Here is a 56,585-nt window from a genome sequence, read left to right on the forward strand (position 1 = left end):
CGGGAGACCAGCCTGCCCAACACCGTTCGGGGCAGCGCCACCGAGCAGCAGTCCTGGCACCAGGACTCACTCCCGCTCAGTGTCTAGGAACGGTGAACACCCCAGGAAGATTTGTCTCCCCGGCACGCGAGCGGGCCCCCGATCGTGATCAGGGGCCCGCGTGGTCTCTACCTCTGCCTGCTGTTCACGCCCGATGCAGTGCGGAGCGGCCCGCGAAGCGCGCCGAGTCACCCAACTCCTCTTCGATCCGGATCAGTTGGTTGTACTTCGCCGTGCGGTCGGAGCGGGAGAGCGAGCCGGTCTTGATCTGACCGCAGCCGGTCGCCACCGCCAGATCCGCGATGGTGGTGTCCTCCGTCTCGCCCGAGCGGTGTGACATGACAGCCGTCCAGCCCGCCTGGTGGGCCGTGGCCACCGCGGCCAGCGCCTCGGTCAGGGTCCCGATCTGATTGACCTTGACCAGGACCGAGTTGCCGACGCCGGTGCGGATGCCCTCGCGCAGCAGCGTCTCGTTGGTGCAGAACACGTCGTCGCCGGTGAGCTGACAGCGGTCGCCGACGCGGGCGGTCAGCTCGCGCCAGCCGTCCAGGTCGTTCTCCGCCATCGGGTCCTCGATGGAGACGACCGGGTAGGCGTCGATGAGCTTGGCCAGGTAGTCGGCGTGCTCGGAGGGGGTGCGGCGCACCCCCTCGCCTGCGTAGTCGTACACCCCGTCGCGGAAGAACTCCGACGACGCCGGGTCCATGACCAGGCCGATGTCCGTGCCGGGGCGGTAGCCGGTGCGCTCGATGGCGGTCATCACGAAGTCGAGCGCCTCCTCAGCGGTACGCAGCGCGGGCGCGAAGCCACCCTCGTCGCCGACGCCCGTGGAGTGCCCGGCGGCCAGCAGATCGCGGCGCAGGGTGTGGAAGACCTCGCTGCCCATGCGGACGGCTTCGGCGAAGGTGTCCGCGCCCACGGGCGCGATCATGAACTCCTGGAAATCCAGCGGATTGTCGGCGTGGGCGCCGCCGTTGACGATGTTCATCATCGGCAGCGGCAGGAGGTGGGCGTCGGCGCCGCCGAGGTAGCGGTAGAGGGGCTGGCGGTGGGCCGCTGCGGCGGCCTTGGCGGCGGCGAGGGAGACGCCGAGGATCGCGTTGGCGCCGAGCCGAGACTTCGTGGCGGTGCCGTCGAGGGCAACCAGCGCGGCGTCGAGACCCGCCTGGTCCGCCGCGTCCCGGCCGCGCACGGACGCTGCGATCGCCCCGTTGACGTGGGCCACCGCGCGGTCGACGCCCTTGCCGTGCCAGCGCGCGGAGTCTCCGTCGCGCAGTTCCACGGCCTCCCGGGCACCGGTGGAGGCGCCGGAGGGGACAGCCGCGCGCCCCAGGGACCCGTCCGCCAGGACGACGTCGGCCTCGACCGTGGGGTTGCCCCGGCTGTCGATGATCCGGCGGGCGGTGACGGTCTCGATGGCGGCGTTGACGGTTCCGACTGCCTTTGCGGACATGGGAGTTCCTTCCCGTTGTCGTGTGCCGTGGCTCCGGCTGCGACAACGCTGGCGCTGAGCCCGACAACGCCAAACCCTACAGCAATGCTGCTCAGTTTTGCTGTGCAGCATTGCTGTGCAGGTCAGGTGCACAGCTTTGCTGACCAACGGGGTAAAGTGCCCTATGCCCACCTCGGAAGCCGCCGCCATCGCCGCTGAACTGCGCACCGCGATGGGCAAGCTCACCCGACGTGTCAAACACGAGGACCGCATCCCGCTGGGCCAGGTCGCCGTGCTCGGTGTACTCGACCGCAACGGCGCCATGACCACCAGCGGCCTCGCCGCCGATCAGCGCGTACGCCCCCAGTCGATGGCCCGGGCGGTGGGGCTGCTCATGGAACAGAACCTGATCACGCGCCGGGCGCACCCCACGGACGGCCGCAAGTCGCTGGTCGAGCTGTCGGATGCGGGCCGGGCCGCGCTCGAAGCGGAGCGCGGCCGCAGGGCCGGTTGGCTCGCGCAGGCCATCGAGGCCGAACTCACGGATGAGGAGCGAGCGTTGCTGGCACGGAGCGCCGCCCTGCTGGAGCGGCTCGCCACACGCTAGTGCCCCGACAGGCAACGTTCGCCCTGTCGCGACGCCCGGCACGCGCCCCCAAGCTCTCGGCTTCGCTCGAGCGACCTGGACATCCTCGCGACAGCACTCTATGCCCGGATCGACGACGAGTTGAAGGCTTCGCCATGGTTGGCCCCCTGGCGGCCTGCCGTCGGGATCGTGCCCACGCTCAGTGACGCCGAACTGGTCACGCTCGCGGTCATGTCAGCGCTGCTCGGCTACGCCTCCGAGCGGCGCTGGCTTCGCCGCGTCGGGCAGGACTTCGGCCGCCTGTTTCCCCGCGTACCTCAGCAGTCCGGCTACAACAAGCGGCTGCGCGCCGCGTCCTCGCTGATAGCCAGCATGATCCGGATCCTGGCCCGGGACACCTCGTTGTGGAGCGACGACGTGTGGCTGGTCGACTCCACCCCGGTCGGCTGCGGCTGCTCACGGGAGACGGCCAAGCGCTCGGACCTGGCAGGCTGGGCTCAGTACGGCTACTGCGCGTCACACTTGCGATACTTCTGGGGACTGCGGCTGCACCTGGTGTGCACGCTCGGCGGACTGCCGGTCCTGTTCGCACTCACCGGTGCGAAGGCCGACGAACGCGAGACGCTGCGCGACATGCTCGACACCGCGCCCGACGTCGAAGCGGCTCACCCCGGCCAGACGATCACCGGCGACAAGAACTACTACGGCCGCGAGTTCGAGCGCGACCTTGCGCAGCGTCACCTGCAGTTGCTGCGGCCGGCCCGCAAGGGGGAGGCAGAGCGGGCCGGGGCGCACCTGTTCAAGCCACTGCGGCAGGTCATCGAGTCGATCAACCAGACCTTCAAGGGACAGCTCGACCTAGAACGACATGGCGGCAAGAGCCCAGCAGGAGTGGCGGCCAGAGTCTTGTGCCGAATCCTCGCGCTCACGGCTGCGATCTGGCACAACGACAAGACGGCACAGCCGGTCAAGCGGTCACTGACGGCCTACGGTCACTGACCGCAACAGCACCCCTTGGATTCATTCATCTAGGAGACCGATGAAGATCTTGAAATCGTGCCCGGGTTGCACCGGTTCGACCTGATTGACATTTACCGGCAATCCGGGGTGAATCGGGCGGCCCGAGCAAGATCTTCAGGAATCTTCTAGGGGGCTTCTACTTGGGCGCCACCCGGCAGGCGGGCACTGCGGTCCCATCGGTCACGCCGCCCACGGTCAGGCCGGACACGCACTCGTCGTGGCCGCCGCCCAGTCCGACGTAACACGCCATCTGGATGGAGACCGGGGCCTCCCCGCCTTGCAGCTCCCGCTCGACCTGGTTGATGCAGGCCGTGACGTCCGCGTGGGCGGCGGGGGCCGTGAAGGCCACGCCACCGAGCGCGAGGGTCAGGCCGGTGAGGACACTTGCGATATGGATGGACGTGCGCATGGGACGTACCTGCTCGCCGGGATCGTCGCGCGGCCCGGGAGCTGAGTGTTGCCGGATCCGCGTGGAAACGGCGCCGAGCGCACGCGGGCCCGCGCGCAACCACTGGCCCCGGCTCGGTCGGGTTTCCCTCCGCCCTTCGACGCTGGATCAGCCCCCGTCCCCCGCCCCCCGCACCCGCTACGCCTTCCGCGCGGACGTCCAGCCCTGGCGGCGGAGGCTTTCGAAGCCGTCCAGGAGGAGGTCCAGGGCGAATTCGAACTCGAACTGGTCGTCGCAGCCGCCACCGACCGTGGAGCCCCCGTCGTGTGCGGCCGTCGCGGCCAGTTCCGCGATGTGCGGGTAGCGCGCCGCCAGCCCGGGGTCCGGCGGGCCGGAGGGGCCCGAGGTGTCGAACAGTTCCTGGCTGAAGCCGAGCAGGCGGCTGCCCATCGCGTGCATGACGTGGTGCGTAAGGTCGGCGGAGAGGCCGCCGTCCCGGAAGCTCCCGGCCATCGAGTCCAGGTACGCCAGCACGGCCGGGGTGGGGCCGGTCCGCGACTCGATGACCCGGGCCGCCCAGGGGTGGCGCAGCAGGACCCGCCGGGCCGAGAGGATCCGCCCGCGGACCACGCGCTGCCAGTCGGGGCCCGCGGCCGGCGGGTCGATCTCGCCGACGACGGCGTCGGCCATGCCGTCGAGCAGCTCCTCCTTGTTGGCCACGTGCTTGTAGAGGGCCATCGGTACGACGTCCAGCTCCTGCGCGAGCCTGCGCATGCTGAGCGCGTCGATGCCGGTGGCGTCGGCGAGCGCGACGGCGGCGCGCAGGACGCGGTCCCTGTTCAGGGGGATCCGTTGCGTATGCGTGGCTTCCTGCCGGGTCATTCCGGTTCGGCCCCTTCCCTCCTCGACAGCGCCCTCTCCTTGACGAGTGTACGCCGTACACCTATGATCGCCGCTAGGTGTACGGCGTACACCTTCACCGAGCGAGGGGTACCGAGAAGATGAGTCCGGACCGGAGAACCGCGGTGGCCGCCGGGTCGCTGTTCCTGCTGACCGAGGCCGCCGCGATAGCCGGGGCGGTTCTGTACCGCCCCCTGCTGGGCGCGGCGGACGGCCGGCTCGCGCAGGGCGCCGACACGCGGGCGCTGCTCGGGGTGCTCTGCGAGGTGGTGCTGGTGGTGGCGGTGGCCGGTACCGGGGCGGCGCTGTTCCCCGTCCTGCGGCGCCACGGCGAGGGGCTCGCGCTCGGGTACGCCTTCGGGCGGCTGCTGGAGGCGGCCGTCATCGCCCTCGGGATCGTCGCCGTCCTGGCGCTCGTCACCCTGCGGCGGGACGCGGGGGCGGCGGCCGGCGCCGACGTCGCGCTGGCGGCCGTGCACGACTGGACGTTCCTGCTCGGGCCCAACATCGCCCTCGGCCTCAACACCGTCCTGCTTGCGTACCTGGCGTACCGCGCACGGCTCGTGCCGCGCTTCATCGCCGTGCTCGGGCTGGTCGGCGGGCCGCTGATCTGCGCCTCGGCCGTCGCTGTGATGTTCGGGGCCTACGAGCAGCTCTCCGTGGCGGGGTCGGCCGCCGCGCTCCCGGTGTTCGCCTGGGAGCTGGGGCTGGCCGGGTGGCTGATCGTCAGGGGGTTCGGGCCCGGCTCAGGCGCCGCGTCCCGGGCAGACGGAGAAGTGGCTGACCCGGCAGGTGTCCGTCGGTGAGGCCGACCCGAGCTTGACGGCGGAGCAGTCCGGGGCGACGCGCCAGCGCTGCCCGGCCGGGACCGTGTGGGTGGGGTGTGGGCGGCGACGGCGTTGCGGAGCTTCATGCGAGGATGCGTCCCTTCCGAAGATGATCAAGAGGTCACTGTGGGGCCGACCCCAGGAGGGCCGCGAGCGGCGAATCGATCCGCCGCGGGCCGTCGGCACGGCGCAGTCCTCTCATCACCACTCGTTCGGGTCAGATCCGCCGGAAGCGCTGCCAGGCGCGGGATCAAGGCCATGATTCCGGTCCCCGCGGACCGTGTCCGCAACCGGCTGGGGCGCGGCTCGCGCGGCGGACGGCCGCCGAAGTCCGACAGAGACGACTACAAGCAGCGGCACGCTGTCGAGTGCGGGATCAACCGACTCAAACGACACCGGGCCGTCGCCACCAGGTACGAGAAACTCGCCGTCCGCTACGAAGCGACCGTGCTGGTCGCAGCCATCAACGAATCGCTGTGACCAGCACTTTCACAACACGCCCTAGGAACATCCCCGCGGGTGCGGGGCCGAGACTTGCCGACCTGGGGGTCTATCCGGGGCTGGCCATCATTTCATTCGGTTCGATTCGGCCGGGCTCTTGCTTGGGGCAGCCTCCCACTCCCGGACGTTATCCGGCTGGTATTCCGCCCCTTCGATAAGGTCCGTACGGCAGATTGGACATAGTCCCTTCTCCCTCAAGGCCACCCATACCGAGATCCACGCTCAACGCATCCGCATCGGTGAACTGCTCGGCCAGATCCGCGATTTGGAAGCCGAATGGACCGAGGAGGCCATTCACCGGATCACCGCCGAGAACACCGCACTCAAGCAACGCGTCCGGCAACTCACCACCGACAACCGCAACCTCGACGAGCGGCTGAAGGCCGCCCGCTCGAACCTGCGCCTCCAAGACCGGCGAGTCGCCGATCTCGAAGTCCGCCTCGCCGAACCGGGATCACCGACCTGATCCTGTCCGGCCGAGGCCCGTGGATGTCAGTGCTGCGGGCCATACTCGTGCCGCGGCGCCACCCGGGCGCCACAGCACGAGGGGAGCAACATGGCTGAGGTGCTGGTTTTCCACCATGGACACGGGCTGACCGTCGGCGTTCGCGAGTTTGCCGAGCAGCTGCGACGGGCCGGACACACCGTCCATGCCCCAGACCTGTACAAGGGGCAGGTATTCGACAGCTTTGAGGAGGGCGTCGGCTATGCCGAGAACGCCGGGTTCGACACGATCACCGCGCGCGGAACTGCCGCCGCCGAGGGGCTGCCTGCGGAGCTCGTCTACGTCGGCTTCTCGCTCGGCGTCCTGCCAGCACAGAAGCTGGCCCAGACCCGCCCCGGCGCAAAGGGCGCACTGTTGCTCGAGGCATGCATCCCGATCTCGGAGTTCGGCGGCGCCTGGCCCCAGGACGTCCCGGTCCAGATCCACGGCATGGATACAGATCCCTTCTTCGCCGGGGAGGGCGATGTGGACGCCGCCCGCGTGCTCGTCGAGACGGCGACGGATGCCGAGCTGTTCCTCTACCCCGGTGACAGGCACCTGTTCACCGACAGCAGCCTGCCGTCCTACGACGAACAGGCCGCAAAGCAGGTCAACCATCGGGTGCTCAGCTTCCTCGACCGCATCAAGTAGGGGATCAACAACCTGCTCCTGTCCGGCTGACGATCTCGCGGCCCGTCCACCGTCCCGGTGGACGGGCCGTCCCACGAGACCCCCCGGACGAGTCACAGCAACGATCCCGACTCGCCGTCACGGGCATGTAGTCTATGAATCGTCGCAGTTCAGAGCCGGTATCCGAGCTCCTGCGGTCGGTAATCTCGACTACAAGCGCGGCGTCGACTCAGGCGTCATCAATCAGGGCACGGTGCCGAGCTCCAGGCGAACGGGCTCCTCGAGCGTGCGGACGACGTCATGTTCCTCACGCTGCCAGAGCTGCGCACGGCTGTGAAGCGCGGTGAAGACCTGCGCGAAGCGGTCACTGGACGGCGGTCGGAGTACGCGCGGGAGGTACGGCGCCGGACCGTTCCGGTCGCACTGCTCTCCGACGGTACCGACGTGGAGACGCTGCTGCCGGCTCGGGCGTCGGACGGCCACACGCTCACCGGCATGGGCGCGGCATCCGGGCGGGTCAGCGGCCGCGCCCGCGTGGTCCGCGACCCAGCAAGCGCGTCGATCGAGCCGGGTGAGCTCGCCAAGCATTCGGGCGAGGCCGTCTTGAGTCACGCTCTGGCCTGGTGACAGGACGGCCGCCCAATGACCATATGTGACAAGTAACGTGCCTCCCCGGTGACAACCAGGCCGCTTCGATCTGGTTCCGTCCGCAGCCTATTCGGTCCCGTAGGTGACAACTACCGGGCCTCGGCACAGCTGTGGCTGAGCGCTTCATCTGGCGAGTTAGCGCTTGAGTTGGCGAGGCTGAGCGCTTCAGTTGGCGGGTAGGTGTGACTGGTCGAGATTGATGACACCGGTGGAGCTCGCAGAGCAGGCCCGATACCGCGCTGAATCGCGGAAATTGACGCCGTTTGGTTGCCGTAGTCGGCACACGCTCAGGCCGATCAGCCCTGCTCCCACCGACTTCGACCCGTTCTCCCTGGCCAGCAACCTCAGGCAGGACGCGTGATGCGATTGTGCTGCTGAAGTCGGTTGTCAGTGGCCCTGCCTAAGGTGCGGGCAGGTAGATCACTGACGGACAGCAAGGGGATGAGCGCGTGAGCGACGGGATTCAATGGCTGGTCGGCCTGAAAAACTGGATGTCCAGCGTGGTGTTCGCACGGGGGATATCCGCCCAGGAGCTCGCGCTGCGCATGGGGGCCGACCCGGACGGGGCAACCGAGCCGATCACCGACGCCCAGGCGTGGGGCCTGGACATGGAGGGGTACCGGCCGGGCGGCGACGGGGATGGTGTCGTGCGGGTCGGCGAGTGCGCAGGCTGGTCCTTCGCCCTGGAGTACGGAGACTCGACCGGCGGGGACCTGCTGGCGGAGATCTCCCGCGACGGAGTTGAGGCCGTCCGCTATGTGCCGATGCAAGAGCACCCGCCGGCCACCGTGGACTACGCCCGCGACGGCGTGGCCCTGTGCAGCTTCGGACTGGCCGAGGAGAACCAGCGCTACGGCAAGGAGCCCGATCTGCTGGTTGCCGACCTCATTGCCGGACAGGTACTCGGCCCCGACGGGGAGACGCTCCTCGCTCCCAGGGACCCCGATGGTGATGATTACGAGGACTTCAGGGTCACCTACCGGCGCACGTTGGGCGTCGTCGAGCGGCGCTTCGGGTTGTCCCTTCCGCCCGCCTGCCTGGAGGAAGGAGGCCTGCCGGCGTACGCGGTCCGCGGGACCCCGAACATGAGGATCTGACCGCCCCGGCGCTTTCGCATTGGCCGTCACAGCGGGCCGACCAGTTCCAACCGATCAGGTGTCATCTGTCGCGACCAGCCTCAGCCAGCCCGCCAGCTGAAGCACTCAGCCTCGCCAGCTCAAGCGCTGACCCGCCAGATGAAGCACTCCTTACCTTGTTGTTGGGTTGATTTCGGTCCTTCGTACGATCGGGAGACCCAGGGGCCTGGGTGTGGCTGGAAGCGCTCATGCCGTACGTGTGGTTTTGACTGATTGGCCGCCCAGTGCCCCGCGGCGACACGGCCACTCATGGGGATGAGCGAACAGAGATCGCTTCGTAAGGACACGTCGGCGTGGTCGTCTGCTGGGACCAGTCAACCGATCGACGAGGGAGGCTCGGGTGCCCGAGCTCTGGGCGGGGACGGACGCGGGCAAGGCCGCGCACACTGCACGGTGATCGACACGGACGGGACGAAGGTGCTGTCGCGCCGGGTGCCCAACAATGAACCCGAACTGCTGGAACTGATAGGCGACGTCCTCGCACTGGCCGAGGAGAGTCCGGTGACCTGGGCGGTCGACCTGAACGCACAGGCGGTGCCGCGCTGGTGATCGCTCTACTGGCCGGCCATGGTCAGCGGCTGCTCTGCATCCCGGGCCGCACCGTTCACCACGCCTCCCGCGCCTACCGCGGGGACGGTAAGACCGACGCGAAGGACGTCTACGTCATCGCCGACCAGGCGCGGATGCGCCGCGATCTGCAGCCCTTGCAGGAGTGGGACGAGATCGCGGTGGATCTGAAGATCCTCACCGCTCGTCGCTACGACCTCGCCGCAGACCGCACCCGTGCCATCAACTGCCTGCGTGCACAACTGCTGGAGTACTTCCCCGCTCTGGAGCGGGCCTTCGACTACGCCGCCTCCAAGGCGGCACTCATTCTGCTGACCGGCTACCGGACCCCCGCCGGCCTGCGCCGGATTGGTTCGAGTCGGCTGGCGACCTGGTTGAAGAACCGCAGAGTGCGGGGCGCCGAGGCCATAGCCGATGCGGCGATTGCCGCGGCGCAGGCCCAGCACACGGCCGTGACCGGGGAGAACACAGCGGCGGCCACCTGCGGCCCCATGGTGATCAGTGCATACTGCGCGTCCTCGGCCACCTCAGCCGAATCCGCATCCAGTTCACCGACCCGCCGAGCGATCACATCCTCCATGCGCGTCGAGTCTGGCCTGCGGATACCTGACACGCCAGCGAAATATCCCTGCCCCGCCAGTCCCGCCTCGTGCACCACCCGCCAAGCCGCGCGCAAACCTGCCCGACCTTCTCTGCACGCCCTCCAACCCCCCTTGACTGCTTGACAACCATCATTGGGACTCAGTCACACCGGCCATTGAGCCGAAGCACGACAGTTGTCACATAGGCAGGCTTGTCGTCACCAAAGCCGAACGCTAGTCGACAAGGCAGGCCCGCGAGCCAGCGTCCATTCAGTGCCACCAGACCTGCGCCCTGTGGACGCGGCTGGCGCACTCTGGCAACGGGCCCAGAGACCACTGCACCGTGTCCCCAGCGGCGAAGGAGCGCATGAACTGCCGCGACCCGGTGGCCCCCTACACAGCAAGCCTGCGTGCGCCGGAGAAAGCACTCCCCTGCCGTCCGGGGTCCGCCAAGCTCGGGTACGAGGAGGTCGACGAGGACACTCATCGGGTGAGCCTGCCCGACCCGAGCCACCTGCGGCTCCCTACACCGGTGGTTCGGTCAGGGCGTCACCAACCATGCGGCAAAGCGTGTCGGCGGTCACCACGGCGGCGTCGAAGGTCTCGGTCCATCCGCCGGCTGGCATCCGCTCAGCGCTCAGGTATGGGCCGTGCCCCTGAGCGCGCAACTGCTTGAGGATGATCTGCTCGATGCGGTAGGCGGCCTCGCCGGTATCGAACAGCCAGGTGCGCACCACAATCCACCCCGAGCCCTGCAGACGTGCGATGCGGTCCTCGCGCGTCTCCCGCCCAGTGATGCCGACCTTCACGGCGCCGAAGACCGCGTGTGTCATGACATACAGCCATGCTGGTGCGGCCGGGTAGAACCCGTACTTCGCGCAGCGCGGGCAGCACCGCCCGCGGGTTCGTACGTTATTCAGATTGGGCGAGACGATGGTTCCGCAGTCGTTGCACAGCGACATCCACGGTGTACTGACGTTCTTGTACGGCTCCAGCGGAGTGAAGCCGGCCGCCTTCATGTCGGCCACGGCCTGCTTTGGATCGCCAGGCCCACGATGGATACAGAACCGGCATTGCGCGCCGCGGCGCGTCGTGTTGTCGTAGCGAGGAGCTACCAGATGGCCGACAGCGCTGCACTTCGACAGCCACGGCTTCCCTGTGCCGGGGAACCGTACGAGGGTGACGAAGCCGTGGCCGAGCATCGCGGCCGCGGCCGTCGCCGGGTCGACGGGCGCGTTGGGCGCACAGTACTTGCAGGCGCCCTGCCCGCTCATCACGTTGTTCCGGTTCGGGTAGATGATCTTTCCGCAGCCCTCGTTCAGACACCGGCACTTCCACGGTTTACGTGCGCGGCCAGGGTAGGGCTCAAGGGGCTCGGCATTGCCGAGCCGTCTCATGTCGGCTACCGCCACATCGTTGGTCACCACGGCCACGGCCTTCTCCTCCTGTACGGATGCGGGAAGCGGCAGTCTCTCGCCCGCCACTGACAACACGTCATCCGTTGTGACTGAGCGGCCTACTTGGCCCGTTCGGCCAACTACACCGCTCAGCCCACGCGGCAGCGGTTCTGGCCCTGCAAAACCGATGCTGGGCTGTTGCTGTGCTCGTGTCCCGAGCGGGGGACGAGGACACAGCGCTGGGCCGGCACCGTCACTCGCGGCGCCTGATCGGTTCTCCGAGCAACTCGGTCAGCTCCGCCTCGACGGCCGCGAGCAGCGTCGGTCCCCAGATGGTCAGTGTCTGTTCCCGGGGGTGGCCGAAGGTGCCCAGGCGCAGGTCGTCGGTGAGGTGGAGGTAGTAGTCGCCGTCGGGATAGGTGCCCTTGCCGGGCCGGGGCGGCCGTCCGGGGACGTTGGTGCGGCGAGGGTCGTAGCGGTAGCCGTCGTGCTGCCAGTCGAGCCAGTAGACGAATTCTCCTGGCTGGGTGGCGGTGAGCAGTCCGCGCTGGGCGATCGCGTCGAGCCGTTCGGGGAGGTCCGGGACGAGCCCGTGGTGGGAGTGCAGGTGGAGGAGTCGCTGCATCGGCTGGTTGGAAACGTTGGTCGAGGTGAACAGTTTCGGGGTCGCGCACGAGGCCGCCGCGGCGTCCAGCAACCGATGCCCGATGCCCGATGCCTCTGCCTCGCGCCGATGGAGACACCATCAGCATCGCGACAAAGCCCTGTTCGAAGAATGTGTACTCCGCCGCGCAGTAGCCGAGCAGGCCAGACGTCAATTCCAACCAGCGCGCCCGACTCCGACTCACTCGCGCGGCGCCGACGGTCCGCGGCTCACAGCGTTCGCCACCAACACCAGGAACACGCTGATCGCCGCACTCGAAACTACGGCATCGCCGGCGCGCCCGCACCGAGGACCGCATCCGCGCCGCCCGCGCCACCGGCCCGTCGTCGATCGTGATCTTCATGGTGGGAGGGCTCTGAACAGCGGTAGCGGCTGCGGTGGGCCCGGCCTCGATCGTTGACGCCACTCCAGGGCTCAAATCGACTCCTCTGCGCCATCGCGGTCGCCTACGGCCCACTCGCGGTCATCCTTGTCCTGTCGAGGTGAGCGGAAGCGGCGGCCAGTAATGGTCAGGCCATCGTGCACAGCCACCTGTTCGACATCGGTCCAAGCGACGATTGAGGTCACGATCCCCGTTCCGTTATGGCATTCGGCGAGTTGATGCTTGCTGCGCTGCAGCTCCGAGGGTTCACGGCTGGGTCGGGTAAGACCCAGTTGCTGGGGGACACTCCTGCGCAGCGCACTAATCTTTCAGCGAGGCGAAGGCAGCCCTTGATGAGGTGCAGGATCAGCGGTCGGCTGCTGATCTCACGTGGCGTCTGCTCTCGTCCCTTGAAAAGGACACCGGGCTTCCGTCGATCACAACGCCAGCGAGTGGATTGACCGCAGCCTGGGGCAGCAGCTCCCTGCCAACTCTCGAAGAGTTGGCGAATGCGGGCGAGGTTGCCGGGCGATTTGGCTTGACGCGGTCGACGTGCTCGGCCAGCACCTCGCCTCTGGAGATCTTTAAGGGTGTGGGTTACGTGGGGTCGTGACGGCTGGCGTGGGCCACGCTATGCCGGAGGGATGAGGTATCCCGATGGCGGAGGGCTGACGGCTGAGGAGCGGGCTCGGCGTGAGCGGGTCAGGTTGGTGGCCGCCGATCTGATCGAGGTTGGCTTCGGGCTACCACATCACGCCGGACCTCGGCAGGGCGCGGCTGCGGGACCTTCAAGCGGATGTCCTGGATGAGTGGCTGGAAGCCAAGGCAGAGATCCTTTCGCATCAGTCCCTCAAGATGGTGCGATCGATCCTGCGGCGCTCAATCAATCAACCACGCGCAGCGCAGAGGCCTGGCTCTGAGAAACGTTGCCGAGTGGGTGGACCTGCCGAATGGGCAGCCTGGGCGTCCCAGCCAGTTGTTGATCCTTGAGCAGGCGGAAGCGGTCCTACGGGCGCGAGAAGGAAGCTGGATTCACGCATACGTGGTGCTGGCGCTCCTCGTGGGTGTTCGCACGGAAGAGGGACGGGCGCTTACCTGGGAGCACGTGCACGATGCCGAACCGGAAGAAGCACGGCCCCACGTGGATGTGTGGCGTTCAGTGCGCCGGCATGGCGACACCAAGACGATCAAGAGCCGTCGCTCGCTCGTCATGCCGTACCAGGCAGCTTCCGCGATAGAGGCGCACAAGTTGGTCTTTCCGAGCGAGAACGGTGAGCAGCGGCTGCGGACGAGCTTTGTATCCCTCCTCTCGGATCACGGAATCCCGATTGAGGTCATCGCCCGTGTCGTAGGCCACAGCGGCAGCAGCACCACCGAGCGTGTCTACCGCAAGCAACTGCGGCCGGTGATCACATCGGGGGCCTAAGCGATGGACGACATCTTCAAGGGGGAGTGGCGGCGCGACAGCCCTGGGGGCAGGCGGAACCCCGCGGTAATCGCGCCGTGGCTCCCTATCTGGCTCCCCACAGCCGTTCAGCGTCGAGGGTGGGGTATGTGACCTGGGCAGGGAGCCCACTGCCGCCATTACCTCAGGCGTAATCGACGGTCTGCGTGCCGCGCGGCAGTCTTGCTGGCACCGGAACTCGGGCGGCGCACTCCGTCCGAGCTCCGGGCCCGGCCCCTGACCAGCCCGTACGACCTCAATGGAGGCTGATCCGTCATGTCCGCCACTCTGCTCACCGGTCTGTCCCGCACCACCGAGCCGCAGACGATGCTGCGTCGGTTCCTCGCTCTCGACGCCGCCGTCACCGGCGTGAACGGACTGGCGTACGTCGCGGCCTCCGGCCCCCTCGGGCGGCTGCTCGGCATCGACGCGTCCGTCCTTCTCGTACTGGGCGTCTTTCTCACCCTGTTCGCGGCCGGCGTCGGCTACCTCGCCTCGCGCCGACAGCCGCCGCGGCTGCCCGTCACGCTGGTGATCGACGCCAATCTGCTGTGGGCCGTCCTCAGCGTCGCCGCGCTCGCGCTCTGGTTCGAGCCGAGCGCGGCAGGGGCCGTCTGGATCCCGCTGCAGGCGCTCACCGTGGCCGGTTTCGCGGTACTGCAGTGGTCCGCGCTGCGGGTCGCGGCTACCGCTACGGCTACGGCTACGGCGTGAGGGACTGGAGGTACTTGACCGTCGCCGGGTCGGCCGGGAGAAGAGTCTCGATGGCCAGCTCGGCGACCGTCACATCCATCGGGGTGTTGAAGGTGGAGATGGACGAGACGAAGGACAGCACCCGGCCGTCGTGCTCGATCTCCATCGGAAGCGCGAAGGAGGGCCGCGCGATGGTCGTTTCCGCCGCTCGCCCCGGCTGGGGATACGCGGCGACCTCGTCGTACAGCTTGCGCAACGCCTCAGAGCGGGCCAGTGCCATCTGGCGCTCCATCTGGGCCAGCAGATGACCGCGCCACTCCCGCAGATTCCGGATCCGCGGGGCCAGTCCCTCGGGGTGCAGCGTGATCCGCATGGCGTTGAGGGGCGGCGCGAGCAGATGCTCCGGCAGGCCCTCCAACAGCATCGCGATACCGCGGTTCGCGGCGACCACCGTGTACGTGCCGTCGACGACGAAGGCGGGATACGGCTCGTACCCCCGCAGCAGCTGCTCCAGACCCTCCCGCAGCGCGCCCAGCGCCGGATCGCCGAGCGGCGTCTCGGCGTACCGTGGCGCGTAACCGGCCGTCAGGAGCAGGGCGTTGCGCTCCCGTACGGGGACGTCGAGGTGTTCGGCGAGGCGCAGGATCATGTCCTCGCTCGGACGGGAGCGGCCCGTCTCGATGAAGCTGATGTGGCGGGCCGAGGAATCGGCGCGCAGGGCCAGCTCCAGCTGGCTGATCCGGCGCCGCTCGCGCCAGTCGCGCAGCAGCGGCCCTACTCCAGTGTCCAACGCGACAGTTGTCATACCCAGACCGTAATACGGCGGGGGATGAGAGAAGCCCCAGCCGGAGCGGGGGTCTCCGACCGGGGCGGTCCAGCGTGGGTTCCCGGGGCGGTCGCCTCTCGGCGAAACGCGCAGCGACGCCACATATGGATGAACGGTAAACCATTGCATGGCGTTCCGGGGTCTGTCCGGACGCACTGTGATGTGCGCTACTCCGGGTTATGGACCGGTGTGCGGGGTGACCCGGGGGATTGTTCCCCACCCCGCCCCTTCCCATAACTGAGGGCTGACGCCCCCACACCCCCATTGCTCCGTCGCGCCCCCGCTGCGGAGTGGACGGAGTCCCCGCCCCGGGGCGCAGAGGTACCGCGGTGGGGGAGCGGGTACGGGGGCCACCCCACCCGCGAACCCTTGTGGCGGCTTCGGGTCGTCCTGCGCGGGCCACTGGGCACCCACGGTTCGCCGGTCTGGTGTCCCGTCTTCTGGTGAGCGTGGGCCGGGGGCGTTGGTGTGCCGCCGACCCCGAGGCGCCCGCGCCCGTACCGCACCCGCACCCGCACCCGCACCGCGGCGAAGCCCCGGGCCACCCGGCGACCCCGCACATCGCGCCCGTTCCCCGCGCGGTCGGCGCGGCCTCGGGGCACCATGGCTCCATGCTGCTGGCCCGACTCGTCGACGTGTCCCAACAGGTCGCCGCCACCACCGCCCGCTCGCGCAAGATCGCCGCGCTCGCCGAGCTGTTCGCCGACACCCGCCCCGAGCACGTCGCCCTCGTCATCTCCTACCTCGCCGGACGCCTCCCCCAAGGCCGCATCGGCATCGGCTGGACCGTCCTGCGGGATCCCGTACCGCCCGCCCCCCACCCCCGCCTCACCGTCTCCGACACCGACACCGCGCTCACCGGACTCGCCGCCGTCACAGGCCCCGGCGCGCAGGCCGAACGCAAGCGCCTCGTGCGTGAGCTCATGGCCGCCGCCACCGCCGATGAGCAGAAGTTCCTGGTGCGGCTGCTGACGGGCGAGGTACGTCAGGGAGCGCTGGACGCCATCGCGCTGGAGGGCGTCGCCAAGGCCGCGAACGCACCCGCCGACGACGTACGCCGCGCCGTCATGCTGGACGGCTCACTGCCCCGCGTCGCCGGCGCTCTGCTCGCCGAGGGGCCCGCCGCGCTGGAGCGGTTCGCGCTGCGCGTGGGGACCCCCGTGCAGCCGATGCTCGCCCACACCGCGAAATCCGTGACCGCGGCGATCCAGGCGCTGGACGCGCCCTGCGTGGTCGAGGAAAAGCTCGACGGCATCCGCGTCCAGGTGCACCGCAGCGGTGAGGACATCCGCGTCTACACCCGGTCCCTCGACGACATCACCGACCGGCTCCCCGAAGTCACCCTCGCTGCCGGCCAGATGCAGGGTGATCACTTCATCCTCGACGGTGAGGTGATCGCCCTCGACAGCACCGGACGCCCCCTCCCCTTCCAGGACGTGTCCTCCCGCGTCGGCTCCCGCCTCGACGTGGAGACGGCGCGGGCGACTCTCCCCCTGTCACCCGTCTTCTTCGACGTCCTCGCCGCCGACGGCGAGCCGGCCCTCGACCTCCCCGGCAGCGAACGGCACGCCGTCCTCGCCCGCCTCGTCCCCGAACCGATGCGCGTCCGCCGCGCCGTCGTGGACGACCCGGCGTCTGCCGAGCAGACCGCCGCCGCCGAGGAGTTCTTCGCCGAAACCCTGCGCCGCGGCCACGAGGGCGTCCTGGTCAAGGCGCTCAACGCGCCGTACGTCGCCGGCCGCCGCGGCCGTTCCTGGCTCAAGGTCAAGCCCGTCCATACGCTCGACCTCGTGGTTCTCGCCGCCGAATGGGGTCACGGCCGGCGCACCGGTCTGCTCTCCAACCTCCACCTCGGCGCCCGCGCCGCCGACGGTACGTACGTCATGCTCGGCAAAACCTTCAAGGGCCTCACCGACGAGATGCTGCGCCGGCAGACGGACCGGCTCCGCGAACTCGCCGTCGAGGACGACGGATTCACGGTGACGGTCCGCCCCGAGCTCGTCGTGGAGATCGCGTACGACGGACTGCAGCGCTCCCCGCGCTACCCGGCCGGCGTCGCCCTGCGCTTCGCCCGCGTGCTGCGTCACCGCCCCGACAAGCCCGCGGAGCAGGCCGACACGATCGACCATGTCCTGGAGTCCCGCGCCTGAACCGCGCGCGAACCACGCCGGAGATTTATGGTGGCCAAAGCCGCCGCCGCCTCCTGAAGGGATTCTGGTCATGCCCGCAGAGCCGCTGTCGCAGAAGGAGATCGAGGACCAGTTGCGGGAACTTCCCGGCTGGGCCCAGGAAGGCGACCGTATCGCCCGCGTCTACCGCCTCTCCACCCACTTCGCGGCGACCGCGATGGTCGTACACATCGCCCAGATCCAGGAAGAGCTGAACCACCACTCGGATGTGACTCTGGGCTACAACACGCTGACCCTCTCGGTGAACACCCATGACGCGGGCGGCGCGGTCACCGAGAAGGATTTCCAGCTCGCGCAGCACGTGGAAGCCATCGCCGCGGGCCACGGCGCTAGCTGACCCGCCGGGACAGTTCCATCACCCAGTTCGTCACCCACGTCCGCTCCCCGTCGACAGAGAACGCCTGCTCCCAGCGGGCCGCCGAGTCGCTGATGCCCGACCAGACGTAGCGGACCCTGACGTCCTTGCCGTCATGGGTGTCGTCGCCGTAGAACTCGCCCCGTCCGTCCGCCCCGAACCGGCCGACCACCGGCGGGAACAGCACACCGGTCAGGTCGTTCGACCAGTACAGGGACCACTCCGCCCGCTCGGCGTCGTACAGCCGCAGCGTCAGACCGGAGAACCCCAGCGTGGGGAACTCGATCTCGTCGAAGTTCGCCAGGCCGCCGAAGTGGCGCGACGCCCGGGACGCTCCCGGGAACTCCTCCCACTCGCTCGCCTCGTCCAGGAAGTCCGTACGGCGACGGTTGGCGACCGCCCATTCCCCATGGAGGAAGTCGAAGTCATTCACGCTCGGTCTCCCGTCGTGCCGTCGGTGAGCGAATCGGCCAGATAGCCGTCCAGATCGGGCTGGTCCGGGGCGAGGATATGGCGCACCCACGCGTCCCGTTCGTGCTGGATCGGCGGCAGCTCCCACACGCAGCCGATCCAGGGCCGGTCGAGCCTGATGAAATGCGTCGGGTCGTTGTCCGGACAGTCCAGAACCGGCTGTCCCGCCACCGCGCACCCGAAGTGCAGGACGTTGTCCCACACCCAGCTGTACGCGTTGAGGTAGGCGCCGTCGTCCCCTCCCCTGTGGAGGACGACGAACGTGGCAGCCGGAGTGGAGTCCGGCTCGGGCGGCAGCAGCTCGGGAAGGATCGCGTACGCGGCCTTCTCGATCGCCGGGTCGATTCCGGCCGGATCCGCGGTGACGTGGTAACGCTTGACGCTACGGCCGCCGACCTCGATCGGAGGCAGCGACCACAGCAGTTTCTCGGTGAAGGTCATGACCGGACGCTATGGCCGCTTCACTGACACCATGTGTCAGTGAAGTCCAGCCGTCTTGTGTCGATCCTGCTGCTGCTCCAGACCCGGGGCCGGATGACCGCCGCCCAGCTCGCGGCCGAGCTCGACGTGTCCGTACGGACCGTCTACCGCGACATCGACGCCCTGCACGCGTCCGGCGTGCCGCTGTACGGGGACGCGGGCCACAGCGGCGGCTACCAGCTGCTCGCCGGTTACCGCACCCGGCTGACCGGGCTCTCCGCCGGGGAGGCGGAGGCGCTCTTCCTCTCCGGGATCCCCGGCCCCGCCGCCGAACTGGGGCTCGGGTCCGCCCTCGCGGCCGCCCAGCTGAAGCTGCGCGCCGCGCTCCCGGCGGAGCTACGGGACCAGGCCGACCGGATGCGGTCCCGCTTCCACCTCGACGCGCCCGGCTGGTACGCGCCGGACGAGAAGGTTCCGTATCTCTCGGCGGTGGCGGACGCGGTGTGGAACAGCAGGGTGCTCCACATCCGCTACCGCCGCTGGAAGGAGCCGACCGATGTGGACCGGCGGCTTGAGCCGTACGGGCTGGTGCTCAAGGCGGGGCGCTGGTACGTCGTCGCCGGGCCGGGCCCGCGGACGTACCGGGTCGACCAGATCCTGGACGTCGTGTCCACGGACGGAGACTTCGGAGGCCCGCCCGACGGCTTCGATCTGGACTCCTACTGGCAGCAGCACCAGGCCGACTTCCACGCCCGCCTGTACACGGACAACGCACTGGTCCGGCTCTCGCCCGGCGCCGCCGCCCGTCTGAAGGACCCAGCCGGTACGAGAGACCCCGACGGCTGGATCCGCGCGCTGCTCCCCATCGAGTCCATCGATCACGCGCAGCGAGAGTTCCTCGCCCTGGGCGCGGAGATCGAGGTCCTCGGACCGCCCGAGCTCCGCGCCCGGATGGCCGAGACCGCCGCCGCGCTGGCCGCGACGTACGCCCCCACCTGACTGTCAGGGACGCCACGCACCGGCCTCCGCCGCATCCCGTGCGAAAGCCGCGAACTCCTTCGGATCACGGCCCAGCACCCGCCGCACCCCGTCCGTCAGCGACGCGTTGTGCCCGTCGAGCAGCATGGTGAACAGGCCCGCCAGCCACTGCGAATCCGGCTCAGGGAACCCGTACTCCTGGAGCATCGCGGCGTACTGGTCACCGGATACCGGGACGTACCGCACCTCCCGGCCCGTCGCCCGGCCGATCTCCGCCGCCACCTCCGCGAAGGTGAGCAGCCGCGGACCCGTCACCTCATGGACCTGTCCGGCGTGGCGCTCCTCCGTGAGCGCCGCGACCACCACGTCCGCCAGGTCGTCCGCGTCGATGAAGGGCTCCGCCGTCTCGCCCGCCGGGAAGGGGATCTCACCGGCCAGTACCCCGTCGCGCATCGCGCCCTCGCTGAAGTTCTGCGCGAAGAAGCTCGCCCGCACCACCGTCAGACCGACGCCCGACTCCCGCAGCGCCTTCTCGGCGGCCACCGCTTCCGGCTCGCCGCGGCCGGAGAGCAGCACCACCCGCCGCACCCCGCTTCCCGCCGCCAGCCGACCGAAGGTCCGCATCGCCTCGGGTGCGCCGGGAGCCGCGAGATCGGGGTTCGCAACCGCTTGCCATGGAGTGCGGTGAGGGTGGTTTAGCTCGATCGTGTGAGGGTGGGCTTTGGGGCTTGCGTTATGTGGTGCGGGTCGGGGTAGCGTTGCTGTGCGATCTGGGACGCCGGGTGTGGTGTCAGCGTGCGGGGCCCCTGCTCCACCAGCGAGATGGTTCAGGGCCTCCCCGTCGCCTCTGGCCGCATCCACATGGCCAGGTCGTGAGGGACTCCGCCCTTCCGGGACCGGACCACGGACAGGATCCGTGTCGCCACCCGGAGGCGAAAGCGGACGACCAGTACGCCCAAGACCGTTCGGGGCGTGCCAGTGCGCGGACTCACTCCCGCTCACCGCTCAGGAACGGTAGTACGCGACGTACGCCTCCAGCAGCGCCCAACTCGACTCGCCCTCCCAGTCGAGCCGAACTCGCCCTGGCGCGAGCCGCCCGCACGTTCACTCCGAGCGCCGTGAGCTGCTGCGCCCCGGCGATGTCGCGATAGCCCGCGGCCCCGACTGCTACACCACGGCGGACCGGCCCACCCGCGAGCCCACGGCGCTGATCCGCCCCGGCGGCACCTGCCACACACTCCAGGGCGAACCGCTCGCCGAGTCCATGCGCCTGGGCGTACGGAGCTGGGGCAACGACCCCCGGGGATCGGCCACCATGCTCGTCGGGACGTACCAGATGAAGGGCGAGGTCAGCGGGCGGCTGCTGGACGCCCTGCCCCCGCTGCTCCACCTGCCCGCCGAGGTCTGGAACTGCCCGCTGATGCCGGTGCTCGACGACGAGATCACCCGGGACGAGCCCGGCCAGAGCGTGGTGCTCGACCGGATCCTGGACCTGGTGCTGATCGCCGTCGTACGGACGTGGTTCTCGCGGCCCGACGCCGAGACCCCCGCCTGGTACCTGGCCATGGGCGACCGCGTCGTGGGCCCGGCGCTGCGGCTGATGCAGGACGACCCCGCGCGCCCGTGGACGGTGGCGTCGGTCGCCGCCAAGTGCGGGGTCTCCAGGGCCGGGCTCGCCCGGCGGTTCCATGAGCTGGTGGGGGAGCCCCCGATGGCGTACCTCACGGGCTGGCGGCTCGCGCTCGCCGCGGATCTGCTGCGGGAGACGGACGCGACGGTCGAGGCGGTGGCCAGGAAGGTCGGCTACAGCGGTTCGTTCGCGCTCAGCGCCGCCTTCAAGCGGGTGCGCGGCATCAGCCCTCAGGAACACCGTACGGGCGGTACGGGGGATCGCAGCCGTACGGCTTTGCTGAACCAGCAACAAAACTCGCCGTGATGGCACAAGCTGCGCCACGCTTGGCCCATGACTCATCACCACGACACGACCCACATCGACTGGAACGAGATGGGCGCGCTGCTGGAGCGGGGCGCCGAGATTCAGAGCCCCCTGTACCGGCAGGCCGCGGCCTGGCTCGGCGAGCTGCTGCCGCCGGTCGGAGTCCGGCGGATCCTCGACATCGGCAGCGGACCGGGCGTGCACACAGCGTTGTTCGCGGAGGCGTTCCCGTACGCCGAAGTGGTCGCCGTCGACGCGACCCCGGAGCTCCTCGACCAGGCGCGCGCCCGCGCCGAGCGCGCCGGGTTCGGCGACCGGTTCCATACGCGCCATGCCGAACTCCCGGACGGCATCGGGGAGCTGGGCGAAGCGGATCTCATCTGGGCGGGCAACTCCCTGCACCACATCGGTGACCAGCGCGCGGCACTCGGCGGCTTCGCCCGGCTGCTGCGCCCCGGCGGGCTGCTCGCGCTGGCCGAGGGCGGGCTGCCCGCGCGCCATCTGCCGCGCGACATCGGCATCGGCCGACCGGGTCTGGAGACCAGGCTCGACGCGGTGACGTCGGAGTGGTTCACGCGGATGCGGGCGGAGCTGCCCGGGGCGAAGGACGAGGTCGAGGACTGGCGGGCGTTGCAGGCGGCCGTGGGCCTCACGCCGAGCGGGACACGTACCTTCCTGCTCGACCTTCCCGCGCCGGTCCCGTCAGGCGTACGCGATCACCTGGTCGCCGCCTTCTCCTGGCAGCGCAAGATGCTGGACGGGCAGTTGGCGGACGACGACGCTGCCGTACTGGACCGGCTGCTGGACCCGGACGATCCGGCGAGCCTGTTCCGCCGCCCGGACGCGTACTTGCTCACCTCGCGCACGGTGCACACCGCGCGCCGGGGCTGAGCCGAAGGGCCCGTCGCCCGTCGCCCGTAGTCTTACATGCAGTGGCCGGCCGCCCGGTGGCTCCTGGCGACCGGCCAATTGACGGGCCGTCGGTCTCGTTGTCGGGCTCGTCAGCGCACCTTGACGGTGAAGTGATCCGAGACAGTTCCGCCGCCGATGATCCGGAGCTTGTTCTTCCCCTTGAGGCCGAGGAAGACCCGCATCTTGTATGTCGACTTGCGCGAGGTGTTCATGGAGGCGGGCAGGGTCACCCAGTGCCTGCCCTGCTTCTGTTGCAGCGTCACCTGCGTGCCCGGGCGCAGGTGTTTGGCCTTGCCGTACACGCGGAACTGCTGCCACGCCCCGACACTGCTGACGGTGGCTCTCGCCGTCAGGGCTGATCGTGTGGTCGCCGGCGCCTTTGCCGCCGTCGGCGCGGGCGGTGGCGGGGCGGCAACGGCCAGGGCCGCCCCCACAGTTACGGCCAGCACGGCGGCCGTCGCGAAGCCTGCTACCGATGCGCGCTTGAAACGCTCCATTGAGGACTCTCCAGGGTGAAGGGGACTTCCGAGCGCTTACCCTAGACATATCGCCCATATATATGAGGAATCGACGCGCTGCGAGTTGGACGCGACGCGGAACGACGTCGCCGCCCGGTGGAAACCGGGCGGCGACGAGTCTGTGCGTATCGATGTACCGGGTGCCGGTCAGGCGGCGCCGAGGTCGAACGTCGCCGGGTCGCCGCCAAGGCGCCTGCCCTCGTCCAGCGCCGCGAACGCCGCCAGATCGTCTCCGTCCAGCTCGAAGTCGAAGATGTCGACGTTCTCCTGTATCCGGGACGGCGTAACGGACTTGGGGATCACGACAATGCCCAGCTGCACATGCCAGCGCAGCACCACCTGCGCCGGTGACCTGCCGTGCTTCTGCGCGATCGCGACGACCGTCGGCACTTCGAGGAGGCCCTTGCCCTGGCCCAACGGGGACCAGGCCTCGGTCTTGATGCCGTGCTGCTCGTGGAAGGCGCGCGACTCGGCCTGCTGGAGCTGCGGGTGGAGCTCGATCTGGTTCACGGCCGGGACGATCGAGGTCTCGCCCATCAGGCGCTCAAGGTGTTCCGGAAGGAAGTTCGAGACGCCGATCGCCCTGACTCGGCCGTCCGAGTGAATCTTCTCGAAGGCCCGGTAGGAGTCCACATAGGTGTCCCTGGACGGCATGGGCCAGTGGATCAGGTAAAGGTCGAGGTAGTCGAGGCCCAGCTTGTCCATCGAGGCGTCGAAGGCGCGCAGCGTGGAGTCGTACCCCTGTGCGCCATTCCAGAGCTTCGTGGTGAGGAAGAGGTCCTCGCGGGGGAGGTCCGATATGGCGACGGCACGACCGGTGCCCTCTTCGTTCCGGTAGATGGCGGCGGTGTCGATGCTGCGGTAGCCGGCCTCCAGGGCCGTGGCAACCGCCTTCGTCGCCTCGTCGTCGGGTACCTGCCAGACGCCGAAACCGAGCTGCGGCATGGTGACGCCGTTGTTGAGGGAGAGGGAGGGGACCTGGCTCACGAGCGGTCGATCCTTACGTCGTCGGTTGGTACTCCAACGGCTAACGATCACCCTTGCGGACGCATTCCCGAGCCCGAAGTTGGCCGGATACAGCTCCGATGTATCCGGCCCAGATGATTGACCGTGCGTCGTTGAAGCGCCACCCTATGGCACGCACAGTTCACTCCTGACCCCCCACCTCTCAGGATAGGCAGGTACGGCTCATGTATGACACCGAGGAAACATCGGAGGAGACCGTCAGCTGGCAGACTCCCGAGTTCGAGGTCATCGAGACCGCGCTCGAAGTCACCGCCTACGCCCTCACCGACCGGTAGGCCCCGCCGCCATGCTGCTGCGGGTGCTCGGCACCGCGGCGGGCGGCGGACTGCCCCAGTGGAACTGCGCGTGTCCCGGCTGCGCCGGGGCACGCGCACACCCGCACCGGCGCCGCCGTCACGCCTCACTCGCCGTGTGCGCGGACCAGGGCCGCGCCGCACACGATCAGGACCGCGCGTATGACAAGCGCCTTGGGCACGACAGAGGCCGCTGGTATCTCGTCAACGTCACCCCCGACATCGGCGACCAGATCGAGGAGACCCCCGAGCTGCGGCCGGGACCCGGTCCACGCCAGTCCCCGGTGGCCGGAGTCATCCTCACCGACGCCGAACTCGATCACACCCTCGGCATCGCCCGCCTCCGCGAGGCCGACGGCTTCGAGATCCACGCCACCGCGCCCGTACGGGAGGCACTGCTCGACCGGCTGCGTCTGGGCGACACACTCGACCCGTACACCCACCTCGAATGGCGCGAGTTGAGCCCCGAAGCGCAACCGCGACCGCAACCGCTCGGCACGAGCGGAACAGTGGAAATCGCCGCCGTACCCGTTTCCGCCAAACGACCGCGCTACGCCGTCGCCACCGGCCCGGACGAGCCCACCTGGGTCATCGCACTGCGGCTGCGCGAGGCCGCCACCGGCCGCAGCCTGCTCTACGCGCCCGCCCTCGGCCACTGGAGCGACGACTTCCAGGAGGCGGTCGAGGAAGCCGACTGCGTCATCCTCGACGGCACCTTCTGGGACGACGACGAGCCCGTACGGGCCAAAATCTCCGCCAAAACCGCGACCGGAATGGGCCACTTGCCGATCGCGGGGCCGAACGGCACCGCGCGGCGGCTCGCCGGGGTGCGCGCCCGCTGCCTCTACACCCACCTCAACAATACGAACCCCCTCGTGGACCCCGGCGCCCCGCAGCACGAGCTGCTCGGCAGGTGGGGACTCGAAGTTGCCGCCGACCGGATGGTGATCGAGCTGTGAGCACAGCCAGCGCAGTCAGCACAGTCGCTCAGAACGTGCCCCCGACCGACGGGCCGTGGTGCCCGGAGGACTTCACGGCGCGGCTGCGTGCCGTGTCCGCCACCCGTTACCACGACCGGCATCCGTTCAACGTACGGATGCACGAGGGCACCCTCACCCCCGCCGAGCTGCGCCGCTGGATCCTCAACCGCTTCCACTACCAGCGCCACATCCCCGTCAAGGACGCCCTGATCCTCGCCAAGTTCGACGACCCGGCGCTGCGCCGCTCCTGGCTGCGGCGGATCCAGGACCACGACGGGGCGGCGGAAGGCGAGGGCGGCATCGAGCGCTGGCTGCGGCTCGGCGAGGCCGCCGGGATCGGCCGGGACCGGTTGTGGTCGGGGACGGAAGTGCTCCCGGGCGTACGGCTCGCGGTCGACGGATACGTCAATTTCTGCCGGCTGCGCTCCCCGCTCGAAGCCGTCGCCGCCTCGCTGACCGAACTCGCCGCGCCGGCCATCATGCGTAGGCGCATCGACGCCTTCGAACACCACTACCGGTGGATCGAGGCGGACGGTCTTACGTACTTCCGGGACCGCATCGGGCAGGGCAGTCGCGACAGCGAGGAGGCCCTCGCGCTCGTTCTCACCTGGGCCCGGACGAGGCAGGAGCAGAAGGCGGCCGTGGCGGCGCTCGCCTTCAAGTGCGAGGTGCTCTGGTCACTGCTGGACGCCGTGGACCACGGGGGGTCCCGGTCATGACCGGGACAGAGGCAGAGGCAGAGGCCGAGGTCTGGAAACCGGTTCTGCCGCGGTCCGTGATGCTCCGGCGCGACCGGGTGCGCGGGGTCGACCTGCTCGTACTGCCCGAGCGGGTGGTGGTCCTCCATGGCAGCGCGGGATCCATCCTGCGGCTCTGCGACGGCGTACGCGATGTCGGCGCGATCGTGGCGGAGCTGGCCCGGCTCCATCCGGGCGCGCCCGTGGCCGGTGAAGTGCCCGTCTTTCTGGCGCGGTTACGCAACGAGGGCTGGCTGACATGACACACGAGGCAATCGAGGCGACCGAAGTCCCACCCCCATGGGCGCTGCTCGCCGAGCTCAGCCACGGCTGCCCGCTGCGCTGTGCGTACTGCTCCAACCCCATCGACCTGGTCGGCCGCTCGGACGAGTTGACGGCCGCACAGTGGGCCGACGTGTTCCGGCAGGCGGCCGGCCTGGGCGTCGTACAGTCCCATCTGTCCGGCGGCGAACCGCTGCTGCGGCGCGATCTCACCGAGATCGTCGCCGCCGCGGACGGCGCGGGCATCTATACGCAGCTCGTCACGAGCGGCGTCGGGCTGCACGAGCGGCGGCTGGCGGCGCTGACGGCGGCCGGGCTGCGCAGTGTGCAGCTCTCCGTCCAGCACGCCGACCCCACCGCCGCGGAACTCATCGCGGGAGCCCGCGCCTTCGAGGCGAAGGAGCGCGCGGCCCGGCTCGTACGGGAAGCGGACCTGCCACTCGGCCTCAACGTCGTCCTGCACCGGGCGAATCTCGCCGCGCTCGACGAGCTCGTCGAACTCGGCCTCGCCTGGGGCGCGGAGCGGATCGAGCTGGCCAACACACAGTTCTACGGCTGGGCCCTGCGCAACCGCGACGTACTGCTGCCGGACCGCGCCCAGATCGCCGAGGCCTTCGAGAGCGTCGAGCGGTGGCGGTCGCGGCTGGCCGGCCGGATGGACCTGGTGTGGGTCGCGCCGGACTACATCGACGGCACCGCCAAGCCCTGCATGGGCGGCTGGGGAGCGGTCTCCCTCACCGTCGCGCCCGACGGCACGGTCTACCCGTGCCCGGCCGCCGCCGCGCTGCCCGGCCTGGACCCGCCCAATGTCAGGGACCACGCCCTGGAGTGGATCTGGCGCGACTCGAAGGCCTTCACGCTCTACCGCGGCGAGGAGTGGATGCGCGACCCGTGCCGTAGCTGCGAACTGCGCACCAAGGACTTCGGCGGCTGCCGCTGCCAGGCGTACGCGCTGACCGGCGACGCCACCCGTACGGACCCGGCCTGCCGTCTCTCGCCCGACCACGCGCTCGTACGGGACCTCGTGGACCGTCCGCGCGGGGCGGCCGTGCCGGTGGCGGCGCCCGCGTACGCCTACCGCACCCCGCCATCCCCATCGAAGTGAGGAAAAATATGAGCGCATCCCGCAGGGCGATACTCGGCGCGGCCATCGGTGGCGCGGTCGCGGCAGGACTGCCCGCGATGGCGACCCCGGCGAGCGCCGCGTCCTGGCAACTGCGCTGGTCGCCCTCCGCGAGCAGCGACAAACTCAAGGCCTTCGAGACACTCGAGGACGACCGGGCGGACTCCCATACGGCCGCCGCGCCGCACATCCTCGCCGAGGGCGACAACTTCCGGTTCAATATGCACACCCAGGACCGGGACACCAGCACCGACCGGCAGCGCCACGAGGTCACCGGCTGCCGCACCGGCAGTTCCTACCTCAGCTGGCTCTCCGGCCAGACCTGGCGGCTCACGTACTCGATGTACATCCCGAGCACGCTCAAGGCGACCACCAGTTTCACCCACATCATGCAGATGAAGCAGCCGGGCGCGGGCTCCTCGCCGATCGTCGTGCAGTCGCTGCGGCGGGTCGACGGGGCCCAGACCATCGAGCTGAAGCTGTTCGAATCCGACACCCTCATCGGCCGTACGCCACTGGAGCCGCTGCACAACAAGTGGACCGACGTCGACTTCCAGATCAAGATCGGCAACGGCACTTCGGGCTCTGTCCGCTGGATCCTCAAGAGCGGCGGCACCACGGTCATCGACAAGTCCAAGTCGGGCGTGGACACCTTCCTCGCGGACCGGGTGCGCCCCAAGTGGGGCATCTACCGTTCCTTGGGCGACAGTTCGGGCTCCCTGCAGAACTGCCACATGCTCCTCACCAATATGCGCGGCTATCAACTCGTGTGAGGGGCAGCCGATTTCCAGAGGGACCGGAATGTCGGCGTGTTGAACGGTTCGGTACTGCGCGACGCCGATGCTCGCGTGACCCGTCGTCAACCAACTCGACGTCGACAGGAGAGAACAGACGTGCCACTACCCACCACACCGCTCCGTAAGTCCGCTATGGGCGCGGCCGTGCTCGCCCTGTTCGCTGCGCCGGCCGTACCTGCCGCCGCCCAGAACCCTGCTCCGCGCGCGCCCGGCGTGATGGCCGCCGCTCCGTACGAGTACCTCGGCTGGGGCAATCCGCAGAAGCCGACCGATGTCATGGCCGCCACCGGCGTGAAGTGGTTCACCCTCGCCTTCATCCTCTCCGACGGCGGCTGCAACCCGAAGTGGGACGGCAGCCGCGCGCTCAAGGGCGGCCCGGACGAGGCGGCCATCAAATCCATCCGCGCGGCGGGCGGCGACATCGTCGTCTCCGTCGGCGGCTGGAGCGGCGCCAAGCTCGGCGAGAAGTGCGCCGGCGCCGCCGCTCTCGCCGGGGCGTACCAGAAGGTGATCGACGCCTACCGGCTCAAGGCGCTCGACATCGACATCGAGAACACCGAGTTCGGCAACGCGACCGTACGGCAGCGGGTCGTCGACGCGCTGAAGATCGTCGAGCGGAAGAACCCGGGCATCGTCACATACATCACGATGGGTACCACCCCCAGCGGCCCCGAGGCGAAGGGCAAGGACCTCATCAAGCGCGGCGCGGCCGCCGGACTCGCGGCGGACGCGTGGGTGGTCATGCCGTTCGAATTCGGCGGCCACACCGGCACCATGGGCCAGGCATCCGTCAGCGCGCTCGAAGGCCTGAAGAACGCGGTCAAGAGCGCGTACGGCTACAGCGACACCGTCGCCCACCAGCACATCGGGGTCTCCTCGATGAACGGCAAGTCGGACGGGGGCGACGAGACCATCACCCTGAACGACTTCAAGACCATCCTGGCCTACGCGCGACAGCACCACATCGCGCGCTTCGCCTTCTGGTCCGTCAACCGGGACCGCTCATGCGGCTCGGGCGACGACGCCGACTCCTGCAGCGGCGTCTCCCAGGCGCCGTACGCCTACACCAAGATCGTCGTCCAGTACGCGGGCTGACGCCCGCGTCTCCCCCCACGGAGGCATACATGTACCGGAACAAGTCGAGAAGGACCCTGCTGAGCACGGCGGCACTGGCGGGGGCCGCGGCGCTCGTCGCGGGACTCGTCCAGCCGGCGGGCGCGACGGAGCCACCGGACACCCGTGGCACGGCCGCCGCGGCAGGCGCGCCGACGGCCATCACCACCATCTCCACCGGCTGGTCCATCCCCTGGGGCACCTCCTGGCTGCCCGACGGCTCCACGGCCCTGGTCACCGAACGCAACTCGTTCAAGGTCTTCAAGGTGACCCCGGCCGGGGCCAGGACCCAGGTCGGCACCGTCCCCAACTCCCAGACCACGGGCGGCGAAGGCGGCCTGATGGGCGTCGCAGTCGACCCCGACTGGGCGCAGAACCACTACGTGTACTTCATGCACACCTCGTCCGACGGCAACCGCATCGCCCGCATGACGTACGACGGCACGACGCTCACCGGCTACCAGGCCCTGCTCCAAGGGATCAAGAAGAACACGTACCACAACGGCGGACGCCTGGCCTTCGGCCCCGACGGTTATCTGTACGCAACGACGGGCGACGCCCAGACCACGTCCAGCGCCCAGGACAGGAACTCCCTCAACGGCAAGATCCTGCGCATGACGAAGGACGGCAAGGCGGCGCCGGGCAACCCGTTCGGCAACTACGTCTTCAGCATGGGCCACCGCAACCCGCAGGGCATCGCCTTCGACGCACAGGGCCGCCTGTGGGAGGCCGAGCTCGGCCAGAACTCCAGGGACGAGCTCAACCTCATCAAGCCCGGCCTGAACTACGGCTGGCCGACCTGCGAGGGCACGTGCTCGGTCTCGGGGATGACCAACCCGAAGAAGACCTGGGGCGTCGCCGAGGCCTCGCCGAGCGGCATCGCGATTGTCGACGGCGCGGTGTACATGGCGACGCTGCGGGGCGAGCGGCTCTGGCAGATCCCGATCAACGCGGGCAACGAGAACGTCGGCACGGCGCAGGCGTACTACGTCGGTTCGTACGGGCGACTGCGCGCGGTCACCAAGGTGCCCGGCGCGAATCAGCTGTGGCTCTCCACGACGAACGCGGACGGGAACGGGGGCGAGCCGGCCGGATCCGACAAGATCTTCCGGGTGACGATCGGCTGACCTCACCTCACCTCACCTCACGGCCTGCCCGGCGCGGCGCTCACTCCGCGCCGGGCAGTTCCCTGGTTGGTGCTGCCGTACCGGTCCGCTGTGGATGCCGAGTCAGTTGTCGCGCGGTCAGCGGAGCCCGAAGCGCTCGGCCCAGGCGGTCATATCAGCGGTCGTCGCATTGCCGCCGCAGACCACCAGGCCGAGCCTGGCACCCTCACCGACGCGCTCCAGGACCCGCCGCGCCGCGGGCAGCAGACATCCGGCGGCGGGCTCGGCCCAGACCTTCGCGTGGTCGGCCAGGTCGAGGGTGCCCTGCACGGCCTCGGCGTCGGTCACCGTGAGGACATCGGTGACCAGCGCCGAGACATGCTCGTAGGTGAGCTGTGAGGCGCTGGGGGCGCTCAGTGTCGAGACGATCGAGGACAGCTCGACCGGCACCGGCCCGCCGGAGGCCAGGGCCGCCGACATGGCTTGCGCGCCTTCGGTCTCCACGCCCCAGATCCGTACACCGGGGCGGCGCGCGTGCAGCGCGGTGGCGACACCGGAGATCAGCCCCCCGCCGCCGATGCTGACGAGTACGTCGGTGAGCTCCCCGGCATCCTCCGCGAACTCCAGGCCGACCGTGCCCTGGGCGGCGATGACCACGGGGTCGTCGAAGGGATGGACCAGGGTGAGCCCCTTGGTCCGGAGTTCGTCCACGAGGGAGAACGCGCCGTCCATGGTGTCGGCGAGGATGACGTTCGCCCCGGCGGCCTTGGCGATGTCCACGGCGCGGCCGGGCGCGGACCGTGGCATGACGACGGTCGCCTTGATGTCCAGCGCGCCGGCCATGACCGCGACCCCGATGCCGTGGTTGCCGCCGCTCACCGCTACGACCCCGGCGGCGCGTTCAGCCTCGCTGAGCGTGAGCAGCTTCGCCGTCGCGCCGCGTGCCTTGAAGGAGCCGGTGCGCTGCAGTAGTTCCAGCTTCGCGGTGACATGCGCGCCCAGGAGCGCGGACAGCCCGGGGCTCGGCACCGTCGGGGTCCGTATGACATGCCCGGTGATCCGCTCGGCCGCGGCTTCCACGTCCGCGACAGTGATCAGCACATTCGCCTCCGTCACATGCTCCGGGCCGCGGGCGACCGGGATCCGTATCATCCACGGCACAGGGGCGACGGCCACGTGGGCGCCGCGCCCGCGCACGGTAATCAACCGCGCGGCAGTTCGATCATCCTACGCCGCCCATGTCCGGGCCGGCGTGGGCCGTGAGGCCCCGCCTGTCGGGTCAGGGGTCTTCTTGACCTGAAGTGTGGTTGAGCTTCTAGCGTGTCCCCTGGTTGATCACCTGACGACGGGAGAAGCACGCTCATGATCCTCGTGACCGGAGCCACCGGAAACATAGGCAGTGCACTGCTGAAGGAGCTGCACGCATACGGTGCCGGGCCGCTGAGAGGGCTCACCCGTGATGCCGTACAGACCACCTTCCCCGAAGGGGTCGAGGCCGTGGAGGGCGACTTCGCGGAGCCTGCGTCGTTGAAGCCCGTCCTGGAGGGGGTGCGCTCGCTGTTTCTTGTGTCGCGTCTGGGCTCGGACGCCGACATCCTCGTAGCCGCCCGGCAGGCGGGTGTGGAGCATGTGGTGCTGGTGTCGTCGATTACCGTCCAGACCCATCCGCACCTGGTCCCCGCCGCCGAGAATCTGGCGGTGGAGCAGCTGCTCAAGGAAAGCGGTATGGCCTGGACGATCCTTCGGCCGACGCAGTTCGCGTCGAATGCCCTGATGTGGGCGGCTTCCATCCGTGAGCATGAGATCGTCCGCGCGCCGTACGCGGACACCGCATTGCCAACCATCCACCCTGCGGACATCGCATCGGTGGCACGGGTGGCGCTGACCGAGCCGGGCCACCAGGGGCGCACATACGCCTTGACCGGTCCAGAGCCGGTGACCGCCCGGCAGCAGGTCGAGGCCATCGCGGCAGCACTGGGTCGGGAGGTGCCCTTCGCCGAGATCAGCCGCGAGCAGGCCCAAGCACAGATGGCCGCCGTCTTCGGGGCCGAGGTGGCAGACGCGGTGCTCGACGTCACGGGTGGAGACGTCAACGACGAGCTGCTGATGGTGCGCGACACGGTTTCACAGGTAACCGGAACCCCGGCACGGCCCTTCCGGCAGTGGGCTTCAGAGAACGCCACCGTCTTCCACTGAATCGCCTGGGCCTGAGCGGCGGCCTTGACCGTAAGGGACGAGCGGACAGGATGAGGATCATGGGTAGCGAGACGCAGGGAAACGGTCAAGACGTGGCAGAGCCGGCGCGCCCGCTGGCCCTGGTCACGGGGGCCGGACGGTCGGCGGGCATCGCCGCGTCCGTCGTAGCGAATCTGGCCCGCGCCGGCTGGGATGTGGCCTTCACGTACTGGACGCCGTACGACGCGCGGATGCAGTGGGGCACAGAGCCGGGCGCGCAGGGAGAGCTGAAGGAGAAGCTGACGTCCCTCGGCGCGAGAGCACTGGCGGTCGAAGCGGACCTGAGCGACCCGGCCGTGCCCGCTCAGCTCTTCGACAGCGTCGAGAGTGACCTGGGCAACGTCACCGCGCTGGTGCTCTGCCACTGTGAGTCGGTGGACTCCGGTCTGTTGGACACGACGGTGGAGAGCTTCGACCGGCACTTCGCGGTCAACGCGCGGGCAACGTGGCTGCTGATACGGGAATACGGGCTGCGATTCCGCGGGCAGCACGGCAGCGGACGCATAGTCAGCCTGACCAGCGACCACACCGCCGGGAACCTGCCGTATGGCGCGAGCAAGGGCGCGATGGACCGGATCACACTGGCCGCGGCCCGTGAGCTCGCCCACCTGGGAGTGACCTCCAACGCGGTCAACCCCGGGCCGACAGACACCGGTTGGATGACGGAGGAGAACAAGGCGGACATGACCCGCTTCACGCCGCTGGGCCGCCTCGGGATGCCGCAGGACTGCGCAAACCTGGTCACCTTCCTCTGCTCGCCAGAGGGCGGATGGATCAATGCCCAGCTTCTCCACAGCAACGGCGGCCTGGGGTAGACGACGGAGCACTCGTACAGCTGGGCGAGCCGGTCGAGGGTTTCCAACGAGGGCGCATGCCTGGTGCCGGCCGGCCGTAACTCCCAGGTGGAGATGTTCTTGAAGGTCTTGGGCTGATCGGGCCATCGCTGGTTCCACAGGTCGGCGACTGCGCGCCGGCTCAGGCCCCCAGCCATCCGGGGTGCCACCCGGGCATTGATCCGGTAGCCGCCTTTCCTGTGGTGCTTCGCACGCTCGACGCGGACCATCTCGTCGAGTTCGGCCACTCTCACGGGCCGTGGAGCGAGATGGCCGCTGTGCCTCACGAACAGCCTCGCCCGGGGCGGTGTCGACACCGCCCCGGGCGAGACCAGGAGCAAAATCCAGAGGGTTACTGAGTGGTGGTGTAGGCGCGTTCGATCGTCTGGACCAGTGTGTTGCCGTCACGGTCGGTCAGCTTGGCGCGCAGCGAGACGGAGCCCGCCTGCGCCGGGTGGGTCAGCGACAGGTGCGTGCCCCCGATGGCCTTGGTGGGCCGCCAGGTGGTGCCCCCGTCGTACGACACCTCGAAGGCGAGCTTCGCCGGCCGATGTCCGGCGGCCGCACCCTCGATGCTGAAGGGCACGTCGAACCGCTTGCCCGCCTTCGCCGTGCTGGACAGGGTCAGTTCGGGGGAGAAGCGAACCACCGACAGTGGCAGCGTGGTCGGCTTGTCCTTGGAGGTCTCGCCGGAGCGGAAGGTCCACTGCGCGCTGACGCGGGTGCTGACCGGGTACACCGCGGGATCACGGGAGCTGTCCAGGGTCAGCTGGTACGCGCCGGCCCGGGCGGGAACGGTGTATTCGGTGACGCCGTCGGTCGGCGGGATCCCGTAGTCGTCGGAGATCTCCTTGCCGTCCGCCTGTAGCGAGGCCTCCACCGAGGTGTAGTCGCTGGTGCCCCAGTGCCCGGCACCGTCGCCGAACAGCGGCAGATAGGCGCTGATGACATTCCCGTACCGCACGGCACCGGGGTATCCCCTGTCCGGTCCGGCGTCCGCGGAGCCGCCGAGGGCCGGGCCGAAGACGCCGACGTTGAACTGTTCGCGGTAGCTCCGGCCGGCCTGCCAGGTCCTGGGCATTTTCATGAGGAAAGATTCGAAGCGCTTCTCCTCGCCCTCGCCGCTGCTCTGCCACATGCGGAAGGACCATTTGACGCCGTTGTCGAGGATGTAGTCGGTGGTGCGCAGCGGCAGGGTTCCCCTCAGGTCGGTGTAGCTGCGGACCAGCCTCCCGTCGGCTGTGTGGGGAGACACCTCGACCTGGACGTTCCTGCCCCCGACGGGTACGCCGGCCTGGAAGTCGACCTTGGCGAGCTGCTTCTGCTCGACCTCGGCGGCGAAGCCGCCCAGCCGGTTGGCGCGGTCCCAGGCCAGGTGGTAGGTGACCGGCCGCCCCTCGTTGTCCTGGCGTGTCCAGTCGCCGGTGAACATGGCGGACACGCCATCGGCAGCCAGGTCGGGTCCGAGCTGCCCGAACCGCGTGCCCTGGAAGGTGGGCAGCAGGTACTCGAGGCTGCCCGCGCGCAGTCCCTCGCCCCGCTCGTAGCTGAATGCAGCCGTGGCCTCGGTGTTCTCGGCCGCCGCGTCGGGCACGGTGATCTCCACCGGCTGTGCCTGCCGGGCGTCGACGGTGACGGTGGTGTCCGCGTCCATCCGCAGCTTCGGCTGGACCAGCACGGCGTGGGTGGAGGACGTGTAGTAGGGGTGGATCAGACCACTGAGGGTGTAGTCGCCCTTGGGCAGCCGTACCGTGAGCTCGCCGTCCTTCTCGTCGGCGTAGGTCTCGTAGAAGTCCCTGTCGATGGCCTCCAGGGAGGTGGCGGCGTCGCCGGTCGGCTCGCCGTTCTCGTCGATGTGCTTCAGCGTCAGGTCGTACGACTCGACCTCGCGCTCCACCCCGACGGCGGTGCGCACCTCTGCCTTGCCGTTCGCCGAGGTGGCGGACACCGAGCCGCCGAAGGTGCCGTCGGCGCTGCCGGCGCGGGTGTCCGCCGTGACGGCGGCGCTCGCCTCGCCGCCCGCCGGGACGGTGAGCCGCCGCGGCGAGACGGCGAACATGCCCTCGGCGGCGGGCTTGCCGTCCACCGAGAAGGCGTCGGCGGACAGCTCCAGAGTGACCGGCTGCGTACCGAGGTTGCGGTACGTGAGCTGCTTGGTCACCGGTTTGTCGTCGGCGTGCGGCCACTGCTGCGTGCCGAAGCCGATCGGCCCCTGCTCGGTGACGACACTCTGGTCCATCGCCCGGACCACGTCGGTGCGGCCGGTGCCCTGCTGGAAGGAGCTGTACGAGCCCGGCTTGGTGGAGCCGGTGAGTACTGCCTTGAGGCGCTCGCCGCTCCAGTCGGGGTTCCGCTGGGCGAGGATGGCGGCGGCGCCCGCCACATGCGGGGACGCCATGGATGTGCCGCCGATGGTGAGGTAGCCGGGTATGTCGGAGGGGACCTCGGCCTCCAGGAAGCTGCCGGCCGCAGCGGCTGCCGTGATGGCGACACCGGGCGCGGTCAGGTCGGGCTTGACCCCGCCGTCACCGACGCGCGGGCCGCGGCTGGAGGATTCGGCGAGCTGGTCGGCCTTGTCGACCGAGCCGACGGTGAGCGCGGCCTCGGCGCTGCCGGGCGAGCCGACGGTCTGCTCGCCGAACTCGCCGTCGTTGCCGGCCGCGATGACGAAGAGCGTGTCGGTCTCGGCGGAGAGCCGGTTGACCGTTTCCTCCATCGGGTCGATGCCGGGCGTGTCCGTGCCGCCGAGGCTGAGGTTGACGACCTCGGAGCCCTGGGCCACCGCCCATTCCATGCCCGCGATGATGCCGGACTCCGAGCCGAAGCCGTTGTCGTCCAGGACCTTGCCGTTCAGGATCTTCGCGCCCGGGGCGACACCCTTGTACGTGCCGCCGGACCCCGCGGGAGAAGCAGCCCCCGTCCCGGCAGTGATGGACGCCACGTGGGTGCCGTGGCCAAACTTGTCGCCGGTGCCGGAGGAGCCGGAGAAGTCCTGCTCCGCGATCACCTGGCCCGCGAGATCGGGGTGGGCCGTGTCGATCCCGGTGTCCAGTACGGCGACTTTGACGCCGGTGCCGTCGTAACCGGCGGTCCAGGCGGTCGGCGCGCCGATCTGCGAGACGCTCTTGTCGAGGGAGGCCCGGCGCCTGCCGTCCAGCCACACCTTTTCCACTGCCGTCGAAGCGGTGAACCCCCGCGCACCCGCGCCGGTGTCGGTCACGGCGTCCCAGAACGCGGTGCCACGCTTCTTGACGGGGCGCATCGCCTTGCCGTTGACGACGGGCAGCGCACGGCCGATCCGCGCCCCGGCCCCGGTGAACGGGCTCATCGAGGGTGCTTTCTGGCCCCGGAAGGTGACGATCAGCGGCAGGTCGGAGCGGCCCGCGTCGTCGTAGCCGTCCGCCACCAACCCGGTCACATCGAACAGCCGGGCATCCAGTTTGCCCTGCGCCAACAGCAACTCCGCGTCGCCGGGCACCACATGGGTGTGCCCGCCGATCACCCGGACCGAGAACGGCATCCGCTCCCGGCCCTCTCCCCGCTCCACCCCGGTGACCTGGCCGGCGCCGTCCACCAGCACCCGGTCGCCGGTGACCAGCGTCACCGTCTTTACCGCCTTTACCGCCTTCACCGCCTTGGCCGTACCGGCGCCGCTCGCACCCTGGGCCACCCCGCCCGGGACACCGGCCAGCAAAAGGGCCGTGGAAGCAACCCCTGCCGCCACGACCGCACGCCTTCGTCTTCCGCGTAACTGCACCTGAACTCCTGACACTTCGAGAATCGGACAGGAGCCGCCGCGACCCCGGAAACTCCGGAGCCTCACCCGTATGCCCAACGGCCCACCCTTCATAGGGCCCGAGGGGGCCGGTCGGTTGACACAACATCAGCATCCGTTTCTGACAGGAAGTCAGTCTGCCTGTGACATCTCGGGCAAAGGGCGTCACCGGGTACAGAAAAAACTCGTGCTCGATGTCAACCGGATCCTGGTCCTCAGGCGTAGACGTAACGAAGACCGATCGTGAGGAGCGCAAAAAGTTGACCGTCGAGGAGTTCGAGGAGTTCTACGCCTCTGCGGTCAGGCGTCTCACCAGCCAGCTCTACGTGATGCTGGGCGACCTGCACGAGGCCCAGGATGTGGTCCAGGAGGCGTTCGTCCGCGGCTGGAGTCACCGGGCCCGGCTCGAGCGGGACGGGGCGCCCGAGGCATGGGTCCGTACGGTGGCCTGGCGGCTGGCGGTCAGCAGATGGCGCCGGAGCAGACGCTCGGACGAGGCATGGCAGCGGCACGGCCCACCGAGCCCGGGCCGGGAGCCCGATCCGGGCTCGGTGGCGCTGGTCTCGGCGTTGCGGCAGCTGTCGCCCCAGCAGCGCCGCACCGTGACGCTGCACTACGTGTGCGACCTGTCGGTCGAGCAGATCGCCGCCGAGACCGGCCTGTCCACCGGCACGGTCAAGACCCATCTTGTCCGGGGCCGGGCCGCCCTCAGCCGCCATCTGGACAACCCGTACGCGAAGGAGGTCCCCAGTGTATGAGCCCGACGATCACCTGACGGGCCTGCTGAAGCAGGCGGCCGTTGCCGCCCAGGACCGGACTGTGCCCGCCCCTGCCGCCGAGATCCTCGCCCGCGGCGCCCGGCACCGCCGGCGGCGCTTCGCGGCGATCACCGCCGCCGCATGCCTGGCCGTCGGCGCATTGACCGGCGTCGCCACGATCACGCTGACACCGTCCGACCACGGTGGGCGGGTCGAGCCGGCCGGGGACCCGGCGCCCAATCCGTCCCCCGCACCTTCGGAGAGCGTCATGGTCGAGCCCGGCCCGGTCGAGTCCACCGGCGGTGAGTCGCCCAGCCCGGGCGCGCCCACGGCCAGTCGGCCGCCAGGCCCGGGCGCGAGCGACACCGGTCAGTCGACTGGCCCGGACAGCTCCACCACCTTCCCGCCGGGCCCGGGCGCGCCCACTGTCGGTCAGTCGCCGGGCCCGGGCGCGAGCGACACCGGTCAGTCGACTGGCCCGGACAGCTCCACCACCTTCCCGCCTGGCCCGAGCGGCTCCGCCACCATGACGTCCAACCGCTCCGGCTGACCTTCACCCGCCCCATACGCCCGACGCTCACCACCACGCCGCCGGGGGGTCCTGCACGCCCTCTCCCGCCCCCGCCCCACAGATGTTGCGGCGAGCCTTCGGCATGCCCAGCGGCAGAGAACAGATGAGGAAAACGATGACAGCTGCAGGGCCAATCGTCTTGACGGGCCATCTGCCGCGACGCGCACCGCTGCCCGCACACCACCTGAACCCGGTCCTGGACGTGGTCGTCCCCGTGTTCAACGAGGAGACAGACCTCGAGCCGTGCGTCCGGCGGCTCCACGCCCACCTGCGCGAGACCTTTCCGTACCCCTTCCGGATCACCGTCGCCGACAACGCCAGCACCGACGGAACCCCGTGGATCGCCGTGTGGCTGGCCTCCGAACTACCCGAAGTGGAGTGGATGCGCGTGGCTGAGAAGGGGCGGGGCCGGGCGTTGCACGTCGCCTGGTCGCGCTCTCCGGCCCCGGTGCTCGCCTATCTGGACGTGGATCTGTCCACCGATCTGGCGGCGTTGCTGCCGCTGGTCGCCCCGTTGATCTCCGGGCACTCCGACATCGCCATCGGCACCCGCCTGGCGCGCGGATCCCAGGTGGTGCGCGGCCCCAAACGGGAGATCATCTCTCGCTGCTACAACGCGCTGCTGCGCTCCACCCTCGCCGTCGGTTTCTCCGATGCGCAGTGCGGCTTCAAGGCGGTGCGGCGTGACGTCGCCGAGCGGCTGCTGCCCCTGGTGAAGGACTCAGGGTGGTTCTTCGACACCGAGCTGCTGGTGATCGCCGAGCGGGCCGGACTGCGTATCCACGAGGTGCCGGTCGACTGGGTGGACGACCCCGACAGCCGGGTCGACATCGTGTCCACGGCGCTGGCCGACCTGCGCGGCATCGCCAGGATAGGCAGGGCGCTGGCCCACGGCTCGCTGCCGCTGGCCGGGCTGCGCCGAAGCAGCGGCAGCGGCAGCGGCAGCGGCTGCGAGCCGCCGGGCAACCTGGCCACCCAGCTGGTGCGCTTCGCCGCCGTGGGTGCCGTAAGCACCCTTGGATACCTGCTGTTGTACGCGGCTCTGCGCCCGGCCGCAGGGCCGCAGGCCGCCAACGCCCTGGCCCTGCTGACCTGCGCCGCCGTCAACACGACCGCGAACCGGCGGTTCACTTTCGGGCTGCGCGGCCGCAGCGGTGCGGTGCGCCACCAGGCCAGGGGCATGGTGGCCTTCCTCGTCGGTCTGGCGCTCACCAGCGGTTCGCTGGTCGCCCTGCACCACGTGGCGCCCGGAGCCTCCCACTCCACCGAAGTCGCGGTGCTGGTCGTCGCCAACCTGGCCGCGACGCTGCTGCGCTTTCTGCTCTTGCGGGCCTGGGTGTTCGCTGCCCGGCCCAGTCGTCTCAGGAGCCGGCCCGGCCGCCTCAGCTCCCGGACCAGCAGCCGCACATCAGGATCGGCCGCTTCATGAGCACGATGCTGACAACGTGGGGTGTCGACCCCGGCTTCACCGAATCCTCCGCCCCCGCCCCCGCGTCCGCGCCCGCTCCCGCTCCCGACCGGCGGCAGCGACTGCGCCGGGCGATCGAGCGCTACGGTCCCGTGCTGGCGCTGTACGGCGTGCTGAAGCTCATCGGCTTCTCCGTCTTCATGTACCTCTTGCACTCCACCGGGGACTTCAAGGCGAAGCACCCGCGCTTCGGCGGCGGCGCCCATCCCTGGGATGTACTGGCCAGTTGGGACGGCTGGTGGTACCAGCAGGTCGCCGAGCACGGGTACGACCCCGCGCTGGTACCGGTTCCCGGAGCCACCGGCCTGATCACCCTTGAGGAGAACTCGGCGGCGTTCTTCCCGCTCTACCCGGCCCTGATGCGGCTGGTCTCCGAGTGCACCGGCCTCGGCCTGTTCGGCGCCGGCATGCTGGTCTCCGTCGTCGCCTCATTCGTCGCCGCCCTCGGCATCTACGCCGTAACGGCGCGGCTCGGCGGTACCAGAGCCGGCCTGACCGCGGCCGGACTGTGGGCCGTCTGGCCCGGCTCCGGCGTGGAGTGGTCGGTCTACTCCGAGTCCCTTTACGTCGCTCTCGCCGTCTGGGCCTGCTACGCCGTCATGACCCGCCGCTGGCTCACCGCCGGTGTCCTCACGTTCGCCGCCGGACTCAACCGTCCCACCGCCGGCGCACTGATAGCCGCCCTCACCATCGCCGGGCTGCTCGCGCTGTACCGCCGGAAGGACGGCGTCCTGCGCCCGCTGGCCGCGATGGCGATCGCACCCCTCGGTCTATTCGGTTACCTCGGCTGGGTGGGCCACCACATGGGCGACTACGGAGGCTACTTCAAGCTCCAGTCCGGTGCGTGGGCCCACGAGTTCGACTGGGGCCGGCACACGCTCGACGTATTCACATCCGTCCCGGTCGGCCACTTCGAGTACTACGGCGCGCGGCGCATGGAAGACCTGATCGGCGTCGCCGTCGTCGTCATGGCACTGATGCTGATCCCGCTGCTGATCCGGCTGCGCCCACCGGCCGTACTGGTCGTCTACACAATCCTTTCCATCGCCCTCGTGCTGGGCACCCAGCAGATATTCGGCAACGTCTCCCGTTACCTGCTCCCCGCCTTCCCCCTCTTCATCCCGCTCGCCATCGCCATGCGCCCCCTCGGCCTGTCCATGCGGGTGACGCTGCTCGGCATCGCCGCGGTGGCCTCCGGCTCATACGCGGGCTACGCCCTCTTCGAGCTCGGCGTTCCGTAACCGACAACCGGTTCGCCACCGGCACCGGCCGGACCCTCACGACCACGCGACACCCCACGACACCAAGACGGGGGTTCGACGCCGCGATTGCCGTACTGACAGACGGCTCAGGCGTCCGCCCTGCCTCGCCGCCGCTGGGGGATTCCGCACGCCCTCATCCGCCTCCTGCCCCCTTGCGGGCACGCCAGGACTGGACGCTCGATGACCATTACCCCGCCCACCGCCCCGCCGCGCCCGCCCGTACGGAATCCCCGACGGAATCCCCGACGGAATCCAGGGCGCAGTCCCCTACGCAGTCCGGCCCCCGGCATGGCCCCACGGCTGCCGGCCCGACGGCTGCTCGACCGGCTGACGCACGCCGACCGGCGGGTGCTGCGCCTGTACCTGTTCACGCGCCTGGGTCTGGGGATCGTCACCTACTGCACCGGGTGGCTGTTCCCCGCCGACTCCGAGGCCAAGTCGCCCGGCCCGTGGCTGTCCCACTGGGAGCGGTGGGACTGGACGCACTACCGCCGCATCGCCGAGTACGGCTACTTCGGTGCCTTTCCGGGCGTTGATCCCGTGAGCGACACGCGCGCGGCGTTCTTCCCCGGCTTCCCTCTCGTGCTCCGCGCCGTACACACCGTCGTCCCCAACTGGACCGTGGCCGGCCTGCTGATATCCCTGGTGTGCGGCGCCGTGGCCGTCGTCGCCCTCGCCCGGATCGCCGGGCTCGGCCGACCGGACGGCGACGACCGGGCCGGGAAGCGGGCCGTCGGCTTCCTGCTGCTCTCGCCCGCCGCGGTCTTCCTCGCCGCCGGCTACACCGAGTCGCTCTTCCTCGCGTTCGCGCTGCCGGCCTGGCTCGCGGCCAAGAACCGTCACTGGCCCCTCGCCGGCCTGCTCACCGCGGCGGCCACCACCACCCGGGTCAGCGGGCTGTTCCTGGCCGCGGCGATCGCGGTCGAGTTCCTGCTGGCCCGCAACGACCGCGGTGCCCTCCGCCACTGGCGCTCCCTCCCCTGGTGCGCGCTGCCCGCCGGACCTGCCCTCGCCTACACCTACTACCTGCATCAGCAGACCGGCGACTGGATGGCTTGGAAGCACGCCCAGGAACGCGGCTGGTACCGGGACTTCCACACCCCTGCGGAAGCGTTTCGTAACACCTGGCAGAACGCGTTCGACCACGTCCATACCACCGGCTACGCGTGGGAGTTCCAGCTGGAGCTGGCCGCCATGGCAATCGGAGTCGTGCTGCTGGCATGGCTCCTGATCCGCCGTCGCTGGCCCGAGGCCGTCTACATCGCGCTCAGCCTCTGGGCTCTGGGAACGTCGTACTGGTACCTGTCGATACCTCGCGCCACTCTGCTCTGGTGGCCACTGTGGACCGGGCTGGCCCACTGGAGCCTGCGGCGCGGCTGGGTGAAGGAGGCGTACGCCTTCGTGGTGGCCCCGCTGATGGTCGTGCTCGCGGTGACCTTCGTCTCGGGGCGCTGGGCCGGTTGACCGCAACCGTGCCCCGGCCTGCCCGACCACCCCCGAACCATTGGCACTGACCCGGACCTTGGGACGCATAGCCGGCCCGCACGAAGAAGGCCCGCGCCGAACTTGCCGCCACCGACCTGGTGATCGAGGCCAAGCGCCCCCGGGCGGGACGCGGTCTTTTCCTGCCCGGCGCCTGGAGCAACCTCAAGGCGCCCGCCCTGCCCGTGGAGAGCTGGAAGCAACGGCTCTACCCGCTCATCGACCACGAACAGGCCGTGCCCATGATGTCGGTGGCGGAACTTTTCTCCCGCGCCTGGGCCCGGGTCCGCGACGGCGACGCCCCCGCGTTCGAAGAGCTCATCACCCGTGCCACCGGGAAGGGCCGGCGCTGAAAGAGCTTCAGGCGGCGTTCGTGCCGAGGTACGCGTCGAGGACCCGCGGGTCGGCGCGTACCTGCGTGGCCGGGCCCTCGGCGAGCACCTTGCCCAGATCGAGCACGACCACGCGAGCGCAGAGCTCCATCACAAAGGCGACGTTGTGCTCGACAAGCAGCACCGCGCAGTCCTCCTCGGCCGCGACATGCCGTACGACAGCGGCCAGCTGTCCCCGCTCCTCGGCGGACATGCCGGACGCGGGCTCATCGAGGAGCAGCACGCGCGGCGGATCCACCAGGGCACGGGCCAGCTCCACCATGCGAGCCTGGCCGACAGGGAGGGCGGCCGCGTACGCGTCGGTGAGCGCGTCCAGACCGCACGCGCGCAGGATCGTCGCGGCGCGGGCGCGGCGCTCCCTCTCGTGGGCGCGCCGGTGCGTGAGGCCGCCGCGCCACTCCTGGGCGACCAGGAGGTTGTCGGCCACCGTGAGCTGCCCGAAGAGCTGCTGCCGCTGGAAGGTGCGGCGCATTCCGTGCCGGGCCCGCCAGACGGGGGAGCGGCGCGTGATGTCCGTACCGTCGAGCAGTACGCGTCCCTCGTCGGGGCGGCGGATGCCCGACACGGCGTCGAACAGAGTCGTCTTGCCCGCGCCGTTGGGGCCGATGAGCCCGCATACCTCGCCGGGCCTGATGCCCAGGTCCACCCCGTCCAGGGCCTGGACGCCGCCGAACCGTACGCCGACGCCGGACGCCCGCAGTACGTACTCGCTCATGGCCGCACCCCCTCCCTGATGCCCAGATACGCCTCGGTGAGCCGGTCCCTCTCCACCTCGTCGCGCGGACCGCACCAGGAGACACGGCCCTGAGCGAGATACGCCACGGAGTCCGCGATGCCGAGCACTTCGGCGGCCTTCTCCTCCACCAGCAGCAGTCCGGTGCCCGCCGCGCGGATCTCCGTGAGCAGCCGGAACACCTCCTCGACCACGCGCGGCGCGAGCCCGAGGGACGGCTCGTCGGCGATGAGGACCTGCGGCGGGCGCTGGAGCAGCGGGGCGAGCGCGAGCATCTGCTGTTCCCCGCCGGAGAGCGAGCCGGCCAGTACGGTACGGCGCTGGGCGAGCGACGCGAACCGCTCGTACACGGCGTCCCGCGCGGACTGCTCCGGCAGCTGGAGCGCGAGGTTCTCCTCGATGGTGAGCGACGGAAAGATGCCCCGGCCCTCGGGCACGAGGAGCACTCCACCCCGGGCCCGCCGGACCGGGCCGTCGCGGGTGCTGTCCCGCCCGGATACGTACACGCTCCCGGCGACCGGAGCGAGCAGCCCGGCGGCGAGGCGGCAGATGGTCGACTTGCCCGCGCCGTTGGGCCCGAGAAGGGCGAGTATCTCGCCGCCGCGGACGGTGAGGTCGACGCCGTGGAGTACGGGGGCGGTGCCGTATCCGGCGTGGACACGGCGCAGTTCGAGGGCGGGGGGTGCGGACCCTGCCGTGGCCCGACCGCCGCGGTCGCCCCCGTGGCCCCGGATGCGGCTGCCCCGTGTGCGCGAGTCGGCAATCGAGCGGTGCTCTGGCGGTGTCTCTCGCGGTGGCTCTGGTGGTGGCTCTGGTGGTGCCAGTTCTACGGCACCGGTCGCGCTGTTCGCGCCGGATACGGGCCCCCACCCGGCCCGCGCGGACCGCGCGCCGCGGTCGACGGCAGCCTGAGCACCACCCCCAGAGCCCGCAACGGCCCCCGCCGCCACCCGCCGCGCCCGCATCCGTACCGACAACGCCGCGCAGTACCCGTCCGGGTCATTCGCCAGCGCCAGGCCGGCCAGACCGAACAGGATCACCGGCACATGCGCCGACTCCGTCACGTACTCCGCCACCACATGCGGCGCCAGCGCGAAGACCAGACCCGCCACCACCGCGAACTGCGGTCTCCGCACACCCGCCGCGACCACCACCGCCAGCCAGATCAGGCCCGTCATCGCGGTGAAGTCCGTGGCCGTGATACGGGTGTTGTACGACGCGTACATCACGCCGCCGAACCCGGCGAGCCCCGCCGAGAGCGTGAACAGCAGCAGCTTCGTACGCACCACGGAGATCCCGCTCGCGAGCGCCGCCGCCGGTGCCGAGCGCACCGCGAGCATCGCGCGCCCCGGCGGGGAGTTCCGCAGCGCGCTCAGCGCCGCCACCGCCGCGCTCACCAGCACCACCAGCGCGACCCCCATGGCCCGGTCGTCCGCCAGATCGACCGGACCGAACACCGGGCGCGGGATCTCCCACCCCGTGTCCCCGTTCCGCAGCCACCCCACCTGGAAGAGAACCTGGTCGGCCAGGAACGCCAGCGCCAGCGTGGCCAGAGCCAGCGAGCGCCCGCCCAGACGCAGCGCGGGGAGCGCCACCAGGGCGCCGAGCAGCGCCGCACCGCACGTACCCACCAGCGCCGCCGCCGCGAACGGCCAGCCGTGGCTCAGCAGCAACCCGGCCACCAGCCCCGCGCCCGTCACAAACGTCGCCTGCGCCAGCGACACCATCGCGCCGAGCCCGGTCACCACCGTGAAGGAGACGAAGACCAGCGAGATCGCGAGCCCCTGCGCCAGCAGCCCGCTCCAGAACGGCGTGGTCACCGTATAGAAGGCCACGGCCAGCAGCACCGAGCCCGCTGCCCACGGCCCCCACCGCCGCCCCCACGACCGGCCCGCCAGATAGTCGACCGGCGGCGCGTCCACGGGTGGTGCCGTGCCCGCCGTGCGCTGCCGCCTGGCCAGCACCAGCAGCCCCGCGAACAGAATCAGGAACGGCACGGCCGTACGGAAGCCGGTGATGCCGTCGGCGAACGACGCGTACCCGGCCACCAGGTTCTGCACCACGCCGAGCGCGAGCCCGCCCGCGAAGGCCAGCGGCACGGACGCGAACCGCCCCAGCACGGCCGCCGTCGCCGACACGAAGAGGAAGAGCGTGTAGTCGTGCGCCGACAGGCCGAGCAGCGGCGTGGCCAGCACCCCCGCAAGCCCGGCGAGAGCCGACGACAGCATCCACGCGATCGAGGAGAGCCGGTCCGCGCTGATGCCCCGCAGCTCCGTCAGCGAGCGGTTGTCGACGGCGGCCCGCAGCCGCAGCCCGAGCCGGGTGTGCCGCAGCAGCACCCACAGCGCCACCGCCACCACGGCCGTCGCCACCCAGGTGATCAGCTGGTCGGAGTCGACGCCCACCCCGTCCATCGGCTGCCAGGACTTCGCGGGACTGGGGCCCACTCCCGCCAGACCGAACTGGTTCTCCGCGGGCTTCACGGGCGCGCCCGCGTCCTCCAGCAGCTCCACGATCCACAGCCCGAGCGCGGGCAGCGCGACCAGCAGTCCGATCGTCGCCACGATCTGCGCGGTCTCGCCGATCCGCGCCAGCTTGCGGAACATCAGCCGGTCAAGGCCCCAGCCGAGCCCCGGCGCGACCACGAACACGAGCAGCAGCGCGGTCGGCACGGCAGGCCAGCCGAAACCCGAGTGCAGCTCGTAGAAACCCAGAGCACACAGATACGCGGTCGCGCCGTGCGCGAAGTTGAAGAGCCCGGACGCGGAGTACGACAGGACGAGTCCGGTCGCCAGCAGCGCGTACAGCGCGCCCGAGACCAGCCCGCTCAGCACAAAGCCCAGCAGATCCGCCATGACCACGGGCCCTTATCGGAACGGGATCGGTTCGTAGCACTTGAACGGCGAGGACACCTCGTACGTCCCGTTCTTCAGCTGTACGAGCGCCCCGCACCCGAAGGCCTCCTTCTGCCCCTTGGGCAGGGCCCGGTCGCCCACCAGCGTGCCCGTGTCGGAGAAGCTCCCGGCGGCCTTCTGGAAACTCTCCACGGTCAGGTCCTTTCCGGCCTTCTCGGCGATGGAGAGGAAGAGATCGGCGGACATATATCCGGTCATCATGTGCATATTGAGCGGCACATCCTCGCCCGCGGCCTTCCTGATGTCCTCCTTGAACCGCCTCATCGCCTCGCTGCCCGACTCGAACGGCTCGAAGGTCAGCAGCACATGCACCCCGTCGAGCGCCTGCCGCGTCGCGCTCTTGGCCAGCAGCCCCGGGTCGTAGTCCGTCGGGTCGGTGATCACACCCCGGTAACCGGCCCGCTTGAGCGCCGTGAACAGGCCGATGTTGTACGGCGTCTGCATCACGGACACGACGGCGTCGGGAGCCTTGCCGCTGTTGGAGCGCAGGATCTCCTTGGTGTACGCGGACCAGTCGCTCGGCAGGGACGTCGCGGGCACGATCGCCTTCGCGTAGCTCACCTGGAAACCGGCCGCCGCGAAGCCCTGCTGGTAGGTGCGGATGGCGAAGGTGCCCGCGTCGTTGTCGTTGGCGAGGATCGCGACCGACTTGCCCTTCGCGCCGCCGAGCACCTGGGCCAGCCCCTCGGGCCAGCTCTGTGTGATGGTGCCGCCGGGCATCGGCACCATGCAGCCGCCGAAGCCGTAGATGTGCTTCGGCCCGCAGAACTGCGGAACCGTGCCCCAGCCGAATGTCGGCACCCGCTGCTGCTCCAGGAAGTCCGCCCCGGAGAACGTCACCGAGCTCATCGGGGAGACGGCGAAGACCTTCTCCTGCTGCACCAGCTTGCGGGCGGCGGCCAGGTTTCTGGCCGGATCCTGACCGTCGTCCTCCGCCCCCAGGTAGTTGATTTTCCGGCCGTTGACGCCTCCTTCGGCGTTGGCCCGCTCATAGCGGGCCCGGGCGCCGAGGTCGGTGTCCTTCTTGGAGTAGCCGCTGGCCGTGGTCATCGAGACGATGCCGCCGACCTTGATCGAGTCGGCGCTCACTCCGCGTACGGAGGCGCCGTCCTTCCCGGTGGGCTCGCCGGAGGTGGACGCGGAGTTGCAGGCAGCGGCAAGCAGCAACATGGCCGCTGCGGCGAGGGTGCGGATCGATCGCAACACAGGGTCGTCCCTCCGTCGGGTGACCGAAATTCTGTGCCGATACCTGACGGACCGTCAATAACTAGCGCGGCACCATCACTGGTAGAGCGCGGCCACCTCGACCGCGTACGCCGTCTCGATCGCCCTCCGCTTGAGCTTGAGCGAGGGGGTGAGCAGTCCGTGCTCCTCGCTGAAGGGATGCGCCAGGATCCGGAACGTACGGATCGACTCCGCCTTCGACACGAGGGTGTTCGCGGCCAGGACCGCCCGCCGGATTTCCATCTCCAGATCCGGGTCCCGCACCAGCTCGACCGGGGTGAGCCGCGGCTTGCCCTGCATGGCCAGCCAGTGGGCGACGGCCTCCGGGTCGAGGGTGACCAGCGCCGCGATGTACGGCCTGTCGTTGCCCACGACGATGCACTGCGCCACCAGCGGATGGCTGCGCACCCGCTCCTCCAGCGTGGTGGGCGAGACGCTCTTGCCGCTGGAGGTCACCAGGATCTCCTTCTTCCGCCCGGTGATGGACAGATAGCCGTCCTCGTCCAGCGCGCCGATGTCCCCGGTCGCCAGCCAGCCGTCGTGCAGTACGGCGTCGGTGGCCTTCGGGTCGCCCAGATACCCGGAGAAGACATTCCCGCCGTGCAGCCACACCTCGCCGTCCTCCGCGATATGCACTGTGGTGCCCGGAATCGGCTGCCCGACCGTGCCGTACCGGGTGCGTTCGGGCGGGTTCGCGGTCGCCGCCGCGGTCGACTCGGTCAGTCCGTACCCCTCGAATACGGTGACGCCCGCGCCCTCGAAGAAGAGGCCGAGCCGCCGGTCCATGGCCGAGCCGCCGGTCATCGCGTGGCGCACGCGACCGCCCATCGCCTCGCGGACCTTGCCGTACACGGCCTTCTCGAAGAACTGGTGCTGCATCCGCAGCCCGGCGGAGGGGCCCGGGCCGAGCCCGAAGGCCTTGAGCTCCGCGGCCTCGGCGTACTTCACGGCGACCTCGACGGCCTTGTCGAACGGGCCCAGCCTGCCGTCGGCCTCCGCCCTGCGGCGGGCGGCGTTGTACACCTTCTCGAAGATGTACGGCACAGCCAGAATGAACGTCGGCCGGAATGCCGCCAGGTCCGGCAGCAGCGCGGTCGCCTGCATCGCCGGCTGATGCCCGATCTTGACCCGGCCGCGGATCCCCGCGACCTCGACCATGCGCCCGAAGACATGCGCGAGGGGCAGGAAGAGCAGTGTGCAGGCCTCGTCGCCGGGACGGGAGCGGAAGACCGGCTCCCAGCGGCTGACCATGGTGTCGGCCTCGAACATCAAATTGGCATGGGTGATCACACAGCCCTTGGGGCGGCCGGTGGTGCCCGAGGTGTAGATGATGGTGGCGGTGGACTCGGGCGTCACCGCAAGCCGGTGCCGGTGCACCACCTCGTCGTCGATATGCGCGCCCGCCTCGAAGAGCTCGGCGACCGCGCCCGCGTCCAGCTGCCACAACCGCTTCAGCTGCGGCAGTCGGCCGATCACCGAGCCGATGGTCATGGCGTGGTCCTCGTGCTCGACCATGCACGCCGAGACCTCGGCGTTCTGCAGCATCCAGAAGACCTGCTCGGCGGAGGCGGTCGGGTAGACGGGGACGGAATGCGCGCCGACCGTCCACACCGCGAAGTCGAAGAGCGTCCACTCGTAGCGCGTACGGCACATCAGCGCGACCCGGTCCCCGAACCGTACGCCGTGCGCGATCAGCCCCTTGGCCAGCGCCATCACCTCGTCGCGGAACTGGGCGGAGGTCATGTCCTGCCACTGGCCCGCGGAGTCCTTGCGACCGAGCGCGATGCGGCCCGGATCGTCCTCGGCGTGGTCGAACACCGAGTCCGCAAGTCCGCCTACCTGAGGCGCTGCGGCCATGGGTGGGACAGTGAACTCGCGCAATGGCCTGCTCCTTGTGGCGCTCTCCGCACAGCGCCGTGACGGTACCCCACCGGCCGGCCGGGCGTGAGCGGGTTCAGGAACTGTGGACAAATGGCATCGGCACAGGTCAGCGCCCGGATGTACGGCTATTGAACCAGTGTTCGGTCCGGGTTCTGACCCTGGGGTCAGAACGCCGGGCCGGAATCTCCACGGAATCTGTACGGCGCTATCACGGCCGCTCTACGTGGTGCTCCAGGGCGACGGGTGAACTGCTCCCCACCTGGGCGGCGGGCCGTGCGGCAGGGCGCAGCCACCTCAGCACCGCCAGCCCCGCCAGCAGCCCGAGCACCCCGGCGACGGCCGCGGCGAAGTTCAGCCCCGACGCGAAGGCCGTGTGCACCACCTCGTCCGTCACCGAGGGCCGCAGCGCCCCGGCGCCACCGCCGGCAAGCGTGTGCGCCGCCTCCGCCGGCGCGGCCACCTCCGCCTCCCGCAGCGAGCTCGCCATCCGGGCGGCGACGATCGTGCCGAAACCCGCGACGCCGAAGGCGTAGCCGAGCTGACGGAACGCATTGACCGCGCCGCCCGCCATGCCCGCGTTCCGCAGCGGTACGGAGGCGAGCGCCGCACCTCCGAGACCCGGCGAGACCAGCCCCACGCCGACGCCCGCCACCGTGAGCCCGGCCACCAGCGCCGTCCACCCGGAGCCGGGGGTCAGCACGGCCTGCCCCAGAGTGCCGCCGCCGATGAGCAGCAGCCCGATGCCGATCACCAGCCGGTGCGGCGTGCCGTGCAGCAGCCGACCGGCCACCGCCGACACCACGAAGGCCGTGGCGGGGAGCGGGAGCACCGCGAGCCCGCCCTGCATCGGGCTCATGCCCTGCACCGTCTGAAGCCAGATCTGGGTGTACGGCAGCACCCCGAAGGCGGTCGCGTTGTACGCCACACCCGCCGCGATGACGGCCAGGAACGGCGGCTGCGCGAACAGCGACAGATCGATCAGCGGCTGCGCGACCCGGCGCTCGACCGCGATGAAGGCCGCCAGCGCGACGGCGGCCACCCCGAAGGTCGCCGCCGTGGTCGCCGACGCCCAGCCCGCCACGCCCGCCCGCACCACACCGAACGTCGCCGCCCCCGTGAACAGGGCGAACGCCGCCGTACCGGCCCAGTCGATCCGCCGCCCGGTCTGCGGCTTCGACGGCCGCACCACGCGCAGGGTGAGCCAGATGGCCGCCACACTCACGGGCAGATTGACGAGGTAGATCCACCGCCAGTCCAGCCCCTGCGTCAGCACCCCGCCGACAACCGGCCCGAGCGCCGCCGCGGCGCCACTGACCGCACCCCACACCCCGAGCGCGAAGGACCGGTCCCGCCCTTCGTACTCCGCGCCCAGCAGCGAGAGGGCGGTGGCGAACATGGCGGCGGCGCCGAGACCCTGGGCGCCGCGCATGGCGATGAGCGAGGCAGGGCCCGTGGCCAGCCCGCAGCCCAGCGACGCCGCCGCGAACAGGACCGTGCCCACGACGTACATCCGGCGCGGGCCGAGGACATCGGCGGCGGCGCCCGCGCCCAGCAGCAGCGCCGCGAGCACCAGCGCGTAGATGTCGATCACCCACTGGAGATCGGTGAGCGAGGCATCCAGCGCGGTCGCCATGTCGGGCAGGGCGACGGTCACCACCGTCACGTCGAGCAGCAGCATGAAGGTTCCCAGGCACACCGCGATCAGCGGCCCCCATTTACGCATGACGTCCTCCGTAGGCATCGGCCGTTCCCACTTCTTGTCCCTGCCGTACGATCCGAGACCGGCGTGAGATACGGCGGTCAACGCGCGCGACGGCGCCGGAATCCGACCAGAAGAGGGTGCGCACCGGGGGGAACCCACGCTTCGGGCGCGTTCGCGCCGCTTGAGCGGTGCGAACGGATCAGCGCACGGTGCCGTCCCACTGCCAGGCCGCACGCCGGGGCAGCCCGGGGAGCGCCATGCGGCCCGTACACCACAGCAGGGTGTCGGACAGATCGTGCCCGGACGGAGCATCGGGGACATCAGGGAACAGACGGGCGAGGACGGCCGCGTTGACGTTGTCGGGCGGGGTCCAGGTGTGGCCGAGGGCGCGGGTGATGTCGTAGGTGTGGAGCGTCAGTTCAGTGACACCCATGGCGGCGAAACCGGCGGCGTCGGAGTGGCCCCAGGGGTGCCAGGCCCGTGCTTCCGCAGCGGTGTCGCGCACAGTGGAGGTGAGGAGAGTGGCTGCTATACCGATGCCCTCCAGGCAGGCAGGGACGGAGGCCTGGGAGTCGAGTGAGGCGAAGAGGGCGATGTAGCGGTCGCGGGGCCGGGCGATGAGCAGGCCTGCGTAGCCCATCAGGCCGAGGGCGAGATGGTCGAGGGTTTCGCGGCAGGTCCAGTCCAGGCCGTGGGCGGGCCGTGACCAGTCCTGGTCGGATACTTCGAGGAGCGCGGCGAGGCAGTCGTCGGCAGCCGCCGACAGCAGGTCGGTCCAGGGCGCGGCGGCAGCGGGCGGCACCGGGTCCGGCGTGGGATGAGTGAGGGTGCCGGTGACGGCTCCGGCTGTTCGGTCAGAACTCATGCCACAACTCCTTGTACGTCCGCCCGTGGCGGTTGATCACGTACGGGCAACACTCGCAGCGCGCGCCGAGCGGGACCAGTGGCAGGAATGACGGCCACCGCCAAATTCCTGCCACCCCCGCCTCGGCGCGCACGTTGCGCCGCGCCTCACTCGAACGGCGCGAGGAACTCCCTCACCGCCAGAGCCCGGTTCACAATGCGCGTGTCACCGATCCATCCGTAGAAGCCGTGCCCGAAGCGTTCGTCGAATTGCGTGGCGCCGATCACGAAGGGCTTGCCGAGCGTGGCGATGCCGGTCGACGGCTGCGAGGGATTGCGGGCGATCTTCGAGCCGTCCACGTACATCACCGTGCGACGGCCGTCGTTGACGACGGCGATGTGCATCCAGCGGCCCACGGGCACGGCGTGACTCCACGAGGTGGGGTCGGCGTCCTGCCGTTGCGGATAGACGACGAACTGCAGAAACCTCTCAGGAGACAGATTGAGGCTGCAGGTGGGCTCCAGCGGGGACCAGCCTGTCGTCTTGCCCGCGTCGCCGTTGCGCCCCTCCCAGCTGAGGATGCCCATCCAGGCGTGGTCGCCCTCGAAGGGCTCGGGCAGCCGGACATACGTCTCGATGGTGTAGCCGCGAGGAAACTTCTCGCTGTTCAGAGCCGCGTGGGCGGCGGTCTTCAGGACGGCGCCGCGGTCCGGAGCCTTGCCGCCGTCGAAGCGGAGACTGGCGTGCGCCGGCTGACCGGGGTGGTGGTCCGCCGACCAGGTGAGGGTCTCGGGTCCGCTCGAGTGCAGACGGCTCACGGTCAGGTCGTTGCCGTTGCCGGTGAGGTCTCGTACGACCGCGCCGTCCGCGACAGGTGCGCCCGCGGTTCCGCCCGCGGCCGTCCCGGACGCGTCGAAGCGCCAGTACGCGACCGTGCCGCGCGGCATCACCGCGGAGGCCGGGCGGGGCTTCGGCGGGACGGCCGGGGCGAAGCTCTTGAAGCGCTCGTCGAAGTCGACGCTCAGACTGAACCGGTCGGTGGAGCCGGACAGTTCGATGGTCTCGGCCTCCAGGGGTGCGCGCTTGCCGGGGTCGCGGGCGAGGAACCACGGCGAGAAGGTCTCGACGTCGATGACGCCGCGGACCAGGTCGAAGCCGTACGTACGGATCATTCCGGCGCCGCCGTAGTAGCGGTCCTGGTAGTTGGTGATGTGGACGTGGACATCGTTGTCGGCGTCGTTGGACAGGACCGTGCGTCCCGGCGGCCAGTAGTGGCCGCCCAGCGCCAGGAAGATCTGGTCGTTGCCGCGGATGAGGCCGTCCCACAGACGCTTGCCGTTGCCCGACAGCTGAGCCTTGCCGTCGTCGCCCGACCATGCGATGTCGTGTGTGGTGAGCACGGCGGGCAGGGCGGGGTGCGCGTCGAGGACGCCCTGCGCCCACCGCAGCCCCTTGTCCGACACCCGCCAGTCCAGGGCGAGCACGAGCCATTCGCGGCCTGCGGCGCGCAGCACGTGGTAGCTGTTGTAGCCGTCGGGCGAGGCGCCGCGGAAGGTCGGCATGGAGGCGTAACGCGCGGGCCCGAACGCCGCGAGGTAGGCGGAGTCGCCGCGCTGGTCGTCCGTGGCGGAGCGGATGTCGTGGTTGCCCGCCAGGACGCTGTAGGGCACCTTGCCGTGGATGGTTCGGAAGGTGTCGGCGGCGAGTTCGATCTCGTCCTCGGTGCCGTGTTCGGTGACGTCGCCGAGGTGTGTCATGAAGGCGATGTTCGCCTCGGCCCGGTCGGCGACGAGTTAGCGGAAGGTCTCCCGCAGCGGGGCGGGGTCGGCGCTGTCGGCGTCGAAGAGGTACTGCGTGTCGGGGAGGACGGCCAGCGCGAAGCGCGGGCTTTCGGGGTCGAACCGGCCGACGCGGGCCGAGGCCGATGTCGAGGCCGATGCTTGCGCGGGCGTCGCCTCGAATGCCGCGACCGCTGCGCCTGCCGCCGGTATGGCGACGGCGGCGCGCAGCAACGCGCGTCTTTGCAGGGGGCTTTGCTGTCCCGCTGTACTCATGAACACTCCAGGGAGAGGACGCCTGATCACGCCGTACGCACGCTGCTCACTCTCCCTGGCCGTGCGGTGGCGGGGAGCTGAACACCGGTGGCCGATCGGCCGCACGTTGTGCCGCGCCCCTCCGTGCGCGGCGTTTCGGCAAAGAGCCGACACCCGTGATCGCGATCTGCTGAGATATGAGTACGGATCGTGACGTGGGGGCGGGCTGATGCGGCAGCACTTCGGGCACTTACTGGGGTTGCCCGGAGCTGTCCCGCCCATGCCCCGCTCGCCGCTGGTCCCCGAGCCCGCCGAGCTCTTCGCGGAGCAGCGGCGGTTGGGCCTGCGGCACGCCGCCGACGCGCTGTTTCCCGGTAGTCCCGTGACCGCCGTGCGGTTCCGGATACTGGACGGGCTGGAGGTGGCCGGGCGGGGGCGTCACTGGCGGCCGGTGAACCGTGCGGGGCTCGCCGAGACCCGTGACGCGTGGCTCGCGGTGCAGGGCGTGGACCGGCAGTGCGTCCGGTCCCTCTTCGCCCGCTACGACCGGATCCTCGGCGTCGATCCCATGGGGCTGCGGCGGGTGGCCCTGTACGAACTGGTCGGCCTGTTGCAGCGGCACCCGCGCGGGCCCGTCACCGAGGCCGCCCAGGAGCTCGGCGCCGATCCCGCCGAGGCCGAGGCGCTCGCGCTCGGCGCCCGGCTCGAACCGAGGCGTACCGACCAACTCCGCGAGAGCGCCGAGCTCATCGTGGATGCCTGGCGGGCGAACCGGTTACGCCGGGCGCAGGAGTACGCGGACAGGCTGGGCGACCCCGGCGGGGACCAGCGGCTCGCCCGGTTTCTGCGGCGGATCAATCAGCGTACCGACGAGGTGAGCGCGCTCCTGGCGGAGGGCGTACGGCTGGAGCGCGCCGGGGAACCGGCCGCGGCCGCCGCGGTACGGCTGCGCGCGGCACGTACCGCCGTCGATGAACCCGCCGCGGTGGAGGCCCTGTTGCGTACGGCGTCAGCGGGAGCCGTTACCGCGCGCGTCCTCGCCGACTCGGGAATCCGCGTCGACTGGTCGGGCGGCGTCGCCCCCGGGCCGTACCGCGTGCTCCGCGGCCGGCCGGGGAACTGGACCGAGCTCGCCGACGCCACCGACCGGACCCGCCTCACCGACACCACCGCGCCGGTGGGCGAGTACATCCGTTACGCCGTCCTCCCGCTGGACGGCCCCGGCAGCCCCAGGATCCGGGAGGTCCCCGCAGTCAGCGCGCGCGTCCGCTACGCCCCCGAGGTCGCGGACCCACAGCTGACCGACGGACGCGGACGCGTCACCGCCCGCTGGCGGATCCCGCCCGGTGCGCGCGGCGTCCTCGTAGAAAGGCAGGCCGGGAAGCCCGTGGCGGTGGCGGCCGACCGCGACGGGTTCACCGAGGCCCATCTCGCGCCCAGAGAGCACCGCTACACCATCCGCTGCCGCTACCGCACGGCCACCGGAGCGGAGACCACCTCGGCGGGCATCACCGTACGCGCCACCGTGCACCGCTGGCCCGAGCCCATCACCCGGCTCGACGTCGCCACGGGCGAGCGCCTCGGCAGCATCGTCGTCACCTGGACCGGCGGTGACGGGGCCGAGCTGCGCCTCGTGGATCTGGCCGGGCCGCTCCCCGCGCAGGGCGCCGACGTGCTGGTGAAGGACCTGCCCGCCGAAGTCGCCTGGGAACGCGCCCCGCAGGGCCGCGGTCTGGAACTGCGCCCGCCGCGCGGCACCCGTGCCCGGCTGACCGCCGTAAGCGTGCTCGGCGACCGGGCCTGCGTCGGGCCTTCGGCGAGCATCGAACTCGCCTCCGCCGTGGAGAACCTTCAAGTGCGCCGCGACGTGCCCGACCAGGTGCGGGTCACCTTCGACTGGCCGGGTGACGCCGACTGCGTACAGGTCAGCTGGGAGCAGTCCGGCGAAGCGCACCACAAGACCGTCACCAAGTCCGCCTACCGGACCAGAGGAGGCCTCCAACTGACCGTCGCCACCGCAGGGGCTCGTTTCCACGCCGCGCCCGTCACGCTCGACGACGCCGATGTGGTGATCCCCGCCCCGGCCGGGGCGCCGGCGCTGCTGCCGCCCTATCTGG

50 protein-coding genes and 5 pseudogenes (1 of these 55 running past the window's edge) are annotated in these 56,585 nt (G+C 70.1%); 33 read left to right on the plus strand and 22 right to left on the minus strand.

Annotated features, from left to right (window positions below):
- Positions 1 to 184 precede the first annotated feature (184 nt).
- The gene (eno, locus tag ACIHCQ_RS38520; protein ID WP_399673225.1) at positions 185 to 1,492 is read right to left on the minus strand and encodes a phosphopyruvate hydratase; all 1,308 of its coding nucleotides are present in this window, start codon (positions 1,490 to 1,492) and stop codon (positions 185 to 187) included.
- Between the two features lie 163 nt (positions 1,493 to 1,655).
- Between eno and ACIHCQ_RS38525 the strand changes: the two genes are divergently transcribed.
- The gene (locus tag ACIHCQ_RS38525; protein ID WP_399673228.1) at positions 1,656 to 2,078 is read left to right on the plus strand and encodes a MarR family winged helix-turn-helix transcriptional regulator; all 423 of its coding nucleotides are present in this window, start codon (positions 1,656 to 1,658) and stop codon (positions 2,076 to 2,078) included.
- Positions 2,079 to 2,153: 75 nt separating this feature from the next.
- Positions 2,154 to 3,056, plus strand: coding sequence for an IS982 family transposase (locus ACIHCQ_RS38530; protein WP_399673358.1), 903 nt, complete (start codon positions 2,154 to 2,156; stop codon positions 3,054 to 3,056).
- Positions 3,057 to 3,213: 157 nt separating this feature from the next.
- Here ACIHCQ_RS38530 and ACIHCQ_RS38535 read toward each other — a convergent pair whose 3' ends face one another.
- Together ACIHCQ_RS38535 and ACIHCQ_RS38540 are read right to left on the minus strand one after the other, a co-directional pair.
- Positions 3,214 to 3,486, minus strand: coding sequence for a hypothetical protein (locus ACIHCQ_RS38535; protein WP_399673231.1), 273 nt, complete (start codon positions 3,484 to 3,486; stop codon positions 3,214 to 3,216).
- A 177-nt stretch (positions 3,487 to 3,663) separates the two neighbouring features.
- Complete coding sequence (locus tag ACIHCQ_RS38540) at positions 3,664 to 4,347, minus strand: TetR/AcrR family transcriptional regulator C-terminal domain-containing protein (protein WP_351455040.1); 684 nt, start codon at positions 4,345 to 4,347, stop codon at positions 3,664 to 3,666.
- Positions 4,348 to 4,466: 119 nt separating this feature from the next.
- On the opposite strand from ACIHCQ_RS38540, the gene ACIHCQ_RS38545 reads away from it, so the two are divergent.
- Entirely contained in the window at positions 4,467 to 5,171 is a 705-nt protein-coding gene (locus ACIHCQ_RS38545) for a DUF4386 domain-containing protein (protein ID WP_399673233.1), read from the plus strand.
- Here the strand turns inward: ACIHCQ_RS38545 and ACIHCQ_RS38550 are convergent.
- Positions 5,112 to 5,378: a DUF6083 domain-containing protein gene (locus ACIHCQ_RS38550; RefSeq protein ID WP_399673235.1), complete on the minus strand. Its 267-nt coding sequence runs from the start codon at positions 5,376 to 5,378 to the stop codon at positions 5,112 to 5,114. The two genes, ACIHCQ_RS38545 and ACIHCQ_RS38550, sit on opposite strands and share 60 nt — an antisense overlap.
- Positions 5,379 to 5,450: 72 nt before the next feature.
- Between ACIHCQ_RS38550 and ACIHCQ_RS38555 the strand changes: the two genes are divergently transcribed.
- From ACIHCQ_RS38555 to ACIHCQ_RS38580, 6 genes and pseudogenes are all read left to right on the plus strand, one after another.
- On the plus strand, positions 5,451 to 5,672 hold the full coding sequence (locus ACIHCQ_RS38555) for a hypothetical protein (RefSeq protein ID WP_399673237.1): 222 nt from the start codon (positions 5,451 to 5,453) through the stop codon (positions 5,670 to 5,672).
- A 286-nt stretch (positions 5,673 to 5,958) separates the two neighbouring features.
- Positions 5,959 to 6,159: a hypothetical protein gene (locus tag ACIHCQ_RS38560; protein ID WP_399673239.1), complete on the plus strand. Its 201-nt coding sequence runs from the start codon at positions 5,959 to 5,961 to the stop codon at positions 6,157 to 6,159.
- 90 nt (positions 6,160 to 6,249) lie between these two features.
- Positions 6,250 to 6,828 carry a dienelactone hydrolase family protein gene (locus ACIHCQ_RS38565; protein ID WP_399673241.1) on the plus strand — a complete coding sequence of 193 codons (579 nt, stop codon included), beginning with the start codon at positions 6,250 to 6,252 and terminating at the stop codon, positions 6,826 to 6,828.
- 279 nt (positions 6,829 to 7,107) lie between these two features.
- The gene (locus ACIHCQ_RS38570; protein WP_399673243.1) at positions 7,108 to 7,434 is read left to right on the plus strand and encodes a hypothetical protein; all 327 of its coding nucleotides are present in this window, start codon (positions 7,108 to 7,110) and stop codon (positions 7,432 to 7,434) included.
- A gap of 470 nt (positions 7,435 to 7,904) precedes the next feature.
- Positions 7,905 to 8,552: a DUF6461 domain-containing protein gene (locus ACIHCQ_RS38575; RefSeq protein WP_399673245.1), complete on the plus strand. Its 648-nt coding sequence runs from the start codon at positions 7,905 to 7,907 to the stop codon at positions 8,550 to 8,552.
- Positions 8,553 to 8,931: 379 nt separating this feature from the next.
- A pseudogene (locus tag ACIHCQ_RS38580) lies at positions 8,932 to 9,634 on the plus strand (IS110 family transposase); the annotation flags it as partial.
- 629 nt (positions 9,635 to 10,263) lie between these two features.
- On the opposite strand, the gene ACIHCQ_RS38585 reads toward ACIHCQ_RS38580, so the two are convergent.
- The 3 genes from ACIHCQ_RS38585 to ACIHCQ_RS38595 form a co-directional block, all read right to left on the minus strand.
- Positions 10,264 to 11,172, minus strand: coding sequence for a hypothetical protein (locus tag ACIHCQ_RS38585; RefSeq protein WP_399673246.1), 909 nt, complete (start codon positions 11,170 to 11,172; stop codon positions 10,264 to 10,266).
- 217 nt (positions 11,173 to 11,389) lie between these two features.
- Complete coding sequence (locus tag ACIHCQ_RS38590; protein WP_399673248.1) at positions 11,390 to 11,761, minus strand: DUF2716 domain-containing protein; 372 nt, start codon at positions 11,759 to 11,761, stop codon at positions 11,390 to 11,392.
- 453 nt (positions 11,762 to 12,214) lie between these two features.
- Entirely contained in the window at positions 12,215 to 12,367 is a 153-nt protein-coding gene (locus ACIHCQ_RS38595; protein WP_399673250.1) for a hypothetical protein, read from the minus strand.
- Between the two features lie 731 nt (positions 12,368 to 13,098).
- Here ACIHCQ_RS38595 and ACIHCQ_RS38600 point away from each other — a divergent pair.
- Both ACIHCQ_RS38600 and ACIHCQ_RS38605 read left to right on the plus strand, forming a co-directional pair.
- Positions 13,099 to 13,587 carry a hypothetical protein gene (locus ACIHCQ_RS38600; protein ID WP_399673252.1) on the plus strand — a complete coding sequence of 163 codons (489 nt, stop codon included), beginning with the start codon at positions 13,099 to 13,101 and terminating at the stop codon, positions 13,585 to 13,587.
- Positions 13,588 to 13,881: 294 nt separating this feature from the next.
- Positions 13,882 to 14,319 carry a hypothetical protein gene (locus tag ACIHCQ_RS38605; protein ID WP_399673254.1) on the plus strand — a complete coding sequence of 146 codons (438 nt, stop codon included), beginning with the start codon at positions 13,882 to 13,884 and terminating at the stop codon, positions 14,317 to 14,319.
- Here the strand turns inward: ACIHCQ_RS38605 and ACIHCQ_RS38610 are convergent.
- Positions 14,309 to 15,103 (minus strand): helix-turn-helix domain-containing protein, encoded by a 795-nt coding sequence (locus ACIHCQ_RS38610; RefSeq protein WP_399673256.1) that lies wholly within the window; start codon positions 15,101 to 15,103, stop codon positions 14,309 to 14,311. The two genes, ACIHCQ_RS38605 and ACIHCQ_RS38610, sit on opposite strands and share 11 nt — an antisense overlap.
- A gap of 632 nt (positions 15,104 to 15,735) precedes the next feature.
- On the opposite strand from ACIHCQ_RS38610, the gene ACIHCQ_RS38615 reads away from it, so the two are divergent.
- Both ACIHCQ_RS38615 and ACIHCQ_RS38620 read left to right on the plus strand, forming a co-directional pair.
- The gene (locus tag ACIHCQ_RS38615; RefSeq protein WP_399673360.1) at positions 15,736 to 17,274 is read left to right on the plus strand and encodes an ATP-dependent DNA ligase; all 1,539 of its coding nucleotides are present in this window, start codon (positions 15,736 to 15,738) and stop codon (positions 17,272 to 17,274) included.
- A gap of 70 nt (positions 17,275 to 17,344) precedes the next feature.
- The gene (locus ACIHCQ_RS38620) at positions 17,345 to 17,650 is read left to right on the plus strand and encodes a 4a-hydroxytetrahydrobiopterin dehydratase (protein ID WP_399673258.1); all 306 of its coding nucleotides are present in this window, start codon (positions 17,345 to 17,347) and stop codon (positions 17,648 to 17,650) included.
- Here the strand turns inward: ACIHCQ_RS38620 and ACIHCQ_RS38625 are convergent.
- Both ACIHCQ_RS38625 and ACIHCQ_RS38630 read right to left on the minus strand, forming a co-directional pair.
- The gene (locus ACIHCQ_RS38625) at positions 17,643 to 18,101 is read right to left on the minus strand and encodes a hypothetical protein (protein WP_399673260.1); all 459 of its coding nucleotides are present in this window, start codon (positions 18,099 to 18,101) and stop codon (positions 17,643 to 17,645) included. The genes ACIHCQ_RS38620 and ACIHCQ_RS38625 overlap by 8 nt on opposite strands.
- Entirely contained in the window at positions 18,098 to 18,580 is a 483-nt protein-coding gene (locus ACIHCQ_RS38630) for a hypothetical protein (protein WP_399673262.1), read from the minus strand. Before ACIHCQ_RS38630 ends, ACIHCQ_RS38625 begins: the two co-directional genes overlap by 4 nt.
- A gap of 39 nt (positions 18,581 to 18,619) precedes the next feature.
- On the opposite strand from ACIHCQ_RS38630, the gene ACIHCQ_RS38635 reads away from it, so the two are divergent.
- Complete coding sequence (locus tag ACIHCQ_RS38635) at positions 18,620 to 19,558, plus strand: helix-turn-helix transcriptional regulator (RefSeq protein WP_399673264.1); 939 nt, start codon at positions 18,620 to 18,622, stop codon at positions 19,556 to 19,558.
- A gap of 3 nt (positions 19,559 to 19,561) precedes the next feature.
- Here the strand turns inward: ACIHCQ_RS38635 and ACIHCQ_RS38640 are convergent.
- A pseudogene (locus tag ACIHCQ_RS38640) lies at positions 19,562 to 20,194 on the minus strand (NmrA family NAD(P)-binding protein); the annotation flags it as partial.
- Between the two features lie 466 nt (positions 20,195 to 20,660).
- On the opposite strand from ACIHCQ_RS38640, the pseudogene ACIHCQ_RS38645 reads away from it, so the two are divergent.
- Together ACIHCQ_RS38645 and ACIHCQ_RS38650 are read left to right on the plus strand one after the other, a co-directional pair.
- Positions 20,661 to 21,473: pseudogene (locus tag ACIHCQ_RS38645) on the plus strand (AraC family transcriptional regulator); the annotation flags it as partial.
- A gap of 27 nt (positions 21,474 to 21,500) precedes the next feature.
- Complete coding sequence (locus tag ACIHCQ_RS38650; RefSeq protein WP_399673266.1) at positions 21,501 to 22,364, plus strand: class I SAM-dependent methyltransferase; 864 nt, start codon at positions 21,501 to 21,503, stop codon at positions 22,362 to 22,364.
- A gap of 110 nt (positions 22,365 to 22,474) precedes the next feature.
- Here the strand turns inward: ACIHCQ_RS38650 and ACIHCQ_RS38655 are convergent, their stop codons facing one another.
- Together ACIHCQ_RS38655 and ACIHCQ_RS38660 are read right to left on the minus strand one after the other, a co-directional pair.
- On the minus strand, positions 22,475 to 22,882 hold the full coding sequence (locus ACIHCQ_RS38655; RefSeq protein WP_399673268.1) for a hypothetical protein: 408 nt from the start codon (positions 22,880 to 22,882) through the stop codon (positions 22,475 to 22,477).
- A 168-nt stretch (positions 22,883 to 23,050) separates the two neighbouring features.
- Positions 23,051 to 23,890, minus strand: a complete 840-nt coding sequence (locus ACIHCQ_RS38660; RefSeq protein ID WP_399673270.1) for an aldo/keto reductase — start codon at positions 23,888 to 23,890, stop codon at positions 23,051 to 23,053.
- A gap of 203 nt (positions 23,891 to 24,093) precedes the next feature.
- Here ACIHCQ_RS38660 and pqqA point away from each other — a divergent pair, with 203 nt between their 5' ends.
- From pqqA to ACIHCQ_RS38700, 8 genes are all read left to right on the plus strand, one after another.
- The gene (gene pqqA, locus ACIHCQ_RS38665; RefSeq protein WP_399673272.1) at positions 24,094 to 24,204 is read left to right on the plus strand and encodes a pyrroloquinoline quinone precursor peptide PqqA; all 111 of its coding nucleotides are present in this window, start codon (positions 24,094 to 24,096) and stop codon (positions 24,202 to 24,204) included.
- Positions 24,205 to 24,215: 11 nt separating this feature from the next.
- On the plus strand, positions 24,216 to 25,181 hold the full coding sequence (pqqB, locus tag ACIHCQ_RS38670) for a pyrroloquinoline quinone biosynthesis protein PqqB (protein WP_399673274.1): 966 nt from the start codon (positions 24,216 to 24,218) through the stop codon (positions 25,179 to 25,181).
- A 35-nt stretch (positions 25,182 to 25,216) separates the two neighbouring features.
- Entirely contained in the window at positions 25,217 to 25,921 is a 705-nt protein-coding gene (gene pqqC / locus ACIHCQ_RS38675) for a pyrroloquinoline-quinone synthase PqqC (RefSeq protein WP_399673362.1), read from the plus strand.
- Positions 25,918 to 26,202, plus strand: a complete 285-nt coding sequence (gene pqqD / locus ACIHCQ_RS38680) for a pyrroloquinoline quinone biosynthesis peptide chaperone PqqD (protein WP_399673276.1) — start codon at positions 25,918 to 25,920, stop codon at positions 26,200 to 26,202. The genes pqqC and pqqD overlap by 4 nt, the downstream gene beginning before the upstream one ends.
- On the plus strand, positions 26,199 to 27,326 hold the full coding sequence (pqqE, locus tag ACIHCQ_RS38685; protein WP_399673278.1) for a pyrroloquinoline quinone biosynthesis protein PqqE: 1,128 nt from the start codon (positions 26,199 to 26,201) through the stop codon (positions 27,324 to 27,326). Before pqqD ends, pqqE begins: the two co-directional genes overlap by 4 nt.
- An 8-nt stretch (positions 27,327 to 27,334) precedes the next feature.
- Positions 27,335 to 28,117 (plus strand): Tat pathway signal sequence domain protein, encoded by a 783-nt coding sequence (locus ACIHCQ_RS38690; protein WP_399673280.1) that lies wholly within the window; start codon positions 27,335 to 27,337, stop codon positions 28,115 to 28,117.
- A gap of 120 nt (positions 28,118 to 28,237) precedes the next feature.
- Positions 28,238 to 29,236 carry a chitinase gene (locus ACIHCQ_RS38695; RefSeq protein WP_399673282.1) on the plus strand — a complete coding sequence of 333 codons (999 nt, stop codon included), beginning with the start codon at positions 28,238 to 28,240 and terminating at the stop codon, positions 29,234 to 29,236.
- Between the two features lie 29 nt (positions 29,237 to 29,265).
- Positions 29,266 to 30,381, plus strand: a complete 1,116-nt coding sequence (locus tag ACIHCQ_RS38700; protein WP_399673284.1) for a PQQ-dependent sugar dehydrogenase — start codon at positions 29,266 to 29,268, stop codon at positions 30,379 to 30,381.
- Between the two features lie 117 nt (positions 30,382 to 30,498).
- On the opposite strand, the gene ACIHCQ_RS38705 is transcribed toward ACIHCQ_RS38700, so the two are convergent.
- Positions 30,499 to 31,512 carry a threonine/serine dehydratase gene (locus ACIHCQ_RS38705; RefSeq protein ID WP_399673285.1) on the minus strand — a complete coding sequence of 338 codons (1,014 nt, stop codon included), beginning with the start codon at positions 31,510 to 31,512 and terminating at the stop codon, positions 30,499 to 30,501.
- Positions 31,513 to 31,722: 210 nt separating this feature from the next.
- Between ACIHCQ_RS38705 and ACIHCQ_RS38710 the strand changes: the two genes are divergently transcribed.
- A complete protein-coding gene (locus ACIHCQ_RS38710; RefSeq protein ID WP_399673287.1) occupies positions 31,723 to 32,556 on the plus strand; it encodes an NAD(P)H-binding protein in 834 nt (277 codons plus the stop codon).
- A 59-nt stretch (positions 32,557 to 32,615) separates the two neighbouring features.
- Complete coding sequence (locus ACIHCQ_RS38715) at positions 32,616 to 33,410, plus strand: SDR family oxidoreductase (RefSeq protein WP_399673289.1); 795 nt, start codon at positions 32,616 to 32,618, stop codon at positions 33,408 to 33,410.
- A gap of 370 nt (positions 33,411 to 33,780) precedes the next feature.
- Here ACIHCQ_RS38715 and ACIHCQ_RS38720 read toward each other — a convergent pair whose 3' ends face one another.
- Complete coding sequence (locus tag ACIHCQ_RS38720) at positions 33,781 to 37,152, minus strand: S8 family serine peptidase (RefSeq protein WP_399673291.1); 3,372 nt, start codon at positions 37,150 to 37,152, stop codon at positions 33,781 to 33,783.
- A gap of 311 nt (positions 37,153 to 37,463) precedes the next feature.
- Between ACIHCQ_RS38720 and ACIHCQ_RS38725 the strand changes: the two genes are divergently transcribed.
- The 6 genes and pseudogenes from ACIHCQ_RS38725 to ACIHCQ_RS38750 all read left to right on the plus strand — a co-directional run.
- Positions 37,464 to 37,961, plus strand: coding sequence for a SigE family RNA polymerase sigma factor (locus ACIHCQ_RS38725; protein WP_399673293.1), 498 nt, complete (start codon positions 37,464 to 37,466; stop codon positions 37,959 to 37,961).
- Positions 37,954 to 38,511, plus strand: a complete 558-nt coding sequence (locus ACIHCQ_RS38730; protein ID WP_399673295.1) for a hypothetical protein — start codon at positions 37,954 to 37,956, stop codon at positions 38,509 to 38,511. Before ACIHCQ_RS38725 ends, ACIHCQ_RS38730 begins: the two co-directional genes overlap by 8 nt.
- Before the next feature lie 136 nt (positions 38,512 to 38,647).
- Positions 38,648 to 39,961 (plus strand): glycosyltransferase, encoded by a 1,314-nt coding sequence (locus ACIHCQ_RS38735; protein ID WP_399673297.1) that lies wholly within the window; start codon positions 38,648 to 38,650, stop codon positions 39,959 to 39,961.
- A gap of 5 nt (positions 39,962 to 39,966) precedes the next feature.
- Entirely contained in the window at positions 39,967 to 41,241 is a 1,275-nt protein-coding gene (locus tag ACIHCQ_RS38740; RefSeq protein WP_399673364.1) for a hypothetical protein, read from the plus strand.
- 201 nt (positions 41,242 to 41,442) lie between these two features.
- The gene (locus ACIHCQ_RS38745) at positions 41,443 to 42,726 is read left to right on the plus strand and encodes a mannosyltransferase family protein (protein WP_399673299.1); all 1,284 of its coding nucleotides are present in this window, start codon (positions 41,443 to 41,445) and stop codon (positions 42,724 to 42,726) included.
- 71 nt (positions 42,727 to 42,797) lie between these two features.
- Positions 42,798 to 43,097 (plus strand): annotated as a pseudogene (locus ACIHCQ_RS38750) (hypothetical protein); the annotation flags it as partial.
- Between the two features lie 7 nt (positions 43,098 to 43,104).
- Here the strand turns inward: ACIHCQ_RS38750 and ACIHCQ_RS38755 are convergent.
- From ACIHCQ_RS38755 to ACIHCQ_RS38785, 7 genes and pseudogenes are all read right to left on the minus strand, one after another.
- Entirely contained in the window at positions 43,105 to 43,851 is a 747-nt protein-coding gene (locus tag ACIHCQ_RS38755; RefSeq protein ID WP_399673301.1) for an ABC transporter ATP-binding protein, read from the minus strand.
- Positions 43,848 to 46,724, minus strand: coding sequence for an ATP-binding cassette domain-containing protein (locus ACIHCQ_RS38760; RefSeq protein ID WP_399673303.1), 2,877 nt, complete (start codon positions 46,722 to 46,724; stop codon positions 43,848 to 43,850). Before ACIHCQ_RS38760 ends, ACIHCQ_RS38755 begins: the two co-directional genes overlap by 4 nt.
- Before the next feature lie 12 nt (positions 46,725 to 46,736).
- Positions 46,737 to 47,990, minus strand: coding sequence for an ABC transporter substrate-binding protein (locus ACIHCQ_RS38765; RefSeq protein ID WP_399673306.1), 1,254 nt, complete (start codon positions 47,988 to 47,990; stop codon positions 46,737 to 46,739).
- A 75-nt stretch (positions 47,991 to 48,065) separates the two neighbouring features.
- Entirely contained in the window at positions 48,066 to 49,865 is a 1,800-nt protein-coding gene (locus tag ACIHCQ_RS38770; RefSeq protein ID WP_399673308.1) for an AMP-dependent synthetase/ligase, read from the minus strand.
- A gap of 232 nt (positions 49,866 to 50,097) precedes the next feature.
- On the minus strand, positions 50,098 to 51,612 hold the full coding sequence (locus ACIHCQ_RS38775) for an MFS transporter (protein WP_399673310.1): 1,515 nt from the start codon (positions 51,610 to 51,612) through the stop codon (positions 50,098 to 50,100).
- 178 nt (positions 51,613 to 51,790) lie between these two features.
- Positions 51,791 to 52,456 carry a maleylpyruvate isomerase N-terminal domain-containing protein gene (locus ACIHCQ_RS38780; RefSeq protein WP_399673312.1) on the minus strand — a complete coding sequence of 222 codons (666 nt, stop codon included), beginning with the start codon at positions 52,454 to 52,456 and terminating at the stop codon, positions 51,791 to 51,793.
- 146 nt (positions 52,457 to 52,602) lie between these two features.
- Positions 52,603 to 54,489, minus strand: a pseudogene (locus tag ACIHCQ_RS38785) (LamG-like jellyroll fold domain-containing protein).
- A gap of 259 nt (positions 54,490 to 54,748) precedes the next feature.
- Here ACIHCQ_RS38785 and ACIHCQ_RS38790 point away from each other — a divergent pair.
- Positions 54,749 to 56,585 carry the 5' portion of a hypothetical protein gene (locus ACIHCQ_RS38790; RefSeq protein ID WP_399673314.1) on the plus strand. It continues 371 nt past the right edge of the window, so only the first 1,837 of its 2,208 coding nucleotides appear in the window; its start codon is at positions 54,749 to 54,751; its stop codon lies off the right edge, out of view.

Origin of the sequence: Streptomyces sp. NPDC052236, from assembly GCF_044548015.1 — a bacterium.
Taxonomy (GTDB): Bacteria; Actinomycetota; Actinomycetes; order Streptomycetales; family Streptomycetaceae; genus Streptomyces.

Coding starts and splice junctions, on each gene's coding strand:
- ACIHCQ_RS38735 (WP_399673297.1), top strand. CDS start 38,648: ATGACAGCTGCAGGGCCAATCGTCTTGACGGGCCATCTGCCGCGACGC.
- ACIHCQ_RS38570 (WP_399673243.1), top strand. CDS start 7,108: ATGTTCCTCACGCTGCCAGAGCTGCGCACGGCTGTGAAGCGCGGTGAA.
- ACIHCQ_RS38605 (WP_399673254.1), top strand. CDS start 13,882: ATGTCCGCCACTCTGCTCACCGGTCTGTCCCGCACCACCGAGCCGCAG.
- ACIHCQ_RS38535 (WP_399673231.1), bottom strand. CDS start 3,486: ATGCGCACGTCCATCCATATCGCAAGTGTCCTCACCGGCCTGACCCTC.
- ACIHCQ_RS38710 (WP_399673287.1), top strand. CDS start 31,723: ATGATCCTCGTGACCGGAGCCACCGGAAACATAGGCAGTGCACTGCTG.
- ACIHCQ_RS38740 (WP_399673364.1), top strand. CDS start 39,967: ATGCTGACAACGTGGGGTGTCGACCCCGGCTTCACCGAATCCTCCGCC.
- ACIHCQ_RS38760 (WP_399673303.1), bottom strand. CDS start 46,724: ATGGCGGATCTGCTGGGCTTTGTGCTGAGCGGGCTGGTCTCGGGCGCG.
- ACIHCQ_RS38610 (WP_399673256.1), bottom strand. CDS start 15,103: ATGACAACTGTCGCGTTGGACACTGGAGTAGGGCCGCTGCTGCGCGAC.
- ACIHCQ_RS38620 (WP_399673258.1), top strand. CDS start 17,345: ATGCCCGCAGAGCCGCTGTCGCAGAAGGAGATCGAGGACCAGTTGCGG.
- ACIHCQ_RS38615 (WP_399673360.1), top strand. CDS start 15,736: ATGCTGCTGGCCCGACTCGTCGACGTGTCCCAACAGGTCGCCGCCACC.
- eno (WP_399673225.1), bottom strand. CDS start 1,492: ATGTCCGCAAAGGCAGTCGGAACCGTCAACGCCGCCATCGAGACCGTC.
- ACIHCQ_RS38780 (WP_399673312.1), bottom strand. CDS start 52,456: ATGAGTTCTGACCGAACAGCCGGAGCCGTCACCGGCACCCTCACTCAT.
- pqqD (WP_399673276.1), top strand. CDS start 25,918: ATGACCGGGACAGAGGCAGAGGCAGAGGCCGAGGTCTGGAAACCGGTT.
- ACIHCQ_RS38525 (WP_399673228.1), top strand. CDS start 1,656: ATGCCCACCTCGGAAGCCGCCGCCATCGCCGCTGAACTGCGCACCGCG.
- ACIHCQ_RS38690 (WP_399673280.1), top strand. CDS start 27,335: ATGAGCGCATCCCGCAGGGCGATACTCGGCGCGGCCATCGGTGGCGCG.
- ACIHCQ_RS38775 (WP_399673310.1), bottom strand. CDS start 51,612: ATGCGTAAATGGGGGCCGCTGATCGCGGTGTGCCTGGGAACCTTCATG.
- ACIHCQ_RS38745 (WP_399673299.1), top strand. CDS start 41,443: ATGACCATTACCCCGCCCACCGCCCCGCCGCGCCCGCCCGTACGGAAT.
- ACIHCQ_RS38715 (WP_399673289.1), top strand. CDS start 32,616: ATGGGTAGCGAGACGCAGGGAAACGGTCAAGACGTGGCAGAGCCGGCG.
- ACIHCQ_RS38540 (WP_351455040.1), bottom strand. CDS start 4,347: ATGACCCGGCAGGAAGCCACGCATACGCAACGGATCCCCCTGAACAGG.
- ACIHCQ_RS38565 (WP_399673241.1), top strand. CDS start 6,250: ATGGCTGAGGTGCTGGTTTTCCACCATGGACACGGGCTGACCGTCGGC.
- ACIHCQ_RS38770 (WP_399673308.1), bottom strand. CDS start 49,865: ATGGCCGCAGCGCCTCAGGTAGGCGGACTTGCGGACTCGGTGTTCGAC.
- ACIHCQ_RS38650 (WP_399673266.1), top strand. CDS start 21,501: ATGACTCATCACCACGACACGACCCACATCGACTGGAACGAGATGGGC.
- pqqB (WP_399673274.1), top strand. CDS start 24,216: ATGCTGCTGCGGGTGCTCGGCACCGCGGCGGGCGGCGGACTGCCCCAG.
- ACIHCQ_RS38545 (WP_399673233.1), top strand. CDS start 4,467: ATGAGTCCGGACCGGAGAACCGCGGTGGCCGCCGGGTCGCTGTTCCTG.
- pqqA (WP_399673272.1), top strand. CDS start 24,094: ATGTATGACACCGAGGAAACATCGGAGGAGACCGTCAGCTGGCAGACT.
- ACIHCQ_RS38655 (WP_399673268.1), bottom strand. CDS start 22,882: ATGGAGCGTTTCAAGCGCGCATCGGTAGCAGGCTTCGCGACGGCCGCC.
- ACIHCQ_RS38705 (WP_399673285.1), bottom strand. CDS start 31,512: ATGATACGGATCCCGGTCGCCCGCGGCCCGGAGCATGTGACGGAGGCG.
- ACIHCQ_RS38700 (WP_399673284.1), top strand. CDS start 29,266: ATGTACCGGAACAAGTCGAGAAGGACCCTGCTGAGCACGGCGGCACTG.
- pqqE (WP_399673278.1), top strand. CDS start 26,199: ATGACACACGAGGCAATCGAGGCGACCGAAGTCCCACCCCCATGGGCG.
- ACIHCQ_RS38630 (WP_399673262.1), bottom strand. CDS start 18,580: ATGACCTTCACCGAGAAACTGCTGTGGTCGCTGCCTCCGATCGAGGTC.
- ACIHCQ_RS38590 (WP_399673248.1), bottom strand. CDS start 11,761: ATGCAGCGACTCCTCCACCTGCACTCCCACCACGGGCTCGTCCCGGAC.
- ACIHCQ_RS38755 (WP_399673301.1), bottom strand. CDS start 43,851: ATGAGCGAGTACGTACTGCGGGCGTCCGGCGTCGGCGTACGGTTCGGC.
- ACIHCQ_RS38555 (WP_399673237.1), top strand. CDS start 5,451: ATGATTCCGGTCCCCGCGGACCGTGTCCGCAACCGGCTGGGGCGCGGC.